Here is a 56,176-nt window from a genome sequence, read left to right as displayed (position 1 = left end):
TCGCGCAGCGGATCGATCTGCCCGGCGACCATCCGCTGGTGGGGCGGTTCGTTCCCGATGTGTGGCTGAAGGACGGCTCCCGGCTGGTCGACCACGCTCACGGCGGCGGGTTCCTTCTGCTCGACCGCACTCCGGACGGGGCGTTCGCCCGCGTTGCCGCGGTCTGGGACGGGCGGGTGAGCAGCGTGACCGACGACGGCCACGCGACGCCGACCGGGATGCTGGTACGCCCGGACGGGGTGGTCGTCTGGGCCTTTGACACCGCTGACGTCGGTGACACCACCGGAGTTGCCGCCGCCGGCGGCCTCGAAGCCGTTCTGCGTCGGTGGGCCGGGGAGCCGGCACGCCGGCGCCCCGTGGAGCCGTAGCGGTCGCCGCCGCCGTCCTGATGACCGCGGTGTCATCACGGCCCGGTCAGGAGGTCCGGTCCGATTTCCGAGAGGGTCCGTACGCCCGCGAGGGCCATCGCGTCGGACAGTTCTTCGGTACAGGTGTCGAGGAGACGCTGTACGCCGGAGGCTCCGGCGACCGCCAGGGCCCACAGAACGGGGCGGCCGATCAGTACGGCGTGGGCGCCGAGTGCCAGCGCGGTCAGGACGTCGGTGCCGGTACGGATGCCGCCGTCGGCCAGTACGGGCACTTCGGTGCCCACCTCGTGGGCAACCGCGCGCAGGGCGTGCGCGGTGCTCAGGGCGCGGTCGAGTTGTCTGCCGCCATGGTTGGAGACGATGACGCCCGCAGCGCCCGCCTGGACACAGTGCCGCGCGTCGTCCGCCCGCAGCACCCCCTTGACGAGGACGGGCAGGCCGGTGAGGCGATGGAGCCGGCCGATGGCCTCCGGGCCGGTCGAGGGGTCCTGTTCCTGGCCGGGGCCACGGGTGTGGAGGCCGACGGCGCGGGTCAGGTCGTTGTCGGGGAGCGGCAGGGGACGCCGTACGCGGGGTTTCGTCCCGAGGTAGGGGGCGTCCACGGTGAGGACCAGCGCGCCGGCTCCGGCCGCCGCGGCTGCCTCGGCGGTACGGGCGGTCGCGTCGCGGTCCCGCAGGGCGTAGATCTGCTGCCACCAAGGCCCCGCCGCCGCGGCGACCTCCTCCACGCGGCGGGTCGCGCGGGAGGAGAGCACCAGCAGCGATCCGGCCGCCGCGACCCCGCGGGCGGTGGCCACCTCCCCTTCCGGGTCGGCCATCAGGTGGAAGGCGGTGGGCGCGGCGAGCACCGGGGAGGACAGGGGCGTGCCCAGCAGGTCGAGGGTGGTCCGTACGCGGGAGACGTCGCGCAGGACGCGGGGCAGCAGGCGCCAGGTGCGCCAGGCTCCGGGCGCCTCGGCGAGGCTGGTCTCGTCGCCCGCTCCGGCCGCGTAGAAGTCGTAGGCGGCGGGGTCGAGGACGGCGCGGGCCTGCTCCTCCAAGTCCGTGAGCGGCCCCGTGGCCGGACCTGTGACAGGCCGCGTGAACGCCCCTGTGTCGGGCTCCGTGAGCTGACCCGTGGCCGAACCCGCTGCCGGACCTGTGACCGGCCCGGTCACCGTGCTTCTCCCGCCGCTTCCACGACGGGCGCGGGCTGCGCGGTCCGCAGGTGGTGGCGCAGTCCGCTCCTCCAGGCGACGGCGGTCGTCGCGACGGCCAGCAGGCCCGCGCCGACGAAGATCGCGCGGGGGTCTCCGTGGTTGAGGGAGGTCAGGGCGCCCGCGAGGGCCGTGCCGAGCGGGGCCGCGGCCAGCGCCGTGACCCGGGCGGTGGCGGTCACCCGGCCGAGGAGGGCGCGGGGGACGACGCGCTGGCGCAGGCTCTGGATGGCCACGCTGGCCAGCACCGCCGACAGACTCGTCAGCACGTTGAAGGTCACCAGCAGGACGAGCGAGCCGGACAGTCCCAGGGCGGCCAGCGCCATGCCCAGTACGGCCGATCCCGCGCCGATGAGCATCACTTGGCGTGGTGGGGTGGCCAGCCGGCCGGCGACCGCGGCGCCGATCAGTCCGCCGATGCCGCCCGCCGCCACGACGATGCTGACCGTCGCGCTGCTCAGCCCCAGGGTGTCGCGGGTGTAGTACACGATCAGTGTCTCCACCGAGATGAAGAAGTTGGCGGTCGCCTGGAGGCAGGTGACGACGAGGATGAGCCGGGTGGCGCGCAGGTAGCGGAAACCTTCGGCCAGTTCGGAGCGGATCGGTGCGCGGGCGGGTGCCGGGCGGTCGGCGGACCCGGTCGTGGTCCGTGCGACGCACAGGACGGTGACGAAGGAGATGGCGAAGGTACCCGCGTTGACGAACAGGGCGGTCTGCAGGCCCGCGGTGACGGCGAGGGCGCCCACCGCCGCGGGGCCCACGATCAGCGACGCCTGGTTGGCCATCTGGAGGTAGGAGTTGGACCGCACCAGGCGCTCGCCGGTCACCAGGTCACGCACCATGACCGTCAGGGCCGTCTCGAAGAAGGCCGCGGCTCCGGCGGACAGGAAGGCCAGCGCCAGGATGAGCCACACCGGCGGGGAACCGGCCACCACGAGCAGGGCGAGGGTCAGGAACACCGCACAGCGCACCACGTCCATGACGAGCATGACCGCCTTCGGGTCCACCCGGTCGACGATGGCTCCGGCGGGGATGCCCACGAGCAGGTAGCCGATGGTGCGCGGCGCGGCGGCGAGGGCGGAGACGAACGCGCTGTGGCTGACGTCCAGTACGAGCAGCGGGATGGCCAGGATGGCGAGGCCGTCCCCGATGAGCGAGGTCACCTGCCCGCCGAGGAAGACGCCGAATCGTCCGCGCGAGGGGCCGTCGGACGGTGGACCGTCGGCGGCTGTCCGGAGTGCGTTTGCCACGTGGGTTCTCCTGGGATGTCGTACGCCCGGGAACGGTGGCGCGTCCGGGCAAGTGGGGGGGCGCGGGGCAGGGAGTGGCGTGCGGCCCGCCGCACGGGGGCGATGCGGCGGGGCCGACGCGGGTCAGACGTAGGACAGCCAGTCGCGGTGCTCCGGCGACCGGCCCCGGGATACCTCGTGGAAGAGGTCGCGCAGCTGTTTGGTGACGGGGCCGCAGCCGCCCGCGGCCACCGGACGGTCGTCCACCGAGGCCACCGGCACGATCTCGGCCGCGGTCCCGGTCAGGAACGCCTCGTCGGCCACGTACAGCTCGCCGCGGGTGATGCTGCGTTCGGTGACCGGCAGTCCGGCCTCGCGGGCCAGGGTGAGGACGGTGTCCCGGGTGATGCCGGGCAGGATGTTGTCGCTGAGGGGCGGGGTGACGAGGTGCCCGTCCCGGACGACGAAGACGTTGGCCGCCGATGCCTCCGCGACGTGGCCGGCCGGGGTGAGCATCAGGGCGTCGTCGTATCCGGCGCGCACCGCGGCGACCTTGGTCAGCGCGGAGTTGACGTACGCGCCGGTGGCCTTGGCCTGGGGCGGGACCGAGTGGTTGCCGTTGCGCTGCCAGCTGCTGACCATGAGCCGGCAGCCCTCCTCCTCCGCCCGCTCCCCCAGGTACGAGCCCCAGGGCCAGGCGGCGATGGCGACCCGGGCGCTGTCGAGCTGCGGGGCGACGCCCATCGTGCCGTAGCCCAGGTAGACGATGGGCCGCAGGTAGCCGTGGGTCAGGCCGGTGCGGCGCATCAGCTCCAGGGACGCTTCGGTGAGTTCGTCGACGGTGTGGCCGGGGTCCATGAGGTAGACGCGGGCCGAGTCGTGCAGCCGCGTCAGGTGTTCGCGGAGGCGGAAGACCGCGGGCCCGGAGTCGGTGGCGTAGGCCCGGATGCCCTCGTACACGCCCCAGCCGTAGTGGAGGCTCGGTGTCAGTACGTGGACCTGGGCGTCGTCCCAGGGCACGAACTCGCCGTCCATCCAGATCGTCGTGGTCGGTTCCAGCTTCATGCGCGTTCTCCTGAGGGTGCGGGCGGCGCGGTGGGCGCGCCCACCAGTTCCAGCCGTCGTTCGATGGTCAGCGACTGCAGACGCAGCAGTTCCTCGTAGGCGTCCCGTCCGGAGCCGCCGAAGGCGAACCAGCCCCAGCGTGGCTCCAGGTCACAGCCGCGGGCCCGTTTGGCCTCGTAGGACGCCAGGCCGTAGTGGACGCGCCGGATGCCGTGTTCGGCGGCCCAGCCGGCCGTCTCGTGGTAGGTCAGCGCGAGGTAGCAGCCGTCGGCGTCGGGGGCGAACCCCGCGGTGCGGGCGTAGAGCGCGTCGGGGGTGCGCAGGTGCAGCAGGAAGCCGTGCAGCCGCCCGTCCCGTTCGGCGCCCAGGACGAGGCAGTCCTCGCCCATCTCCTGGGCGGTGGCCTCGAAGTCGCGGCGGACCCGGGCCTCGCCGCCCGGCAGGCCGTACTTGGCCCGGTGCGCCACCTGGAGCGCGATGACCTCGTCGTCGAGGGCGCCGGGCCCCTCGCGTACCACGGTGCGGAATCCGGCCTTCTGGTACTCGCGCACCTCGCGGCGCAGCCGGGTGCGCCGGCGGCTGCTGAGGCCGGCCACGTACTCCTCGTTCGAGGACGCCGTCAGGTGCAGGACGCCCTCGGCGCCGAGCAGCACCCGCTGGTGGCCGTGGGCAGTGGCGGACGTGTCCGCCGCGTCCCGCTGGGCGTCGCCCGCGTACAGCAACGCGCTGCTGCGGCAGCCGAGTTCTTCGGCCGCGCGGGCCACGAGCCGGGGCAGGGCGGCCCACACCGCGGCCCGCTGGGCGGCGGTCCTGGCGGGGTCGTGGACCACCCCGGGGTGGTTGCCGAAGGTGGCGAGGGCCAGCGACGGATACTGCTCGTCCCGTGCCTGGTCCGTCCGGGCGGTCAGGGTCCGCCACCGTTCCCGCTCCGGCTCGTCCAGGAGGTCGGGTTCGGCCATGGCGCCCTCGGACCCGGCCAGGCGGGGCGGGTCGTAGAAGAGCAGCCCGCCGGCGCGCCGGGTGATCAGCAGGGGCGCCATCGCCACGGTGCGGCCCTGGTCGCGGATGCGCAGGAAGCGGGTTTCGTGCAGGTCGGTACGGGCCGTGAAGCGCCACCAGCGCAGGTCTTCCCAGACGGTGGTGGGGCGCTGCGGGCCCGGGAATTCGGCCGCGGAGGGGAAGGCTCCGGGTGGGAGGACTTCCGCCGTCAGGGTGTCCCCGGCCAGGGTCTCCCCCACTACGGTGTCCTGCGCGGCCGGTGCGGTCCGTGCGGCTGCCGGGGTGCGGACGGCCCGGGTCATGCGCGCCTCACCGCCTCGCCGGCCGGCTCGAAGGCGAAGCCGCGCGCGATCTGCTCGGCGGTCTCGGCCAGCCGGGCCGTGGTGGCGGCCGTGTCGGTGCCGGTCACCACCCAGGTGGCGAGGAAGTCGCCGGACTTGCGGTTGCGGTAGCGGCGGCCTCTCCAGTCGTCCCCGACGCGGGTGGCGAGGCGGAAGTCGTGGACGCCGTCGGGTTCCCGGGGCACGCGTACGACCCGGGCGTCGCGCGGCGGGAGGCCGCCGAACGCCACCGAAGGGGCGGTGCGCGTCCGCGCGCGGATCGCGTCCAGGTCGACGGGGAGCCCCGCCTGCACCCGGGACCACAGCGCGCGGGGGTCCTCGCCCAGTACGTGCCGCAGCATCTCCGGGATCGGGCCGCCGCCGACCCGGGCCGCCACCTCGCACAGGACGATGTCCCGGCCGGGGGTGACGAAGAATTCCGCGTGCACGAAGAGGGAGGGCGGCGAGGGCAGGGACGCCACCAGGTCCCACGCCGCTGTCTCCAGCCGGGCGGCCAGCGGGTCGTCCCGGTCGAGCGTGCAGGAGCCGAGGCTGCTGTCGGTCCAGTGCGACAGGCAGCCGTCGCCGGTGTACCGGGAGGGGACGGCTGCGACCGGGCGGCCGTCCACCATCAGGGCGTCCACGTGGTACAGGTCGCCCTCGACGAACTCCTCGACCTCGTGCGGCAACGCCCGCAGCGCCGCCTCCAGGCCGTCGGGCGGCGCGGGGCCGTCCAGGACCCGTACGCCCGTGGAGCCGGAGCCGCCGCGCGGTTTCACCACCGCCTTCCTGCCCGGGTGCTCGCGCAGGAAGGCGGTGACGTCCGCGACCTGGTTCGCCTCGGCGAAGTCCGGTACGCGCAGGCCCGCCTTACGGGCGTAGCGCTTCATGAGGACCTTGTCCCGGTAGGCCTCGGCGTGTTCGGGGGCCATGCCGGGCAGCCCCCACTCGGCGCGCAGGACGGCGGCCCGCTCCACGTCGACCTCGGCGAGCGCGAGGACGGCCCGGGGCGGGCGGGCGGTGGCCAGCCGGCGGGCGGCGGCGAGCACCGCGGCGTCGTCGGTGTAGTCGTCCACCGTCACCACGTGGGCGAAGCCGTCACCCACGTGGGTGCCCTCCGCGGCGACCGCGACCAGCTCGCCGGAGGCCTCCGGCAGCCAGTCGCCGAAGGGGAGCCCGCTGTTGCGCGGGCTGATGAGGTGCAGGATCACGCGGTCGTCACCTTCCGATCCGTACGGACGGCGCCGTCCGCGTCCCACGGGGCACCGTCCGGGCGGCAGCCGGGCAGGCCGTGCCGGGCGGCCAGCGCGTCGAGGGCGGTGGCGGTCGCGGCATCGAGGGGGACGCCGGCCGCGGTGCGTTCCCGGGCGTGCGCGCGCTGCGGGTCGCCGGGGGCCAGGACGGGCGCCTCGGTGGCGCGCGGGGCGGACCGTACGGTGCCCAGCAGGTCCGCCAGGCCGTCGGCGAAGGCGTCGGCGCCCGCGAACGCGGCCGGGTCGAGCGCCACGATCAGGTGCCCGATCTGCCGTCCGGCGCCGGGGGTGCCGCCGCCGACCTGGGTGAGACGCCAGTCGGTGGGCGCCCCGGCCAGGACGGCGCCCAGCAGGGTGACGGCCATGGCCAGGCCCTGGCCCTTGTAGCCGCCCAGGGGCGAGAGGGCGTGCGCGGCGTCCGGCTCGCCGGTGGTCCGCCCGGCCGCGTCGGTGGCCCAGCCGGGGCCGAGCGGCCGTCCTTCGGCGCGGCGCTGCTTGATCTCGCCGAAACAGACCTGGCTGGTGGCCATGTCCAGGGCGAGCTGTGTGCCGTCCTGTCCCGCGGCGACGCTGATGGGGTTGGTGCCGAAGAGCGGTTCGACGCCGCCGAAGGGGGCCACCCGGGAGGCCGCCGAAGTGACGGCGATGCCGAGCAGGCCCTCGTCCGCCAGGTAGCGGGTGTAGACGGAGGCGGCGCCGAAGTGGTTGGAGTTGCGCACCGCGACGATTCCGGCGCCCAGCCGCCGGGCCCGTTCGGCGGCCGAGCGGGCGGCGGTGAGACCGGCGACCATGCCCAGGGCCGCGTCGGCGTCCAGCAGGGCCCCGGCGCCGTGGTCGTTGACCGTACGGAACTTCGGTGTGGGGTTGGCCACTTGGGTGGCGAGTTCGTCGAGGTACTGCGGCAGCAGCCGCAAGCCGTGGGTGTCCACGCCGCGCAGCGAGGTCTCGACGAGCCCGTTCGCCACCTCGGCGGCGTCGGCGTCCGGTACGCCCGCCGCGCCCAGTGCGGTGGCCGCCAGGGTGCGGGCGGCGTCGGCGTCGATCCGGCGCGGGGCGGCGCCGGCCGGTGTGTCGTGGTTCATCGTGGGCTCCAGTGCATGAGGTGCGGTCCCGTTCCCGGCCGGCCGGCGTCCGTGAATCCGCCGCGCCGCAGGAAGCCGGCGGCCGGGCCGGGGGCGTGGCACCACACCGTGGTGGCGCCCGCGAGGGCGGTGTGGGTGAGCGCGGTGCGCAGCAGTGCCGTGCCGGCTCCGGTGCCCCTGGCCTTCGGGGTGGTGACGAGGTCCCGTATCCGCCAGAGGTCGCCCCGCGGCCCGTCCGTGTCCCGGTCCGCGTCCGGGAACCGTTCCCGGTGAACCGTCACGGTGCCCACGGTCCGGCCGGCCTCCAGGGCCACGTAATGCCGGGAGGAGGGCAGCAGGTCGGCCTCGGCGTGCGGGAAGCCCGCCTCGGTGGTCACGGGCAGCAGGTCGCGCAGGGGGCGGATCTGGTCCACGGAGGTGGCGCGCACGCTCCAGCCCGCCGCCTGCGGGTCGGGGCGGTAGCCGGAGCCGGTACGGTCGGGCAGCGTCACCCGCCCGGTGCCGTCCAGTACGGGGCCGCTGCCGGTGTTGACGGCGAGCAGGTCCAGCACGTCCACGTCGAGGTGGTCCACGAGGCCGCCCAGATGGGCGGTGGCCGATACGCCCGCGGCGGACTCGGGCATACAGCCGAGCATGGTGATCAGCCCTCGTTCGCGGGCCCGGCGCAGGATGTCCAGGGAGGGCGTGATGCCGCCGGCCTTCATCGGTTTGACGTTGACGCCGTGGAAGGCGCGGGCGCACGCCGTCAGGTCGCCGGGGCCGGTCATGCTCTCGTCGGCGATCACCGGGAACGGGCTGACCGCCTTCAGCTCGATGGCGTGGCGCCACCGGTCCCGCGGGTACGGCTGCTCCAACAGCCGTACCCCCAGGTCCCACAGCTGGCCCAGTGCCGCCAGCGTGGGCGCGTGCTCCCAGCCGCAGTTGCCGTCGACGTAGAACGGCGCGTCGGTGTGCTGCCGCAGGGCCTTGAGCGTCGTCAGGTCGCCCGGGTCGGCCAGTTTGACCTTGTAGGCGGGCCAGCCGGGCCGCTCGTCCAGCTTGTGGACCATGACGGATTCGGTGTCGATGCCGATGCTGAAGCTGGAGCGCAGCCCCTGCGGCCGGTCAAGGCCGAGGGACTCCCACAGGGGGACGCCGCGCAGCCTGGCGTGCAGGTCGTGGACGGCGGAATCGAGAGCGGCCAGCACGAAGGGCGACTCCGGCAGGGCGTCGGCCAGCGTCCGCCAGGTCCGTGCCGGGTCGTCGTACGGGTCGACGGCGGCCAGCAGCGGGGCGACGCGGCGCAGGTCGGCGTGGAGCTGCGGCAGTTCGGACCGGTAGCTGGCCGTCATGAACGCCGCGGCTTCGCCGAATCCGGATCGCCCGTCGTGGGTGGCTTCGACCACCAGCCCCGGCTGTACGGGGATCGCCTCGCGTGCCGAGCGCCATACGTGCCGCTGGGTGAGGCGCACTTCGTGCACCGTCACCCGCATGAGGCCCCCTCCGGGACACGGACGGCGGAGATGTCCAGCAGGTCGCGGGTCCCTCGCGGGGCGCCCTGCGTGGTCGCGGGAAACCACGAGCCGAGGGCGGGGCGCAGTTCGTCGAACCACTCGGCGTGCGGGTCGTAGGCCGCGAAGAAGGGCTTGCCCACCAGTTCGGGGCGGCGGGCCTGGAGCATCCGCAGGACGAAGACGCGCTGTCCACCGACGCTGGTGACGCCGTCGACCAGCACCTTGCCGGGGCTGGCCGACATCACGGGGCCGCGCGCGGTGCGGGCCAGGCCGGAGACGCCGCGGATCGCCGTGGTGTAGATATCCAGTGCCCGGGCCAGCGGCACGCCGAAGTAGCTGCGCGCGCCGGTGTCCCGCTCGACGAACATGTAGTAGGGCACGGCGCCCAGTTCGACGAGCGTCTGCCACATCCGCGACCACGCGTCGGCGTCGTCGTTGACGTGTCCGACCAGGGGGGCCTGGGCCCGGATGACCGCGCCGGTCGCCTGGATGCGCGCCATGGCCCGGCGCACGGCCGGGGTCCGCAGTTCCTGCGGGTGGGAGAAGTGCGCCATGACGGCGACGTGTTTCCCGGCGGCCACGCACCGTTCGAACAGCCGCAGCAGGTCGTCGGCGCCGGGGTCGGTGGTGAAGCGGTAGGGCCAGTACGACAGCGCCTTGGTGCCGAAGCGCAGGGTGCGTACGTGCTCCAGTCCCGGTTCCAGCAGGGGTTCGGACCAGCGGCGCAGCAGCTCGGTCCGCATGATCATCGGGTCGCCGCCGGTGAACAGCACGTCGGTGACCTCGGGGTGGGCCCGCAGGTACGCGGTGGTGCCGACGGAGTCGTGCGCGGCCTGGCGCAGTTCCTTGTCGCCGACGAACTGCGCCCAGCGGAAGCAGTATCCGCAGTAGGAGTGGCAGGTCTGCCCCTGGGAGGGGAAGAGCAGCACGGTCTCGTCGTACTTGTGCTGGAGCCCGTCGACGCGCCGCCCGTTCAGGGAGGGGACGTTGAACTGGAGCTGGTCCCCGGGGTGGGGGTTCAGCTCCGCCCTGGCGTCGGTGGCCGCCTTGCGCAGCACGTCGCGGGACGCCTGGGAGTCCAGGAGGGTGGCGATCCGGTCGAAGGTGGCGACGGGCAGCATGTCGCGGTGGGGGAAGGTGAGCCGGAATATGGGGTCGTCCGGCGCCGCCGACCAGTCGATGAGTTCGTCCGCGACGTATTCGTTCACCTTGAACGGCAGGACACTCGCGACGACGCGCAGTTCCCGCAGATAGTCCTCGGACATGCCCCGGTCGGCTGCGAGCGTGGCCAGTTGGCCGTGCGAATAGGTTTTCACCAGGAATTGCCTCAGCTCTCGATGCCGCTACCCGCTCTGTTCGAACGGGAGGGGAGGGGGGTCAGGCGGAGACGTGGGATTTCGACCAGTCGAACTGCACGTCGTCGACGACGTCCATCTGCCGCAGCAGGGTGTGCAGTCCGGTGTAGTCGCGCACCAGGCGGCTGCGGCCCGATTCGGCCTGGCAGTCGGCCAGCATCCGGTGCCCGCCGGCCACGCCGGTCAGGTCCATGACACGGTGCCAGGTGCTGTAGTCGGTCGCCACGAAGGCGTCCAGGCCGGCCAGCAGCATGTCGAGGAAGTACCGGCGCTGCTTGGCGTCGAGCTGCTGGTGCACGGTCTCCGCCAGCACCGCGGAGATCGAGGCGTGGCAGTATTCGTCGCGGTTGTGCAGCTTGGCCGTGGAGCTGTTGATCGGCTGGATGTCGGGGTCGTCCGCCAGCAGGTCGAGAAAGGCGTTGATGGAGATCTCCGAGACGGTGGCGAAGGCCAGCGTCGTCAACGACCGCTGCCAGCGCTCGGGCGCCTCGTCCCGCAGCCGCTGGTGCTCGCGGGCGGTGTGGGAGAGCGGCAGCGCGGCATCGGGCATGCTGTGCCCGCGGCGCCGTCGGGTGAGGGCGCTGGCGTTCAGGTGCATCAGCGTGTGGTACTGCTCGTCCACCATCGCCTGGGCGAGGGACAGGTTGAGCGCCTCGCCGTGCAGCGCCGGATATTCGCCTTCCATGACGAGCGCGAAGGCGGGATTGGCCACCTTCTGCTCCGCCATCACCGTGTGCCGGTTGTAGGCGATCCAGGCCCAGCTGAGGATCTCGGAACGCTTTTCCGGGGAGAGGGCTTGATAGGTGGGGTGGTCGTGGAAGGGGAGGATACGTTCGGGATAGTCCGGGCGGTCGGGCTCGAACAGTTCCTCAAGGTTGGGTTCGGTGCGCTTCACGGTGGCCCGGCGGTGCCAGTTCCCCACCAGCCGGCGGATCACCGCACTCTCCACCGGGTCGTTCGGGTCGTGGCGGGGAACTCCGGGCGGCATGGACGACCGCAGTTCTTCGGGCAGCCCGGTGGGGAATTCCGCTTCCGCGGAATCTGTTGTCGCGGGTTCCACCGACGCGGAATTCGCTGCCCCGGGCTTCACCGCTTCGCTATCCGACGGTTCGGCGGCATCATGGTTGAGATCGGTCATCACTTCTCCACGTACGGGATGGCCATTCGTACCGTTCCGGCGGCAGACGGCGCCGGAATCTGCGCTCACCGGGATTCGTCGAGCCAGTACCGCGTCAAGTGGCGGCGGGCGTCGCGGTATTCACTGCGCGCGTGCAGCATGCGCTGGTTGTCCCAGACGAGCACGGCGTCCTCGGGAATGAGGACCGAGACTTTCTCCTGCCGGAAGAAATCGACGGCCTGTTCGGCCAGGCACACGCCCAGCTTTCCCAGCGGAAGCTCCTCGGCGTCCACGCTGACGTCCACCGGCGGGTCGTAGTGGCCGGCGGTGAGCAGGTTGTAGCTGAACCGGATGACCTCCCGGCCGTCCGCGGCGCGGTCCACCACGGGCCGCCGCACCCCCTCGCTGCCGACTCCCCCGGTGTTGCTGCCCAGCCAGTCGACCTGCCGGTCGTGCACGGCCGCGCGGTCGGCCGCGTCGAGCTGGTCCAGGAAGCGGGCCGCGTCCGCCAGTTCGGTGTGCCCGCTGCCGCAGGTGGCCTGGGTGCGGCAGTGCAGGGCCAGATAGCGCGGCGGCGGGTTCCAGCCCGGCGCCTCGGTGTGGACGAGAATCGTGTTGGTGCTCTTGGAGTAGCGGCGGCCCTCGAATCCGGGGGCGGCCTTCACCTGGTAGCGCAGCGACCCGTCGTATTGCGGTACGAGGGTGCCGAAATGCCGTAGCACTTCGGCCGCTTCATCGTCTCCGGTGACTCCGTCGATCAGCGTGTAGCCGTTTTCCCTTAACTCGTCGTGGTGCGCAGCTGAAGGCAGAACAACGGTCATGGTGGGCCCTTCGGGAGTTTGCGTGGATCGCACGTCGCGGCTCTCCGATATCCCATGGGACTTTCCGGGACTCCCCGGCTCCGCGTCAACGTCTCACCGTGACCGAAAGTCCGCTGTTGAACACCGACCGGCCACCGATTGTGAACCCGACGGTCCGGTACGGACGCCGCCGCGTGCGCCGGTCTGTACCCTTTCGAGGGGCTTGCAGGCATCCGTAACCGCCCGGCGGCGGCACCTTCGGCGGCGCGCCATGACGGGCCGTAATATGACCATGACCGATTCACGGTGGCTGGGAAAAGCCATCGGCCCCGCGGCCTGAGACCTTGATCACATAGAGATCCGGCCACGATGGCTTGAGCGGCACTCCCGCTGACGCGAGCGCGCTCCCCGCTCCCTGCTTCGCGGTGGCCCGTACGAACCTGTGATACGGCATGATCACCCGGAGACGCACGATCCGGTCGGCGCAGCACGCCCCCGTCGACACATCGCGCCCCCACCCGCACCTGAGGAGACGGAGACCGCCATGGTGGACTGCTTACTGGCACACGCTTTCATCGACGACGACGGGAAGTTCGGGAACCCCGTACTCGTCGTGGTCGAACCGGACGGCGGCGAACTCCCCCAGGACCGGCGGCAGGACCTGGCCGACCGGCTCGGCATCCCCGCGGTCGCCTTCGTCCGCTCCCCGCCCGCGCGACGCACATCGATCGCCATCCACGGTTCCTACGGGCTGCCGATCCGGTTCGGCGGCCACCCCGTACTCGGCACCCTCGAAGCCCTCCACCACCTGGGGCACACGGTCGAGGAGATCGTCCCCGAGGCCGGACCGGTGGCCTGTAGGCGCGACGCGGAGGGGATCTGCTGGCTGACCGCCCCCGCCACCTGGTCCAAGCCGTGGCGTCATCTGCGGATGGCCTCCGCCGCGCAGATCGACGAGCTGACCGAACTGCCGGACGGGGAGGACTTCACGCAGGTCTGGGCCTGGTCGGACGAGGACGCCGGCGAGGTCCGCGCGCGGCTGTGGGCCCCGCGGATCGGCAAGGGCGAGGACGAGGCGTGCGGCAGCGCGTCGATGCTGCTCACCCTTCAGCACGAACGGCCGCTACGGGTCCTGCACGGCCGGGGCTCGGTCATCCGCACCTCCCCGGCCGGCGACGGCCTGGTGGAACTCGGCGGCCGGTGCGCGGTGCGGCCACCCGCCGAAGAGGTGACCGCCGAGGTGGTTCGGGCCTACGCGCGGGCCTGAGGTTCGTACGGGGCGCTGGGGCGCTGCGATGGCGCGCGCCAGGAGGAAGGAGAGTGACCGGCGGCGCTCGCCCCCCGAGGCGCGGCCCGCCGACACGATCCGGCTCGCGGTGATGGAGGCCGGCACGGGCCCGTGACGGCACCAGCGGCCCCCGTCCGCCTCCCCGCCTCGGTCTTGGCCTCGCAGAATCTTCCCCCCGACCGGCAACCCCGACCCTCGTCGGACGTCATTCCGGGAGAGGGAGCGCCCCCGGGCCCGGGGTGGCACGATCGCGCCGGGCACCCGCCGTCCAGGGCGGGGAACGGGTGGGCGTCCCCTCACGGCCACCGGGCCGGCAGCGCGGCGCCCCGCGGAGGGCACGGCAGCCTCCCGCGGGCCGGGCCCGTACCCCCGGAAGAGACCAGGAACGACCATGGGAACGACCTCAGTCAGCCGCAGAACCCGCTACCGCGGCCTCGCCACCGCAGGAGCGCTCCTGCTCGGCGCCGCCACGACGGCCGTGCTGCCGCCGACCGCTGCCCTCGCGGCGCAGCCCAAGTCCGTCACGACGCATCCGGGCGCCACCACCGCTGGGGAGCGCAGCCGGATCGACACCTACTGGACGCCCACGAGGATGAAGCTCGCGGGCGCCATGATCCCCGAGATCACCCCCGTCCCCGAGGACGACAACACGCCCGACGACCCGCGTCCGCTGCCCGCCGGCACCCCGGATCCGGGCGCCACGTGGGCGCACGGCGGAGCGGTGGACAGGAACGTCGGCCGCCTCTTCTTCACCTTCTCCGACGGCTACGACGGCAGTTGCACCGCCACGGTCGTCAGCGGCGCGAACCACAGCACCGTCGTCACGGCGGCACACTGCCTGCGGGGCGTCGGGCCGACCGCCGACGACGACACGTGGAACCACAACTTCTATTTCGTGCCCGGCTACCGCAACGGGACGAAACCGCTCGGCGGCTTCACCATCAAAGCCATGGCCACCTCGTCCCGTTGGGACGCCGATCCCGCCACGGTCACATCCGACGACGTCGCCGTCGCGGGCCACGACGCGGCGTTCCTCGTGGCGAACCCGGCAGCAGGCGGACGCCGGATCGCGGACATCACGGGAAGCCAGCGGATCGCGTTCACCAAGCCGGCCGAGGGCGAGTTCATCCACACCTTCGGGTACCCGAAGGACAAGCTCAACGACCCGAGCGCCGTCTACAGCGGAAACAGACTGATCCACTGCGCGGGGCCGGGCCGGCAGGGCCCCGACGCCCCGTTGCTGTGGGGCGAGAGCTGCGACATGGCGTCCGGCGCGAGCGGTGGGCCCCACCTCGCCGGTTTCGACACCCGGACCGGCACCGGCACCGTCGTCGGCGTCACCTCCACCACGGAGGATCTCGCAGGCGGGCAGCCCGACACCCTCTACGCCACCCGCCTCGGCGACAACGCGCACGTCCTCTACGACTGGGCGCGTACCCACCCGGCCTGACCCCGGCCCGCCCTGCCCGGCCGGCCCGTGACCACGCGGTCCGCCGTCACCGACCAGGCGACATCAGGTGCGGGGAGAGCTTCGGCCCCGCTCAGCCGCTCACCACACCGAGCAGGACCCGGACCGTCTCCGCCATCGCCTCCCGGCCCTGGGCGACGTAGGGGCGGGGGTCGGTCAGGTCGGGGCGCTCCGCCAGCGTCTCGCGGACCGCGCCGGTGAACGCGACGTTGAGAGCGGTACCGATGTTGATCTTCACGATGCCCGCCTGAACGGCTTGTCGCAGATCGTCGTCGCCGACGCCCGACGAACCGTGCAGCACCAGAGGTACGGGCACGGCCTCCCGCAGGCGTTCGATGAGCGCGTGGTCCAGGGTCGCGGAGCGTTCGGTCATCGCGTGGCTGCTGCCGACGGCGACGGCCAGGGCGTCCACGCCGGTGTCCGCGACATAGCGCGCCGCCTCCTGCGGGTCGGTGCGCACCCCGGCCGCGTGGGCGCTCGCGGGAGCGTCGGGCTTGCCGCCCACGTAGCCGAGTTCGGCCTCCAGCCACAGGCCCGCGCCGTGGGCCCACTGGGCCGCGGCGCGGGTGGCGGCGAGGTTCTCGGCGTACGGCTGCGCCCCGGCGTCGAACATCGCGGAGGAGAACCCCGCGTCGGCCGCCGTGCGCAGCAGCCGCATGTCCGTCACGTGGTCCATGTGCAGGGCGACGTCGACGTCACAGGCCTTGCCGACCTCGGCCGCGGCCCGCGCGATCGGCTCGACCCGGCCGCCGTGGAACCGTACGGCGTTCTCGCTGATCTGCAGGATCACCCCCGGGGCGCCCGCGGCGGCCGCGCCGGCGGTGATCGCCTCGGCGTGCTCCAGCGTGATCACGTTGAACGCCGCGACGGCCCGGCCTGCGGCGGCGGCCTTCGTGACGAGTTCGCTCGTGGGAACCAGGGGCATGAAGGTGTCCCCTCGCTTTCCTGTCGGTTCGGTGGGTACGGGCCGGTGTCGGCCCGTACCGCTGCGTGGTTCGGCCGGTACGGATATCTGGGCGATCAGGACTTCTGCAGGGCCGGACGCTCGTCCGCGCCGTCGTCCGCCGCGCCCGGGGCCACGGAGTTCTCGCCGCTCTTCTCGTCGCTGTAGACCATCAGGGTCGAACCCGCGAGGGCCAGCACGATACCGAAGGTGCCCCACACGTTCGGGAGCGTTTGGTAGACCGCCAGGGACAGCACGATGGTCAGCACCGGGGCCAGCGCGTTGGTGACGGGGGCGACGACCGTGGCCTTGCCCCGGCTGAACGCCATGACCAGGAACAGCGCGCCGACCGCGTTGAGGACCTGCGTCACCGCGGTGAGTGCCGGCGCCTGCCACGGAGCGTCGGACGGGAAATGGCCCATCATCACGAACGCCACCGGAACCAGCAGCAGTCCGCTGATGGTCATCCAGCCGAAGGTCGTCGCGTCGTTGACCCCGACCACCGCGGCCTTGCGCATGCAGAACGCCTGCACGCCCCAGGCAACACAGACCAGGATGGCCATCAGCAGCCACGGGCCGTGCGAGTTCGAGTCGTCCTTGCCGCTGGGAATGCTGAGCAGCACGATCGCCGCCAGCGCCGCGACGACACCCACCAGGGCGAGCCGGTTGATCCGCTCTCGCAGCAGCGCCATCGCCATGACGACGGTGACCACCGGGGAGAGCGACACCAAGGGGAAGATCAGGTACGCCGGGCCGTTGGCGAGCGCGTGGAACAGCAGGAGTTGGCCGCCGGCGCCGGTCAGTCCGGCGATCAGTCCGTACCCGGCGGCGATCGGCCGGCGGTCGAACGTGTTGCCGCGCAGCGCGAAGTACGCGGGTATGAGCATCGTGAAGGCCCAGATGATGTAGATCATCTCGTTGGGGTAGTCGTACCTGCTGTTCGGCTCGCTGGAGAAGGCGCCCCACACACCCCAGAACAGGACCAGCAGCGACGCGTACAGGACCCAGCTCTTCTTGCCTGCGTTCATCGGTCTTCCCCTCCTGAGGCAGAGATCACGGAGGCCATGCGCAGCGCGTCGAGCGCGGGCCGGTCGAGCGGGGTTCCGGCGATTTTCGCCGCGTACAGGGCGGCACCTACGACGGGTTCGTACAGGGGGTGTCGCAGTTCGTAGTGGGTGAAACGACTCTTCAGTCCGGTGGCGAACGCCTCCAGAACCGCGCCCGCGCCGAAGGTGCCGCCCGAGTAGGAGACCGGTACGGTCTCGTCCGGGCCGAACTCCAGCCGCTCGCGGGTGACGTCGACGATCAGGGCGAGTTCCCGGCCGGCCTCGGCGAGGATCGCCGAGGCGGCCTCGTCGCCCAGACCGGCCGCCTCGGCCACCGAGCGGCTGAGCGCGGCGATCCGGCTGCGGTCGCCCTGCCACTGGTTGTGGACGACGTCGATCACATCGAGGTCGGACGCGAGATCCAGGCGGCACCGGAAGACCTTGGCCAAGGGGCCTTCGGGGAGCCGTCCGTCGGACATCCGCGAGAAGGCGTTGAGGCCGCGGACCGCGATCCAGTGCGCCGATCCCTCATCGCCGAACATCTCGCTCCAGCCACCGACGCGCATGCCCCGGCCCAGCCGCTCGCCGTAGGTCATGGAGCCGGTGCCGCTGATGACGTTGATGCCGTCGACCGCGCCCAGTGAACCGGCCCAGCTGCAGACCATGTCGTTGTCGCAGGCGTAGCGGTCGTGTCCGAGCACGGCTCGCGGGATCGCGTTCAGGACGGGCAGATCGCGGGCCGCCTCCCCGTAACCGGGCAAGCCGAAAAAGGCGTACTCGATGTCGGCGGGGGTCAGCTCGGCCGCCGCACAGACAGCGTCGACGCCTTCCCCCAGCACACGCTCGACGAGCTCGATGCCGTGGGAGAAGTAGTACGAACTTGCCGCCTGCGCTCGCGCCACGACTTGTCCGCCCCGGTCGACCAGGCAGAAGGCGGTTTTCGTACCGCCACCGTCGACACCTAGGAACATCGTTGTACCTCCGTCAGGCGCCGTGGATCCGCGCCGTTGATGCCTTTGATCAGTTGTGCAAGGAGTGCAGGGTCACGCCCTGCACGACGCGGTTGACCTCACCCGAGGGGAACGGGTTGTCGGCCCGCAGGCCCCGGGCCTGAGCGGCGCGCAGGGCGATGAGCTGGGCGTACACCACAGCGGACAGCGCCAGGGCGGCGTCCTCGACACCGTCGAGGCCCGGCAGCGGCCAGGCGTCGTTGCCGTCCGCTTCCGCGTCGGGGCCGGCGGAGACCGTGACGACGCTGCCGGCGGGAAGATTTCCGCGCAGCTCCGCGGAGATGTCCTGGTCGTACTTGCGGGTGTAGGGGTCGTTCGACATGTACACCACGGCGGCCGAACGGTCGTTGAGCACCGCCTTGGGACCGTGCCGGAAGCCCAGCGAGGTCTCCGAGACGGCCATGAGCCGCCCACCGGTGAGTTCGAGCACCTTCAGCGCCGACTCCTCGGCGAGGCCCTTCAGCGGGCCGCTGCCCAGGAAGACGATGCGCTCGGGCGCGCGGGCCACGAGGGCGCCGACGGTGCGGTCCACGGCGTCGCTCTCGCAGATCGACTCGACCGCCTCGGCCAGGCGTTCGGCGACCCCGTCGTAGGCGCTGCCGCCGAGAGCGAGCAGTGCCGCGAGCGTCATGCACGTGAAGCTCGACGTCATGGCGAAACCGCGGTCGTTGGACGCGGCCGGCATCAGCAGCACGTGGGACTTCGGCAGCTCAGCGTGCTCGCGGGCCAGGCGGCCCTGCTCGTTGCAGGTGATCACGAGGTGGTGCACCTCGGAGAGGACCTGGTCGGCCAGGGCGGTGGCGGCCACGGACTCCGGGCTGTCACCCGAGCGCGCGAAGGAGACCAGCAGCGTGGGAACGTCCTCGGCGAGAGCGCCGCGGGGGTCGGCGACGAGGTCCGTGGTGGGGACCGCGTCGACGCGGCGTCCCAGGCGCCGGGCCAGGGCGGGCTGGAGCACCTGGCCGGCGAACGCGGAGGTGCCGGCACCGGTGAGTACGACGCGCAGGTCACCGCGGGCGACGAGCGGACGCACGAAGGCGTCCAGCGACTCCCGGGAGGCCGCGACGATCCGGTCGACCTCCCGCCACAGGGCGGGCTGCTGGGCGATCTCGCGGACGGTGTGGGCGGCGCCGTCGTCCAGGGACAGGGTGCCGGAGGGCGTGGTCACACGTGCTCCATCAGGTGGGGGTGGGAGGCGCGGTCGTAGTCGCGCAGAACGTCGCGGACGTGGTCCACGGCCAGGTCGCGCGGCCGGACGGCGAGCTCGCCGTGGCGGACGCGGGCGTACTGGAGCGGTAGGTGGGCGCTGAGCAGCGGCAGGGGGATGTCCACGGCCGAGAGGTTGTCCATCAGCCGGGCCTGGGCCTTCTCGATCTCGGGGTCGGGCCAGTAGTAACGCATCCGGTCGCTGTAGCTGTAGCGGCGTGCCAGGCGCTGCCCGGCAGCGCTGCCCGGGTAGTAGCCCTCCCACTTGGCGGGCTCGGCGAGCATCCGCTCCTCGACGACCTCGGGAAGGCGGGACCGCTCGGCGGCCGGGACCAGCTCGTCCTCGATCGCGGCGAGGGCGAACAGCGCCTCGCGCAGGGCGAAGGTCAGCCCGGGGCCCACCTTGAGGACCGCCCAGTGGTCCTCGACCAGCGCGGTGAGCGCCTCGGCGGTCTGGTAGTCGGTCGAGTGGGCCTCGTAGACCATGGTGGGCTCGTCGTCGAGGACCTTGCGCAGTTCCTCGGTCAGCTCGCGCCGGTAGTCGACGACCTGCACATGGTCGAACTCGACGGCCGGCTGGACCACGAGGGCCATGACGCGCGGCCAGACCTCGTCGATGCCGTGCTGGGCGAACGCCTTGCGGTGCTGCTCCAGCGTGGTGCGCGCCGCCTCGGGCGTGGTCGGGAGAAGCGCGTCGAGCGTCTCGTGCGCGCCACCGGGTGTGGGCACCTCGGTACCGATCACGTACCGGATCCGCTCGGCCCGCTCGGGGCCGGCCGTCTCCTCGGCCACCCGGATCAGCCGCGCGGCGCGTTCGGCGACCACGTCGTCGGTCAGCGGTACGGGGTCACCGGCGCAGGCGAAGCTGCAGTCCAGGTGGATCTTGGTGAAGTCCGCCGCCACGTAGGCGGCGACCAGGGCGTCGGCCCGTTCCATCGCCTCGTCGGGCGTCAGGGACTGCCACCGGTTCGGTCCGAGGTGGTCGCCGCCGAGAATCACGCGGTCCAGTGGCAGACCACTTTCGGCGGCGATGCCGTACACGAGGTCGCGGAAGTCCGCGGGCCGCATGCCCGTGTAACCGCCGTACTGGTCGACCTGGTTCGAGGTCGCCTCCACCAGTACATGACCGCCGGTCTCCCGTGCTTGCACCACGGCTGCCTCGATGACCAGCGGATGAGCCGAACACACCGAGGTGATGCCCTGCGGCTGTCCGGCCTTCTGACGCCGGACCACCTCGCTCAACGGGCTCTGCATTGCCAACCCCTTAACTCAACGTGTATCTCAAGCCAATGTGCCGTCGTGGCCTGCGGCTCATCCCGGACAGTACTGGTCTTATTTGGGGTCGTCAACAGTCTTATTCTGGTATCAATCTGGTATTGCACAGTCGAACCGTCAGGCACACGGTGATCGCCCAAGTCCGGTTGGTGATCGTTTAAGTCTGATTGGTGATGGAGGCCCGGAACCGGTAGCGGTCCCCCCGGTAGACCTGGACGGTCAGTTCGATCGGGCGTGACTCCTGGTTCGACGTCAGCTGGGTCGCGACGAGCATCGGCATGGTCTCCGCGATCTCGAACAACTCGATCTCCCGTGATGTCGGGTGGCGGGCCTCGACCGAATAGTCGGCGACGCGGGGCAGCTGCGGCGGGTCGGCGGCGCGCAGGGTGGCGTAGAGCGAGGCCGTGTTGAAGTCGGTCTCGGCCAAGGCGGGGCAGGCCGCCAACGGAAGCCGGTTGTGCTCCAGCACGACGAGCAGACCGTCGAGGAAGCGCAGTCGGTGGAGGTCGAAGAGGTCGGCCCCTGGAGCGATCCGGAGCTGCTCGGCCTCGGACACCGTGGCCGGGCGAACGGTGGCGGAGAGCACCTTGCCGGCCGTCGTCAAGCCGTTGACCTGCGCATAGTCGGCGAACCCCTGGACCTGCGGGGCCGCCGAGGCGGACGTCGTCGGCGCCTCGGGGAGCAGACCGAGCTCGGCGACGAACCACCCGCGGGACGAAGACGGCCGCACGATGCCCCGCGACTCCAATTGCGCGAGGGCCGCCCGCAGCGTCACGCGCGACACGGCGTACCGGTCGACCAGAGCCCGCTCGGAGGGCAGCCGGTCACCGGGGCGGGCGGCGGCGGCGCGCAGGTCGTCGAGCAACTGCGTGGCTGTGCGCTCGTACAACGGGAGGGCGTCGTCACCGAACAGGCCTTTGGGCATCGACGTTCTCACATCTGTCATACCAGAAGGATACCAATGTGATCGACGACGTGGGCCCTCGTCCAGGAGCCCCATCCGTTGACATGACACTCGCATACCGCTTACGTTCCCGAAGCAGACCACCCGATGATGAAGAAGTCGCCCGTGAGCGACCTTCCGTTTCGCCGTGCCCCGGGCACCCGCCGGTGATCGAGGCAACGTTGTCGCAGCTCACCGAGGATGCCCGCCCGCTACTGCCGGAGGCAACCGCGCACCGGGGTGCCCGTTCGGACGGTACGCCGTCCCCGACCCCAGCCGAGACCCACTGCGAAAACCGGTAGGAGACCAGGCACCGACCAGCCTTACGGACGGCCGCTTCGTCACGAGCGTGCGGCTCGACTTCGACGATCCACAACGACGGACAAAAGGCGGCTGCCCCAGTCGGGCACGCACGACCGAAAGAGAGTTCGACATGACGGACATGAACCGGCGAAGCGTACTGAAGGTGGCGCTGGGGGGTGCCGGCCTGGCTGCCTTCCCCGCCGTGGCCATGGGCGCCGCACCCGCGGCCGCCGCACCGAACTCGGGTCCTGACCTCGTCGGAGTCGGCGACACCTCCATCACCCTGGAGTTCGACGACCAACTGCGCAGCCGGGTGGCGCTCAAGGGCGTCGACCTCACCCGCTTCGACGCCGGCGAAGCCCTGCTGGTGGGCGGTAAGGCCATCGAGGCGTTCGCCTACCGCGGGCACCGGACCCGCCGCACCCGGCACCCCCGCCACGGCGCGGGCGTCCGGGTGACGATCGAGGGCACGGCCAAGGAAGGCATACAGAAGACGGTCGAGCTGACCTCCTTCGAGCGTCTTACCGGCATGGTCGTGATGAAGGTGACCTACACCAACAGGTCCTCCACCGCGCTGAAGGTGACCGGGTGGCGCAACGGAGCCCACGAACTCCTGGAGACGCCCGGCGGCTTCTACACCTTCTCCGGTACCACGTACACGGACCGCCGCGACTGGGTGATGCCGGTGAAGGACGGCTATGTCCAGGAGAACTCGTTGGGAATGGACTCCTCCGACTACGGCGGCGGCACCCCGCTGGCGACCGTCTGGCGCCGGGGCGCGGGCCTCTCCGTCGGACATGTCGAGCCCGTGGCGACGATCCTGCGCATGCCGGTCCGCAAGACGGACGCCGGAGCGAGCATCGCCATCCAGGACGACACCGCCCGCACCCTGAAGCCGGGCCGTCGGCTCAGCACCGACACCACGTTCCTGACCGCCCTCCCGGGCGACCACTTCGTGCCGCTCCAGCGGTACCGCGACTACATGAGCGACATCGGCCAGCGCGCCCCCAAGGTCCCCGCCTCGGCCTTCGAGCCCATCTGGTGTGCCTGGGGCTACGAGCGCACCTTCGCCACCGAGCAGGTCACCAAAGCGCTGCCGAAGGCGCACGAGGTCGGTCTGCGCTGGGCCGCGCTCGACGACGGCTGGCAGACCAACGAGGGTGACTGGGACATCAACACGGCGAAGTTCCCGCGCGGCGAAGCGGACATGCGGGCCTTCACCAAGAAGATACGGGACGCCGGCCTGCGGCCGCGCCTGTGGTGGGCCCCGCTGGCGGCGGACCCCGACAGCAACCTGTTCCGGGACCGGCCCGACATGCTGCTGCTGGACCGCGACGGCAAGAAGCAGGACGTCACCTGGTGGGACGCCTACACCCTCTGTCCGGCCTACCAGCCGACGGTGGACTACTTCGTCGAGCAGGCGAAGAGGTTCATCGGCGACTGGGGTTACGAGGGGCTCAAGATCGACGGCCAGCACCTCAACAGCGTCGCGCCCTGCTACAACCCGAAGCACCGGCACGCCCGCCCCGAGGAATCCACCGAGGGCGTGGCCCTGTTCTGGAAGGCGATCCACGAAGCCGCGCACGAGGCGAACCCCGACGCCCTCGTCGAGCTCTGCCCCTGCGGCACCGCCTTCGCCTTCCACAACCTGCCCTACGTCGACCAGTACCCCAGCTCGGACCCGGAGTCCTCCTACCAGGTCCGGAGCAAGGGCAAGTCGATGAAGGCACTGATGGGCGCGGGCAGCAGCTACGCCGGCGACCACGTCGAACTGAGCGACGGCGGGAACGACTTCGCGTCCTCCTACGGGATCGGAGCCGTCCTGTCGACCAAGTTCACCCTCCCCGGAACCGGAGCCCCGGACAAGGCGACCGACCTCACCCCGGAGAAGGAGGTCCTCTGGCGCAAGTGGGTGTCCCTGTACGAGAAGAACATGCTGCCCACCGGCGAGTACCGCGGTGAGCTGTACGACATCGGCTTCGACAAGCCCGAGGCGCATGTCGTGGCCAAGAAGCGGACCCTCCACTACGCCTTCTACGCCGACCAGTGGGACGGGACGGTCGAACTGCGCGGTCTGGGCCGCACGCGGTACCGCCTGACCGACCCGTTCACCGGCAAGTCACTCGGAACCGTCACTGCTCAGCACAACACCGTGAAGCTGTCCTTCAAGCGGTTCCAGCTCGTCGTGGCCGAGCCCATCGGGTGATCAGCCGGGGCGGGCGGGCGCGCATGGGTTGCTCCGGGGAAGCGGTGGTTTTGGGAGGGCGGCAGCTGCCGCGACGGCACCAACCCTGGCTGGTGCGCACGGTGTTGCCCATTGGTGATCACCCTGATCCGCCCCTTAGGGTGCCGTCGCGTACGACCGGTGGCTTCGCGTACGACCGGTGGCGCGGCGTACGGCCGGTGGCTTCGCGTATGGCCGGCGCAGCATACGAGCGGTGACGCGGCGGCGGCACGGCTCGCCCCTTCGGCCTCGGCCGGCCGGTTGGCTGGCCGGCCCGGTCTCGATCGGGCCGGCAGGCGGACAAAGGGGCCTATGTAGCTGTTTTCCGTGATGTCGCTGTTACGTGGAGGGGATTCGTCCGTCAAAGTCGCACCGTAGCTTCTGCACAGCAGCCACCGCCCGGCCTCGCGGCACCATCCGCCCGAGGAGGCGGCGTACGACGCACGTATCTCTTCCACTCCAGCATCATCAGCCAGCCTTGGAGCCACGTATGTCTGCCTTACTCCCCCACCGTCGCACCGCCCTGCGCACCCTGGCGGCCTGCGCCGCCGCGACCGCCGCCGTCCTCGGCCCGGTCTCCGGGGCATTCGCCGACAGCCCGTCGCGCGGCACCGGACCGACACCGGCCGACATCGCCCGGTGCACGGTCACCAAGACGGTGCCGTCGATCCTCCCCATCGAGGGCGCGCACGTGGACATCATCAACCGTCCGATTCCCGAGAACGGGCCGCAGGGCCCGCAGGCGGTCTTGAAGGACAAGGACGGCAACCTCCTCCTGGGTGGCGTGAACTACAACCACCCCGTCAACGAGGAGGCAGGGCTCAAGCTCACCAACCTGGAGAGCGGTCGTGCCACGCTGTGGGAGCGTCGGTCGGCAGGCGGAGTCGTCTTCCTGCCCACCCACGAATTCCCCCCGCTGCCCAAGGGCTGCCCCGTCTACTGGGGCAAGGACAGCGGCGGCACCTACGTCCGTACGGTGAAGCTGGCGGACGATTCCATCGCCAAGATCTACCGGATAGGGCCGGACCATTACCGCGCCGAGGGCTTCGCCGACGGCCATTCGTTCGGCTCGATCGAAGCAACGACGGCCGAGCCCTACGTGGCCGGCAATCTCAACGGGCTGATCGTCGCGCTCTCCTCGAAGGGCGAACTGACCTCTTGGATCGCGAAGGTCCGCCCCAGCGGCCCGCACAATGAAACATTGGCCGACGGCAAAACCGTGGCCCGGGTGACCGAACTCGGCGACCAGCACTACCGGGCGGCCCTCGTCGACGCCGACGGACGCACCCTCGCCACGATGGAGGTGAACGGCGAAGCGAAGTTCCGCTCGGCGGTCAAGGTCGGCTCCCTGTGGGCCGTACTGGAGACCGACGGCAGCATCACCTCGCACGTCGCGGGCTGAACCCGAAGCAGGGTCGTAACCCGCGGCAGGAACGTTCCCCTGCCCGCCTGTCCGCCTGTCCGCCCGTCCGCCCGTCCGCCCGCCCGTCTTGCCTGGGCAGCCGTCGCGCACTTCGGCCGTACAGCCGCCCGCGCCGACTGCCCAGGCAAGAATGTGCAACAGAGTCGCCCTGCTATGGTGCGCCGATGTCGCCGATCAAGCAGTTCCAAGTCACCTTCGACTGCGCGGAACCTGAGCGCGTCGCCCGCTTCTGGTGCGAGGTGCTGGGGTACGTCGTACCGCCACCACCGGAGGGATTCGCCACGTGGAACGATTTCGATCGCTCGCTGCCGCCTGAACGACAGGGTTCGGCATTTGCCTGCACTGATCCCTCAGGTGTGGGCCCGCGCCTGTACTTCCAGCGTGTCCCCGAGGGCAAGGTCGCCAAGAACCGGCTGCACCTCGACGTGCGAGCCGGCACCGGACTCGTGGGGGAAGAGCGCCTGGCCACGCTCGAAGCCGAGTGCGCACGACTGGTCGCGCTCGGCGCGACGCGCGTACGACTGCTGCTCGCCGATGACCACAACGAGTCCTGCATCGTGATGCAGGACATCGAGGGCAACGAGTTCTGTCTCGACTGATCCCCCGGAGACGGCGCGGTGGCAGGCGTCTTCAACCCGGCGCCCCGGCCGCCGTCCTCCGCGACGACGGTGGTCCCCGCGATGACCGTGGTCCGGCCGACGGCGGCGGTCTCCTCACATCACGGTAAGGACCGGCTTGACGACATTCCCCGTCAAAGCCGCTTCGGCGGCAGCCTCGATGTCGTTGAAGCGGAATTCGGTGATCAGTTTTTCCAGTGGGAGCTTGCCCTGTCGGTAGAGGTCGATGAGTTGTGGGATGGCACGCTCCGGTACGGCGTCGCCTTCGGTCACGCCTCGAATCGTGATGCCCTTGGTCATCACCGGCATGGTGTCGAATTCCGCCGTACCGATACCGACCAGGGCGAGCGTGCCGCGCTTGCGCAGGGCTGTGACGGCTTGGGACACCACAGTCGGCTGACCGGTTGTGTCGATGGCGCAGTGCGGCCCTCCGGAAGTGAGGTCACGGAGGGCCGAGACCACATCCTCTCCGGAGGTGGGATCGATGACCGCCGTGGCGCCGAGTTCCCGGGCCAGCTCGCGACGCGAGGCGATGGGGTCGATGGCTACTACGGAATAGTCGTCGGCGACCGCGGCCATGACCGCGCTCAAGCCGACGCTGCCGACTCCGAAGACGGCCAGAGTAGTGCCCGCTGATGGCCGCAGGACCGTACGGACCGTACCGACGCCCGTTTGAACGCTGCACCCCAGTGGAGCAGCAACCGCCGCGGGAACGTCCGCGGGGATTTTGACGGTGTTGCTCTCCGTGGTGAGACAGTGAGACGCAAAAGCGGACTGGCCGAAGAAATTGCCGTGCACCGGCGCGCCGTTCGCGTGGGAGAGAGGGGAACTGCCGTCAGGGCGGCTTCCGCCGGCGTTGAGGGGCCCCGCGTGCTCGCAGTACGCAGGCTCTCCAGTTGAGCACTGTTCGCAGGTACGGCAGCTTCGGTACGTGAGACACACAGTGTCGCCGGGGACGAGGGCGGTCACCGCGTCGCCCACCGCCTCGACGATGCCGGTGCCCTCATGGCCGAAGACCATGGGGAGGCGTTGCGGGGGCCAGATCTGCCGCATGCTGAGATCGGTGTGGCAGATACCGGTGGCGGTTATCCGCACCAGGATCTCGTCCCGCCTCGGCTCTTCAAGATTGACCTCCTGGACAGTGAAAGGGCCGCCGGGAGCCTCAACCAGTGCCGCCTGTATACGCATACGTCTCTTCCCAGTGTGCTGTCCGGTGCGGGCGACGTCGCTGCCGCCCACATCTGGTCCAGCTCAAAGGATCACTCCTTGTCTTCGATATCGCGACACTGACGTGGTCGATGTCCACGGGTTTTGGCGGCCCCTGGGTCGTTGGCCACCACCGCGGATCGTCGATCCGCGGTGGCCGGGGCACGCTGCCGAGGCTGCCCGGCGGCTGGCTTGCCCCGTCTCCCTGGAGTCGCCCGCCTCCGTACGGGACGCGCCGCAGTCCTGGCTCGGAGCATGGGTGCATCTGTATCAGGGGCGGCTTGGCGATTGAATTGAGCGATCGGGCTATTGGGCCGCCTCGACCAGTTCGGGTTCTACGTACTCGCATCGCTTCTGCACGACCGGCATGGTGGTGCGTCCTCTCGCTCGTGAACACGCGTCCGTCGCGTGCTCGCTGGGGACATGCCCGTCACCAGGAACCGCACCGCTACCTCTTCGGAGTGGCGGACATGTGCCGCGGGTGCGGCCGCGTCGGGGGCGCGTGATGGACGCCCACGCCTGTCGGCTCCGGCGTGAGCGCGCCAAGGCCACTCCCGACTCGCGGCCGACGCACCGACGGTAGCCCTGGGGCGAGTGCTGCACCCTACTGGGTCGGTCCCCTTTCGACACGGGAGAGCCCCGCGAGGCCTCGATGAGCCGGTACCTCAGAGACGGAAGGCTCTGGCCCTTTGGAGGCCCGGACCGGCAGCGACAGTACATGGTTTGCTGAATTCAGGGCTTGATGTACTCTCGCGACGTGCTGACTGTTGCCCCCGACATCGAGGTGCTGGCCCGCTTCGGCCGCGCGCTCGCCGACCCGATCCGCTGCCGCATCCTGCTCGCCCTGCACGACGCCCCCGCCTACCCCGCCGATCTCGCCGACGCACTTGGGGTCTCCCGCACCCGCCTGTCCAACCACCTGGCCTGCCTGCGCGACTGCGGCCTGGTCGTCGCCGCGCCCGACGGCCGCCGCACCCGCTACGAACTGGCCGACGAACGCCTCGGCCACGCCCTGGACGACCTGCGCACCGCTGTAGTGGCCGTCGAAAGCGACCGCACCTGCCCGGACGCCGACGAGAAGGGCTGCTGCTGACCATGCCCGCCGAGCTACCGGTATCCCTCGGCTCCACATCCCTCAGCCCCTCACCCCTCGGTCCTTCCCCGGCCCGACGTGACGTGCTCACCCGCCGGATACGGCTACTGGTCGCGGCGACCATCGCCTACAACGTCATCGAGGCGATCGTCGCCGTCACCGCGGGCAGCCTCGCGTCCTCCACCGCACTGATCGGCTTCGGCCTCGACTCCGTCATCGAGGTCTCCTCCGCCGCGGCGGTGGCCTGGCAGTTCTCCGCCCGCGAGCACGCCGTACGCGAAGCTCGTGAACAGCGCACTCTGCGGATCATCGCTGCCTCCTTCTTCGCACTCGCCGCGTACGTCACCGTCGACGCCGTTCGCGCGCTCACCGGCCCCGGGGAGGCCGAGCGGTCGGTCCCCGGCATCGGCATCGCCGCCCTGTCGCTCGCGGTCATGCCGTTTCTGTCCGCTACCCAGCGGCGCGCCGGCCGTGAGCTCGGTTCCGCCTCCGCGGTCGCCGACTCCAAGCAGACCCTGCTGTGCACGTACCTGTCCGCCGTACTTCTTGTCGGCCTGGCCTTCAACGCCACGCTCGGCTGGTCGTGGGCCGACCCCCTCGCCGCGCTGGTCATCGCCGCCGTCGCCGTGAAGGAAGGCCGCGACGCCTGGCAGGGCAAGGGCTGCTGCGCGCCCCCGGCCACCGCGGCTCCCTACGAGCGACAGGCGAAGGCCACCTGCGGATGCCGCCCAGGCTGCGGCTGCTACGCCTGACCGCCGACGCGGCAACGTCCTGACCACCAGCAGGCCCCATAGGGACCACCAGCAGAACCACCCGCAGGGACGGCCAGTAAGGAGCGGGCCTCGGTGTACCACTGGGGCCATTGCGCTACCTGGGGCGGTACATCGTGGAGCCCCGTGCGCTGCCGTGGCTCGGCGCCCTCGGGACCAGGCGCGTTGCCGGGACCAGGCGCCCAGTCGAGGCCCGGCACACCACCGAGCCCCGGCACACCGCAAAGCCGAGTGCACCGCCGAGGCCCGGCGCGCCACCAAGGCCCACTCCGCCTCCGGTGCGTTTCGCCTGGCGCGTCAGCTGCCGCAGGCGCAACCCGCTCCCGCGGGCGGGGCGGTATCCGAGGCCCCGGCCGCGCCGGCCGCTCCGGACGGGGTGGCGCAGCAGCCATCGGTGACCGCAGGGGCGCCGTCGACGCTCTTGCCGAGGGTGTCGGCGTCGGCCTTGACGACGTAGACCTCCCACGGCTCCTTACCCGGGCCGTGCACCCAGACCTTGTCCTGGAGGGCGTAGCAGCAGGAGGTGTCGTTCTCCTCGAAGGTGGCCAGACCAGCCTCCTTGAGGCGAGTGGTGGCGGCGGTGACCTCGTCCGCGGCCTCGACTTCGACGCCGAGGTGGTCGAGCCGGGTCTCGGCGGTGTCCGGACCTTCGAGGAGTACGAGTTTCAGCGGCGGCTCGGCGAGGGCGAAGTTCGCGTAGCCGGGGCGGCGCTTGGCCGGTTCGGCGCCGAAGAGCTTGGAGTAGAAGGAGACGGACGCCTCCAGGTCGGGGACTCGCAGGGCAAGCTGGACACGCGACATGACAACCCCCAACAGGCTGAATCGATTCTCTTCGATACAACCTTGCGCCTTGGATTGAAGTTCGTCAACATAGGAGTATGTCGAATCAAGAGCTTGGAGTTCTCGGGCAGGACGGCCTCGCGGTCTACTGCCCGGGGCTGCTGACCGCACCACTGGACGAGGACCAGGCGGTGGAGCTGGCAAAGGTGTTCAAGGCCCTCGGCGACCCGGTGCGGCTGCGGCTGCTGTCGCTGATCGCCTCCCGCGCCGGGGGCGAGGTGTGCGTATGCGACCTGACCCCGGCTTTCGACCTGTCCCAGCCCACCATCTCGCACCATCTGAAGCTGCTGCGGCAGGCCGGGCTGATCGACTGCGAGCGCCGCGGCACCTGGGTGTACTACTGGCTCGTACCCCAGATGACCGACCGCCTCGCGGGCATCCTCACCCGCCCCGCCGGCGCTCCACTGCCCGCCTCCGACTGCCGGGCCGACGCATGAGCGCCCCCGCCCCCGGTCCTGCCTCCGCTCCTGCTCCTGCCTCTGCCTCCGCTCCCGATACGGCTCCGGTGGCGTCCCGGCTGTCGTTCACCGACCGCTGGCTGGCGGTGTGGATCATCGCCGCGATGGCCGCCGGCCTCGGCCTGGGCCGCCTCGTACCCGGACTGGGAGGCGTGCTGGCGAAGGTGACGGTCACCGGAGTCTCGCTGCCGATCGCGCTGGGACTGCTGGTGATGATGTACCCGGTGCTGGCCAAGGTTCGCTACGACCGCCTGGGCACCGTCACCCGCGACCGCCGCCTGCTCATCCCGTCGCTGGTGCTGAACTGGCTGGTCGGACCGGCCCTGATGTTCGCTCTGGCCTGGCTCTTCCTGCCGGACCTGCCCGAGTACCGCACCGGCCTGATCATCGTCGGTCTGGCCCGCTGCATCGCCATGGTCATCATCTGGAACGACCTGGCCTGCGGCGACCGCGAGGCCGCCGCCGTCCTCGTCGCGCTCAACTCCGTGTTCCAGGTCCTCGCGTTCAGCCTGCTGGGCTGGTTCTACCTGTCCGTCCTGCCGGGCTGGCTCGGCCTGGAACAGACCGTGCTGGACGTGTCGGTATGGGAGATAGCCCGCTCGGTGCTGATCTTCCTCGGTATCCCGCTCGTCGCCGGGTTCCTCACCCGCCGTCTGGGCGAGCGGGCCAAGGGCCGCAACTGGTACGAGACCAAGCTGGTCCCCCGGATCGGACCGTTCGCCCTGTACGGGCTGCTGTGCACCATCGTGGTGCTCTTCGCCCTCCAGGGCGACGCCATCACCTCCCAGCCACTGGACGTCGCCCGCATCGCACTGCCGCTACTGGTGTACTTCGCACTCATGTGGGCCGGGTCCATGGCGTTGGCCCGCGCCGTGGGGCTGGACTACCCACGCGCCACCACGCTCGCCTTCACCGCGGCGGGCAACAACTTCGAACTGGCCATCGCGGTCGCCATCGCCACCTTCGGCGCCACCAGCGGCCAGGCCCTCGCCGGCGTCGTCGGTCCTCTCATCGAAGTACCCGTCCTGATCGGCCTGGTGTACGTCGCTCTCGCAGCCCGCCGTCACTTCCCCGCCCCGGCTCCGGCGCCCAAGCGGTCCGCTGCCCCGAAAGGTCCAGCCCGTGTCTGAGATCCGCGCCCGCGCCCGCACCTCCGCTCCCGCTCCCGCCGGCAGGCCGTCAGTGCTTTTCCTCTGCGTCCACAACGCCGGGCGCTCCCAGATGGCTGCCGCCTTCCTCTCCCGCCTCGGCGCCGACCGCGTCGAAGTCCGCTCCGCGGGGTCCGCACCCGCCGACACCGTCAACCCCGCCGTCGTGGAGGCGATGCGGGAGGCAGGAATCGATCTCTCCGCGGAAACGCCGAAGCTGCTCACCAGCGAAGCGGTCCGCTCCTCCGACGTGGTCGTCACCATGGGCTGCGGGGACGCCTGCCCGTACTACCCCGGCAAGCGGTACCTCGACTGGCAGCTCGACGACCCGGCCGGACAAGGCGTCGCAGCCGTCCGCCCCATCCGCGACGCCATCGAACGGCGGGTACGCGGCCTGCTCACCGACCTAGGCATCGAGGCGGCCAGGTGACGCCCCCGGCGGTGACCGTCACCGCGATGTTCCCCGAGCACGCCGAACAGGTCCTGGAGATCTACCGGCTCGGCATCGCCACCGGCGACGCCACCTTCGAGACCGCGGCACCGACCTGGGAGGCGTTCGACGCCTCCCGCCTGGCCGAGCACCGTCTGGTCGCCCTCGACGCGACCGGGCGGGTGCTCGGCTGGACCGCGGTCGTACCCGTCTCCGCCCGGAGCGCGTACGCAGGGGTGGTCGAACACTCCGTATACGTCCACCCCGACGCCCAAGGCTGCGGCGTGGGACAGACGCTGCTGACCGCGCTGCTGGCTTCCACCGACACGGCCGGCATCTGGACCGTGCAGACCGGCATCTTCCCGGAGAACACCGCCAGCCTGGCCCTCCACGCCAAGGCAGGATTCCGCGTCATCGGCACCCGCGATCGCCTCGGCCGCCACCACGGACGCTGGCGCGACGTAGTCCTGCTGGAACGCCGCAGCCCCACCATCTCCTGACCCGCCCGGGCGATCTCTTGCCGCCGTTGCGGCCGGGGCATGCCCGGCGGGACCGTCATCCGATGGGGGGCGGGGCCACCTAACGGCCCGGGGGCGTTGTGCTGCCGTCGGGGCGGAAGGCCGGTGTCACAGCCGAAGGCCGGCGTCAGGGCGGAGGGCCGGTGTCGCAACTGAAGGCCGGCGTCAGGGCCGAAAGGCAGCGCGTAGGCATTCCGCCGAGGCCGAAGCAGAAACGTTTCGTCACGGCGGGCGGACGGGCCCCGCAGGCAGGCGTATTCGCACAGCACACTGACTGGTCCACCGCCGGAGCGCGCCCCTCCGGGCACGACACCGCCACGCGTACGCAGCCGACTCGCAAAACACAGCAAGCCGCCGACCCGACGCGGGCTCAGCGCCACCGCCGCCTCCACCCTTCCGAACCCCTCCCAGGCCTTCGCCTACCTTCATCCAGGCCATCCGCCCGCCTTCATCTTCATCCAGGCCTTCACCCAGGCCAGCGTCGGCGGTAGCGGGGAACGGCAATGCCCCGGCCCGGGGCCCCGCACACCCAAGCGGCGATCAAGATCCCCACCCCTTCGGTCATCCCCCGTGAGTCCGGGCTGCCAGCCTCCGGCACGGTCCGCGCAACAGCACGGCGGCACGACGGCACGACGGCACGACGGCGGATTGTTGCACCAGCCCCACCACAGAACCGACAGAGCCGACGAGGCCGACAGGGCCAACAGGGCCGACAGGGCCGACAGGGCCGACAGAAGCGACAGGACAGATCGGCCTCTCCCCGCGCCCCACAGCAGCTCGCCGCCTCTCCCACAACCTGCACACCCACCTCACCCCTGCAGCCTCAGCAGCAACAAAGCACCCACGAGTCAATCCCAGCCCCCAGGACGAACCCGCGATGTTTTGTCTCCCGGCACGAACAGGGGCTGTGAATCAATTCATTGCCCACTGGAATCTCTAGCGAACGGACGGAACCACCGCTCACGACGAGCGGCGATCCCCGTGCTTGCGCCGCCGCCCCGACGGAGGGCGCGAGCAACGCGACATCGAGAGGGAAAGGGCCGGTGCCGGAGCCGTCGAGGTGAAGCGCTGCGGCCCTCTCCCCTCCCTCTGAACCGGCGGCCCTGGCGCCGCCCCGAAGAAAGGAAACTGCATCGTGCGGAAGACAGGCATGAAGCGGGCCGCGGCCGCGTTCGTAGCGGCAGCCGCGATCGCGGGAGCGTCGCCCGCCTTCGCCGTCAAGGCGGCAACCGACGGCGCGACCGCGCAGACCTACTCCCACAACAAGAAGATCAAGGTCAAGGACACCAAGAAGGACGGCCACAAGGTCAAGGCGAACTACTACCGGGCGGCTTCGCCGAACACCAAGCGGGTGTTGTGGAACGACAAGGGCAAGGGCCACTGGACGAAGAGCGGTTCCGGTTCCCGCATCTTCAAGATCCAGGCTTGCAAGGAGATAAACAACGGCCCGGACAAGTGCAGCGGCTGGCGGCCCTGACCAGGAGGCCGGGCGGCACCTCGCGGTAGCTGCCCCGTGACCAGCCGGGGCCCGCGGAAGAGTCGCCGCGGGCCCCGGCCTTCGGGTCCTCGAAAGAGCCGACTTCCTACGTACTCGGAGTGCGTTCATGAGCCCTCTGCCGTCACCGGCAGCTCCGCACGGGCCGGCCGCAGGCGGAACCGGCCGGACCACGCGCCCGACAGTCCCGACAAACCAGGCAAACCCACCATCCCAGCATGGCAGATGCCATGCGGCCTGGCGTCGTGCGGCCTGGCAGGTCCATCGATGGGCCCTGGCGGCGGCCACCTGCCTGCTGGCGCTGAGCCTTTCCGCGATAGGTGTGGCGCACGCCGCTCATCAAGGGCAGGAAAAGCGCGGCGCGGACCGGGTGCCGCAGCAGGTGACGGCGGGAGACGGCGCGAAGCCGGTGGCGCTGTGGCAAGCCACCGTCGACACGGTGGGCGACTTCACCCATGACGTCGTCCTTGTCGTCCCCCTGGTCGAGGACGCGGCCCCGCCCCCCGGCCTCCCCCGCTGGCCGAAGCCAGGCGAGGCGTTCCTTTCCCCGGGGCTGATGGAAGCCGGCGGGGAAGAAGGAGTGGCCTCGCGGTACGGCAAGTTCGCGGGGGTCATCGCGAAGGACGGGCTCGAATCCCCTGGTGAACGCTTCGCCTATGTAGGCCCCACGGCCAAGACGGCCGGCAGGGAGAGTATGTGGGAAATCTCCGGGTTCGGGCAGCAGGACGCCGGGTTCCCCCTGGGCCGACACATGTACGTATACGGGGTGGGCCGCCTCTACTGGGGGCTGTTCGGCCTGGCGGTGCTGCCCTCACTGCTGCTCGCAGCCGTCGCCGCCCGGGGCTTGACCACCGCCCACGAGCGCAATCACGAATTCACGCTCCCTCACGAACCCGAACCCGAACCCGAACCCGAGCACGATCAGGGGCTCATTCCCCCTCAGGAGCACAACCCGAGCCCCACACCCCCTCAGGGCCACAAGCCCGGCCCCCCACCCCCTCAGAAACACAAACGCCCACTCACACGCACCACGCGCGGAGGCCGGCAACCGGGGCTCACTCCCAACGTATGGCGCTCCCTGGCCCTAGGAATGGCGGCGAGCTGTGCCCTGAACCTCGGTGCCCTGTTTGTTGATCTTCGCGTTCCCGGCGTGGACTTCGTACTGGACCGTCGAGACATGCGATCCGCCATGCCGCTGGTGGGCGCGGCTCACCTCGTAGCACTCCTGGCGGTACTGGCGCTACTGACATCGGCGCTGCTCGTCGGACGCCGGCGGCGTCGAACAACCGGCCCGAAGCCCCGCCGCCCCCGTAACGCAGCCCGTGCGGATCGCACCAGGCGAAAGTGCTGCCGACTCTTCCTCCTCGCGCTGCTGGTCGCGGCCCGGGGCACCGAACTGGCCCCCGAGAACGCGCGCCTGGCGGTCTACCTGACGGCCGTAGCCCTCGCTCTGGTGTGTGCACCGGCGGCCATCGCGACGGCACTTTCATCCGGCGGCGGCCTGCTGGCCCGAGCCGGGCGAAGGACAGGTGCCAAGGCGGTGGAGACCGTGGGCGTCGCCTTGAAGCGGCATCCGTTGCCGCCGACCGTACTGGTGTCCGCTGTCCTGGTGTCCCTCACGCTGGCCGGCCAGGTGCTGCTGTGGAACGGCACGCCAGGAGACCTGGCCGACGAGGCGCGAGGTACCCGTGAACGGGTCGGTACCAGCATCGTGGAGGTGGGCGGCTACACGGCGGCCGACGGGCTGAGAGCGTTCGAGAACGCGCTGTCCGACCAGGCGAGGATGCTCGCCGTGCGCGACAGGGGAGACGATGCGCACGGGAACTCCCGGTTCGAACTCCTGGGATCGTGCGAGGGTCTGCGCGAGCTCGAAGTTCCCTGCTCGCCCGAACCGGCCGACGTCACCGAGAGCACCAATGCGCGGCTTCGGGAATTCATGCGCTGGAACGGCCTGGAACCGGCCGGAGGAGCCCTGACCGCTACCCGCGGTTCCCCGACCCGCGACATGCCCGGGACGGGGCAGCAGCCCGTCTCACTGATCATCCTGGGCAACGGCGGGGCTCCCCTCTCCGTCCCGGACCTCAAGAGGCTGGCCCATCAACACCTGTCCGCGGCCGTCTCCGTCGACACGCCCGGCGGTACATGGATCGTGGGTACGGGCCTGTCCCTGGAAGCGTCGCGGTGGGTACGGCTTCTCTCCTACGTCATGGTCTTCTGTTCCGTTGCCGCTGCTGCCACCGCTACAGTCACAGCGCGAGCCGTCGAAGCCGAACGAACGGTTCCCTTAACCCTGACAGCTGCTCTCCTCGTCCTCCCCCTGGCCGCCGCAGGGCTGAGCGCGGTCCTGGGCTCCTGGCTGGCTTCCCCGATGGACTCCCCGAGTTGGCCGACTGTGACGGCCCACGCGTTGGCCCCACTCACGTACGCGGTCGCGGCAGCTGTCGGGTTGATCATGGTCGTGTCTCTCGTCGCCAGGCGAACCGGTCAACACCGCGTTCCCACCCCCGCCTCACCTGTCACCGCCCCGGCCGCCGAACGGACGTAAAACGGCCGGGCCCGGCAGACGCGCCCGCGGTCAGGAGTAGAAGTTGCGCTGCCACCGATGCTCGGCCAGCACGGCGAGTTGACCGGCGGTGAGCGGATGCCCGTCGCTGAGGGCCGTGTTGCGCTCGACGTTGCGTACGGAGCGCATCCCGGGAACGACGGTACTGACCGCCGGCGCGCTGAGCACGAACCGCAAGGCGTACTCCGCGATCTCGTCGGAGGCGATGCCGAGGTCTGCGACGATCTTGGCCACACGTTGTTCGACCTGCGCCGCACGGTCGTCGCGGAAGTACCGGTTGCGCCAGTCGCCCTCGGGGAACGTGGCGCCGGCGGTGATCCGCCCGGTCAGCCCTCCCTCGTCCAGCGCGACCCGCACGATGACACCGACGCCGTACTCCTCGCAGGCCGGCAGCAGTACGTCGGCGGGCGCCTGGTCGAAGATGTTGTAGATGACCTGCACGCTGTCCACGACGCCGCTGCGGACGAGCGTGAGGCCGTTCTCGGCCTGGTGATCGTTCAGCGACACACCGAACAGACGGATCTTGCCCTCCCGCTTCAGCTCGGCGATCGTATCGAGCCAGTCGCCGCGGCCGACCCAGTCATCGCTCCAGACGTGGAACTGCAGTACGTCGAAGTGGTCCAGTCCGCTGACGCGCAGACTGGTCTCCAGGCTGTCGCGGATGTGCGCGCCAGGAAACGTTTCCGCAGGATCCAGGCCGTCCGGTGCCGGCCACACACCGTTCTTCGGCGCCACCTTCGTCGCGACGAGAACCTCGCCACCGGACCGCTCACGGACGACGCGGCCGACGATCCGCTCGCTGTCCCCGTAGCCGCGGGCGGTGTCGATGAAGTTCACCCCGAGGTCGAGAGCCCGGTGCAGGGCCCGTACGGAGGCCCCCTCCGTGGCGCCCACCCAGCTGGCCCCGCCGATCCCCCACGTGCCGTAACCGATCTCGGAAACCGACAGTCCGCTGCGTCCCAACTCGCGGTAGCGCATCCGCGTTCTCCCCCTCGTGGCCACGGTCCGGCCGGGACGTTTCCCCGGCCGGACATCCCGCTGACGATAAGGGACTTCGGTGGCCCGGGCAGGGGCATTTTCTTCTCCACTACCGAGGGTGCACGGCCTCGGACCAGGCCAGCCCCACTTCAACCGCCGGCAGTACGCGGACGCTCCGCCCCGGGAAGTCCAGATGCCGGAAAATCTCGTTGTGGTGCGCGATCGACCGCTCCGGTGGCGCGAACCCGCCGGCATCCGGCCGTTCGGACGTGGTGTGCCCGTCGGCGACCAGCACCAGGTCGTATCCGCGGCTCAGCGCCTGCCGCGCGGTCGTGTCCACACAGATCTCCGTCGCGAACCCGGTGACGACCACCTCGCCGACTCCCAGCGCCTTCAGGGTCGCGTCGAGCTCGGTCCCGAGGAAACCGTCCGCGGCGGTCTTGTGGACAACCACCTCGTCGGCGCCAGGCGCGAGTTCCGGCACGATCCGCCAGCCCTCGGACTCCGCCTCCAGCCCGTCGCCCCGGTGCTGAATCGTCACGATCGGTACGCGCGCGGCCCTGGCCGTCTCGCGCAACCCGGCGATAACGGCGACCGTCTCGGCGGCCCGGTGCGCCTTGGCCACCAGGGTGTTCTGCATGTCGATGACGAGGAGCGCGCAGGCGTGTGGCATGGGCTCACGGTAGCGGCCTGGCGGGCCGTTACGTGATGCTCTTCCACGATGCCCTTACGTCTGACGTCCTTACGTAAAGGGGGAAGGGCTGCGCAACGGCCGCCACGCCCCTGTGCTGCGGATGATCCAGTCCAGGTGGGCACGCGTCACCTCGGTGGCCGGCACCTCCCGGGTGCCGATCAGCTCAGCCGGCCCGGGCCCGCAACGGAATCCCCGTTCCACTCCACCAAGCCGGACTCGTCACGGTTCATTTCTATTCCTGCCCATTCATAGCATTACGCAGCTATACGCCCCGGTAAGCGGACCACCCACCCGATGGGATCATGATGCGTGATGTACGAGAACGAAGACGAGAACGCGGATAAGAGCGGCGCCGAGCGCGAGGACGCAGCTCCGGGATGGCCGGACGAACCGGGCGATACCGCGTTCACCATCAAGATCCCCGAAGCCGATCCGCTGGTCCGGGCCGGTTTCCCCGCCCACGTCACCGTGCTGTACCCATTCCTCCACGAGAGTCGCATCGACGCCGCAACCGACCACGAGCTGACCGACCTCTTCGCAGGTCACGACGCCTTCACGCTCACTTTCGACGCGTTCCGTCGCTATCCCGGCGTCCTGTACCTCGACCCGTGGCCGCACGACCCCGTAACGGCCCTCACCAAGGACCTGACCCGGCAGTGGCCCGAGGCGGTGCCCTATCGGGGGATATTCGGCGCCGGTCTCGCCCCGCACCTGACGATCGCGAACGACGAGGGACCCGCCACCCAGGACGCCGCGTACGACGCGCTGCAGGCCGAACTGGAACCCCGGCTGCCGCTGAGCTGTCACGTTCAGACAGTCCAGCTGATCGTCTGGGACGGAGCGCGCTGGCGGGACCGTACCGAGTACGGGCTGGCCGGGCGCTTCTGAGCCGCCCGGCCAAACAGCGCCCTGCGGGATTTCCCTGAGGCGCCGGGCCGAGCATGCCCTACGGCCGTACGTATCGACTCCACGTGCGTAGGCGTCACCACTCCCCCACCCCCCAACTACCGCTCCCGCCACACCTGTTGACGCGTTGGTCCAGACCTTTTATGGTGCGACTGCCATCCGGCACCCGGCGGCACCACACCCGCCACCACCCTGGCGCGCGGCCGGGTATGCGCACTTCGGTTCTCACTCCCTGTACCACCCACACTCACAGGGGTGCCCATGAAAGACCGGCGCAGATTCCGTAGCAGAGCCGCGGCCCTGCTCACCACCTTGATCTTGTCCGTGGCCGCCGCCCTGACCGGCCCGGCGGCCCCCGCCCAGGCGGCGGGAACCCTCACCGCGGCCTTCTCCACCCAGGACAACGGCTCCTGGTGGAAAGGCACCTATGTCGTCCGCAACGGCGGTTCCGCCGCCGTCACCGGCTGGACCCTGGAGTTCGACCTGCCGGCCGGTGTCACCATCAGCGGGCACTACAACGGCGACGCCACCGTCAACGGTCGCCACGTAACGGTCAAGAACGCCCACTACAACGCGAACGTACCGGCCAGTGGCAGCACCGAACCGTTCAGCTACTGGTTCATCGCCAGCGGCCCCGCCGGCGCGCCCACGACCTGCACCGTCAACGGGGACAAGTGCGACGGCACCCCGGACGTGCCGCCGTCCGCTCCCGGCACACCCGAGGTCACCGCCACCACCGCGCGCAGCGTCTCGCTGAGCTGGCCGGCCGCGACCCAGGGCGACTACCCCGTCACCTCCTACGACGTGCTCAGCGAGGGCCGCCCGGTCGCCACCTCCACCGGCACGACCGCGACCGTCACCGGTCTGACCCCGGCAACCCGTTACACCTTCACCGTCCGGGCGAAGGACCGGCGCGGCAACGCCGGGCCGCCGAGTGCGCCCGTGACCGCGAACACCGTGGACCCGGCGAGCGACCCGGTGCCGCCGACCGCGCCCGGCGGTCTGCGGCGTACCGCGACGACCTCCTCCAGCGTCTCCCTGGCCTGGGACAAGGCCACCGACAACGTGGGCGTGGTCGCGTACGACGTCTATCGGGGCGCCGATCTGGCCACCACGGTTCCCGGCGGCACCACGACCGCCACGGTCGACGGCCTGACGCCCGCCACCTCGTACACCTTCACCGTCAAGGCACGCGACGCCGCCGAGAACGCCTCGCCCGCCTCCAACGCCCTGACCGTCACCACGGACGACGTGGCCGGGCCCGGCAAGTACCTGAAGGTCGGGTACTTCGCGCAGTGGGGCATCTACGGACGCCAGTACTTCGTCAAGAACCTCGACACCTCGGGCGCCGCCGCCAAGCTGGACGTCATCAACTACGCCTTCGCCAACGTCGACCCGAAGAACCTCACCTGCCTGGCCGGCGTGACCAAGGGCGTCTCGGGCAATCCGCAGGACCCGGACGAGGGCACCGGCGCGGGTGACGCGGACGCCGACTACGGTCGCGCTTTCCCCGCCGCGCAGTCGGTGGACGGGGTGGCCGACGACGGCTGGGGCAAGCTGCGCGGCAATCTCAACCAGCTGAAGAAGCTCAAGGCCAAGCACCCGCACCTGAAGGTGGTGATGTCGCTCGGCGGCTGGACGTACTCGAAGTTCTTCTCCGACGCGGCGGCCACCGACGCCTCCCGTAAGAAGTTCGCGGCGTCCTGCATCGACGTGTGGATCAAGGGCAACCTGCCCGCCTACAACGGCGCGGGCGGCCCCGGGACGGGCGCGGGCATCTTCGACGGCATCGACCTGGACTGGGAGTGGCCGGGCGCCGAAGGCCACCCGGGCAACCACTACAGCCCGGACGACAAGGCCAACCTCGCGCTGCTGATCAAGGAGTTCCGCCGGCAGCTCGACGCGCTCGGCGGCGAGCACAAGCTGCTGACCGCCTTCACGCCCGCCGACCCCGTCAAGATCCAGCAGGGCTGGGACCTGTCCACGATCTTCGAATCGCTGGACTACGCCAATGTCCAGGGCTACGACTTCCACGGCTCGGGCAGCGACAACTCCTGGGAGCCCAAGCGCACCGGCCACCAGGCCAACCTCTACCGCGACACGCAGGACCCGTACGACTTCCACTTCAGCGTCGAGAACGCCGTCAAGGTGTATCTGGACGCGGGGATCAGCCCGCGCAAGCTGACCATCGGTTTCCCGTTCTACGGCCGGGGCTGGAAGACCGTCGCCGAGGGTGGCGTACACGGTGAATGGCAGTCGGCGGACGGCGCGGCCCCGGGCCAGTTCCCGGAGGAAGCGGGCATCAGGGGCTATCAGAACCTCCTCGCCAATGTGCCCAACATGACCGTCTACCACGATGAACAGTCCATCTCGACGTACGGGTACACCGGCGCCAACGGTCAGTGGTGGTCCTTCGACGACACCTGGTCGATCGGAAAGAAGACGGACTGGGTCAAGTCCAAGGGGCTGCTGGGGGCCATGATCTGGGAGATGTCCGGCGACACCCCGACGGGCACATTGATGAAAGCCATCGACAGCGGCCTGCCGTAACGCAGGCAGACCCCACACCCGCGCCCCCAGTCCGGCACCCGGCCAGGGTTACGGTCAGGTCAGGTGCCCGCCGTGTCCCCCACCGTCTCACGTAGGGGGGCACGGCGTTGCCCACCAGGGTTTATGGACGGCATCACCGCACGCGAAAGCATCCCATCCAAGTACGCCCTCCCCAGCACGGAACACATGGCGGACGCCCCCTGCAGAACGCGTTCGAATGGGAGCACTCTTGGTCTGTCCGGTTTCCGGAGCGGGGAGGGCTGCCGATGAGCGGGAATGATCCGCACATCCATGTCGAGGCGGAGCTCCGCGACGAGGCCGCTCTCCGTAACCTGCTGGCCGCCACGTTCGGCCTGGTCGGAGAACTGTCGAGCTTCGTCGATACGGGATGCGGGCTGCGGGTTCCGCGGGCGATGACCTCTCCGCGTCCGGATCGTGTCACCTGCCTTGCCTGCCGCGAGCACGCGCGGCAGGCGCACCTGCGCTTGGCGGAGCAGGTCGAACGCTTGAGCCGCATGCTCGGGTCGAGCATCAGCCCTGCCCAGGGGAAGCTGGCCGCGGACTGGCACCGCGACCTCGCGCGGAGGTTTTCCGGCACGGAGAGCTGAGGCTGAGCCGGGGCGCCGGCAGACGGCGCGCTTAGCGGGGGCTGTCTGCTGCGGCGGCTCGTTGGGGGGTGTTCAGCGCTTTCCTTTCCAGAGGATTCCGTAGACGCCTGCGTTGCATTTCGCGGGCAGGATGTGGACGCTGTGCGAGGCGTCCAGACTGAGCGGGCGCATATCGCTTCGGGGGGCTTCGGTGTTCTGCCGGAAGTAGCCGTAGGTTGCCGACGGGACGTGCCGTGGGTGGAAGTAGATGTGCAGAAGGTATTGCCGGGCGCTCAAGGGCAGGGCGCGTTCGTGGTGTTCCGAGGGTTTCCAGCGGGGGCCGACGTCGAGTGTGTAGTTGATGATTGCCGTGTCGCCGCGGGCGAGGGCGCGGCCGAAGTCGATGTCGAAGACCGCGGAGCCCAGTTCCTGGCGGAATCGCAGAGCGGTCAGGCGTCCGCAGTGGACGGTCACCTGGACGGAGGGGGTGTCGGGGTCGTCCAATTGGTGGTGAGCGGTCAGGTGGCGTACGCCGTCGCGGGTGGCCCGTACGACGTTGCTGACCGTGTAGCGCGCTATGCAGCCGTATTCATCGAGATGCACTGTTTCCTGTACGGAGAGGGATATGAGGTTTTCGTTGAACCGGTAGGCGTCGGCGCCGAGCGCTTCCGGCAGTGGGGAGCCGGGGGTGTGGATGTGGGACAGGGCCTCGGACATCTCTCTTCCCGTGGCCAAGGCTCTTCCTCGCGGGCGGCGGTGGCTCAGCAGACTTTGCAGTGCCCCCGGCGTGGTGTTGAGGATGGCTTCGACTTCGCCTACGGCGCGTAGCGACTGCGCGCGTTCGGGCTGGCTCCGGCCGCGCTGCCAATGGCTCAGTGTCGCGGGGCTGATGGAGATTCCGCGTACGGCGAGGTGGTGGTGCAGCCGTTGCAGAGTCAGGCCGCTGGCCTTGAGCGCCTGGCGGAATGCCTCCCCGAACGTGACGTGGGACGGCGCCTCCCCCGGCGCCTCCCCCGGCTCGTCGTCGGGTGGCGGCCCCGCCGGCGGACGCGGGTGATCTGGGTGGTTCATCGGCACCTCGGCGGTCGGGCGCCTCAGTGCTCGGGCACCTCGGCGCATGGGCACCTCCGCACTTCGGTTCCTGCGGTACTGCTGCGCTTCGGTACGGCGGCAGCGCGGTCGGCGGAAAGTTTCGGCGGGACTGTCCCACCGGTGGGAGGGACAGTCCCGCCGGGGCGGTTCATCGGCGGGGTGGTGCCGACGGTATACCTACGCCGAGCGGTGTGGCACTGCACGGTGGCCGCCCACCGGAGTGTGCGTACCTGCTGGTCAGGCGGTGTTCAAACGCAGGCCGTAGTAGTTCAGCGCGTCGTCGAGGGGCTGGAAGTACGACGTTCCCCGGCCGTGGACGCCGTCGCACCGGTTGGCCGTCAGGCCGCCGGACGTCACGCCCTGGGCCTGGTCGCCGGAGACCCAGGCGCCGCCGCTGTCACCGCCGAGGGTGCACACGGTGCTGAGGCCCAGGCCGGACACGAGGGTGTCGGGCTGGCCCTCGTCGCTGTAGGTCACCGAGTAGTTGTAGGACTTGACGGAGCCGCACGTCCAGCGGGACGTCGCACCGGACTTGCAGATGTCCGAGCCGACCGCGGCCCGTCGGCTGCCCTTGACGGCGACGTTGCCGCCGTTGCCCCACGTACCGATCTGCGGGGCGATGGTGGTACCGGAATCGACTGCGGCGAGTCCCATGTCGATGCTGTTCCGACCGTGCTTGAACCGGGTTTTGATGCCCTTGGCGAAGTGGGTTCCGTTGTAGGAGAGGTCCGGCAGGTTCTCGACGCAGTGGCCCGCGGTGACCAGGACCTGTCTGCCCGAGGAGTCACGGGCGCCGAAGCCGACCGAACAGTAGTGGTTGCCGTAGTCCATCCGGCTTCCCGGGTAGATGGTGGCGCCGGTGGCGGCGTTCGTCGCCGCCCGGCCGTCGCCGCTCCGTACGGTGACGGCCGGACCGTAGGACGCCGCCTGCTTGAGGAATGCCGCGTCGGCTGCCTCGGAGTCGCCGCGGAGCCGGATGACGACCTGGTTCGACGCGGGCTCCACGCCCCAGCCCTGCACGCCCGCGGGGATGTGGCGGGCGGCGGCCTGGTCCAGCGCGGCCTTGATCCCGTCCAGTTCGTCGGCGGTGCGCTGGACCATGCGGGCCTTGAGGCCGGCGGCTTCGACGGCACGGGCCGCCGGCATGCCGGTGACATTGACCGTGAGCTTGCCCTTGGCGTCGAAGAAGGCACCTCGTGAATCCGCTTGCGAGGACCGCAGCGTCGCCAGCGTCTTCTGCTGGGCGGCCTGCGAATCCAGCCTCCGTACGGCGGCTGTGTCGTCGATGCCGAGCGAGTCGGCGAGGGCCCGCACCATCTGCTTCTGATAGCGCCCTTCCGCGGTGGAATCCGCCGAGGGCGCGCCATGGGCCGATACGACACCTGCCGACATGACGAGAGCCGCCGTTGCGGCGCCCGATATCAGGACTGCGCGTAGACGAAGCACCTTGTCTCCATTTCCAGGGGGCCGCCGACCGCGGCCTGGCGAGGGGGGGGAGGAATGCGGACCGCTGTGGGGAAGCGGCCCGCATTCGCAGGAGAACTCTCGCGGCGAGGCCCGTTCATGACAAGGCTGGTGCTCGAAGGTGAAATCAACAGAACCGCGGGGAACTGTTTACGGCGCGGGAGGGATATCGCGTTCCGGGCTTGCAGTACGCCCTTCCCGCCCCGTCAGCGGCTCAGAGTCGGAGTTCGGGCGGGAACCCCGTCCAGTGGAGTTCGGGAGGGAGGTGCCCCATGTCGTTGTAGAAGAGCAGGGAGGCGGGGCGGTCGGGCGCGTAGCGGATGACCGTCAACGCGGCGTTGGCGTGGTTGAGGCCGAGCCAGCGCCGGTTCGGGGCGTCGAGTGCGTCGCGGACCAGCCAGGCGATGAGGAAGTTGTGGGTGACGACGAGCTCGTGGCACGGTCGGTCGCCCTCGACGGGGCCCGTGAACCGCGCAAGGGCCGCTCGGGCGAGGTCCGGGCCCAACTCGCGCTCCTGCCGGGGAATCCGGGCCAGCCGCTCCAGGGTGGCATCGGCTGTTTCGGGCGGCAGTTCGTGCCTGGCCGGGAGGTAGGGCACGTAGTCACCGACGGCCTCGGACGCCTGGAGGGGTATGCGGGTGGCGCCGTCGAGCCGGTCGTGGATGAGCTGGGCTGTCTGCGCCGCTCGCCGGAGCGGGCCGTGGTGGATCGCCGACAGGGGTGCTCGGCGCAGCCGTTCGCCGAGCAGTTCGGCCTGGCGGCGTCCCTCCGCGGACAGCTCGCTCTCGTCGTCCGTTGCCGCGCCGTGCCGGGCCAGGTAGAGGTAACGTGCGGCTGTTCCCGACATGCGCGACATCCTTCGACGGCCGGTTCATGATCGTACGGATTGCAGGACGCCTCTCGGGATCGCGCGGTTCCGGTCGCCGTACCGAACGAGGCCGCGCCGGAGCCGGACGCGATACCGGCTGCGCCGCCTACGGGCCGTCCGTGCTGCCGCCGGTGCCCCCGGGCGGCCGCGCCGGCTTCGGAGCCGGGGCCAGGATCAGCGGCAGGTAGACGTCGTCGACGATCTCCCTGATGATCTCGTCCGCGACGGGGGCCCCGAACAGCAGGAACTCGTTGCGCAGCAGGTCGGTGGCGACGGCGGCCCGCCGCGAGCCGAGCACCCACTCCTCGGTCTCGCCGCGTTCGACGGCCCGCAGCAGGATGGCCCGGATCACCGGGCCGATGGTGTGCAGGCGTTCGCGGATCAGTTTGGCGAACTCGGGGTCGCGGGTCATCTCCGCGAGCAGGCCGCGCAGGATGCCGCCGATCGGGGCCGCCATCTTGGCGGACATCTGCCGCAGCAGCGCGATCACGTCGCCGCGCAGGGCACCGGTGTCGGGCACGTCCATGTCGGACAAGCCGTGCGCCTTGCAGGCGTCCAGGACGAGTTCGGCGCGTCCGGTCCAGCGGCGGTAGAGGGCGGCCTTGCTCGTACGGGCCCGGGCGGCGACGCGCTCCATGGTCAGCGCGGCGTAGCCCGTCTCGGCCAGTTCCTCCAGCACCGCGGTGAGGATGGCGCGTTCCAGCTCCTCGCCGCGGCGGCGGGGCCCTTTGCGGTGGTCGGCGGCCGGTGGGGCGGTCCGGTCGTCGGTGTTCGGTGACAGCGTGACTCCTCGAAGAGTGCGGAGAAAACGTTGCGTTCCCTAAGGGGACACTTTAGCCTCTCAGTTAGAGAACTGACCGTTCTTTAAGAGGCTGTCAGAGACTTCGAGGGGACCGATGACCGAGACCTCCGTAACCTCCTCCACCTCCACACCCGACGCCCCCGCCTTCCCCAGCGACCGCACCTGTCCGTACCAGTTGCCCGAGACCTACAGCCGGCTGCGCGACGGACAGGACGCGCTGCGGGAAGTGACCCTGTTCGACGGCCGCCCGGCCTGGGTCGTGACGAAGCACGAGACCGCGCGCAGGCTGCTGGCCGACCCCCGGCTGTCGTCCAACCGCAACCACCCGGACTTCCCGCAGATCTCCCCGCGCTTACAGGCCCTGCGCGACCGCCGCCCCGCCTTCATCGGCATGGACCCGCCCGAGCACGGCACGCAGCGCCGGATGACGATCAGCGAGTTCACGGTCAAACGCATCAAGGGAATGCGCCCGGACATCGAGCGCATCGTCCACGGCTTCCTCGACGACATGCTCGCCGCCGGCCCGCCCGCCGACCTGGTCAGCCAGTTCGCGCTGCCGGTCCCCTCGATGGTGATCTGCGAGTTGCTGGGCGTCCCGTACGCCGATCACGACTTCTTCCAGGACGCCAGCAGGCGCCTGGTGCAGTCCACGAGCGCGGCGGAGGCGGCCGGTGCGCGCGACGACCTGTACCGCTACTTCGACGGGCTGATCAGCGACTTCGAGGCCGAGCCTGGGCCGGGGCTGCTCGGCAACCTGGTCGGCCGGCAGCTGGCGCGGGGCGAGACCGACCGCGAGGATCTGATCTCCAACGCGATGCTCCTGCTCGTCGCCGGGCACGAGACCACCGCCTCGATGACCTCCCTCAGCGTCATCACCCTGCTCGAACACCCGGACCAGCTCGCGGCGTTGCGCGCCGATCCGGGTCTCGTCCCGGGCGCCGTCGAGGAACTGCTGCGCTATCTCGCCATCGCCGACCTCGCGGGCAGCCGCTTCGCCATCGCCGACATCGAGATCGACGGGCACCTCATCCGGGCCGGTGAGGGCGTGATCGTCGCCAACTCCATCGCCAACCGCGACGCGGACGTCTTCGCGAACCCGGACACGTTCGACATCCACCGCTCCGCCCGGCACCACCTCGCCTTCGGCTACGGCGTCCACCAGTGCCTCGGCCAGAACCTCGCCCGCCTCGAACTCGAAATCATCCTCACCGCGCTGTTCGACCGCGTCCCCACCCTGCGGCTGGCCACACCGGTCGAACGCCTGACCCTGCGCCCCGGCGCCACCATCCAGGGCGTCAACGAACTCCCGGTCACCTGGTGACCCCGGCGGAAGGCAGCCCATGAAGGTAACCGCCGACCGTACGGTCTGCGTCGGCGCCGGTATGTGCGCGCTGACCGCGCCCGCCGTCTTCGACCAGGACGAGGACGGCATCGTCACGGTCCTCGTCGCCGAACCCGACGACGGCGACCGGGACGCCGCACGCGAAGCCGGCTTCCTGTGCCCTTCCGGGGCGGTGAAGGTCGAGGAATAGCCCGGTCGGCGGAAGGACGCGACCAGGACCGCGAAAAGGTACGAGGCCGGGCCCGAGAGCCCGGCCCGACCAGCTGTTTCCGCCCGGCCGGAACGAAGACGGAAGGCTGCTCGCCATCCGTCAGGGACGCCAGTACAGGGCGGGGTCCGGATGGTCGGCGAAGCCGAGCGTGCGGTAGAGGGGTTCGCCTGCGGAGGAGGCGGACAGGTCCACGCGGGCGACCTCTTGTTCCCGGAACCAGAGGTTGTCGCGCCACTCTCCTTCCGGGGACGAAGGATTGAAGTATTCGCCGCCGCGGTTCTCGAACAACAGGGCCCGCAGGCGTACGAGTTCCGCGATGACGAGCAGCCCCTGGGCGCCGTGCTGGTCCCGCTGATCGGCGTCGGCACCGCGTTGCATCCGGTGGGACGGGGTATGCACCGGCTCCGGCGGTGTGCGGTGACCGAGTGCGTCATGATCTTCGCCGACACCTCCCGTACCGGGCGGCAGCGCTACTGCACTCAGCGGTGCGCCAACCGTGACGCGGTACGCCGGCACCGCAAACGGCACACGCGGTGAACCGTTTCCGTACCCCGCGGCCCGAGTTCGAGGCCGGCATCGCGCACGCGATCACAGCGGGAGGACGACCCGTACGGTCAGGCCGCCGCCCTCGCGGGGCCGAGCGGTGGTCGTACCGTCGTGGGCCCGAACCGCCGACCGCACGATGGACAGGCCGAGGCCGACGCCCTTGTCGCTGCCGGTGCGCTCGGTGCGCAGGCGGCGGAAGGGTTCGAAGAGGTTCTCCACCTCGTAGGCCGGGACGGCCGGGCCGGTGTTGGAGACCACCAGCACCGCACAGCCCTGCTGCGGCTCCGTGGTGACCTCGACCCAGCCCGCCCGTCGCCCGCCGCCACCCTCCGCCGGAGGCGCTTCGCGCTGCTCCTCTTGCGCCACGTTGTAGCGCACGGCGTTCTGTACGAGGTTGAGCGCGATGCGCTCCAGCAGGACGCCGTTGCCCTGGACGAACGCCTGCTGCCGCACGCCCCGGATCTCCACGCCCTTGGCCTGCGCCTCGGAGCGGGCCTGGTCGAGGGCCTGCGAGGCCACCTCGGCCAGATCCACCGGCTTCTTGTCCACGATCTTGTTCTCGCTGCGGGCCAGCAGCAGCAGACCCTCCACCAGCTGCTCGCTGCGCTCGTTGGTCGCCAGCAGCGTCTTGCCCAGCTGCGCCAGCTCCGGCGACGCCTCCGGGTCCGCCAGCTGCACCTCCAGCAGCGTCCGGTTGATCGCCAGCGGCGTACGCAGCTCGTGCGAGGCGTTCGCCACGAAACGCCGCTGCGACTCGAACGCCCGGTCCAGCCGGTCCAGCATCTCGTCGAAGGTGTCGGCCAGCTCCTTGAGCTCGTCGTCCGGACCGCCCAGCTCGATACGCCGGTGCAGATCGGAACCGGCCACCCGCTGCGCGGTGCGGGTGATCCGGCCCAGCGGCGACAGCACCCGCCCCGCCATCGCGTACCCGAAGGCGAACGCCACGACCGTCAGGCCCAGCAGCGCCAGCAGGGAACGGTTGAGCAGGGTGTTCAGGGCCTGGGCGCGCTGGTGCTGGAGGCAGCTCTGGATCGCCTGGGTGAAGATCTCCCCCGAGGTCTGGCTGGGCAGGTCGCAGACGTTGCTGGTGGCGGCGAAGTTGCCGCGGAGGATCTTGACGGGCAGCTCGCTGCCTTCCTGCAGCGCGTTGGCGGCCAGCATGTAGATGATCGTGAGCAGCACGATGCCGGCCATCAGGAACATGCCGCCGTACAGCAGCGTGAGCCGTATCCGGATGGTGGGGCGCAGCCAGGGGAAGGGCCGGACGTTGACCGGTTTGGGATCCCAGGTGGGCCTGGGCGGGGTGGCGGGTGGCGGGGCGGGGGCCTTGGACGAGGTCGGCATCGCCATCAGATCCGGTAGCCGGAGCCCGGCACCGTGACGATCACCGCGGGCTCGCCCAGTTTCCGGCGCAGGGTCATGACCGTGACCCGGACGACGTTCGTGAAGGGATCGGTGTTCTCGTCCCAGGCCTTCTCCAGCAGCTGCTCGGCCGAGACGACCGTGCCCTCGCTGCGCATCAGCACCTCCAGCACCGCGAACTCCTTCGGCGCGAGCTGGACCTCCTTGCCGTCGCGGAAGACCTCGCGGCGGTTCGGGTCCAGCTTGATGCCGGCCCGCTCCAGGACGGGCGGCAGGGCGACCGTCGTACGGCGTCCCAGGGCCCGCACGCGGGCGGTCAGCTCGGTGAAGGCGAAGGGCTTGGGCAGATAGTCGTCCGCGCCGATCTCCAGGCCCTCTACGCGGTCGCTGACGTCGCCGGAGGCGGTGAGCATCAGAACGCGGGTGGGCAGCCCCAGCTCGACGATCTTGCGGCAGACGTCGTCGCCGTGCACCAGCGGGAGGTCCCGGTCCAGGACGACCACGTCGTAGTCGTTGATCTCGATGCGTTCCTGGGCGGCGGCGCCGTCGTACACCACGTCGACGGCCATGGCCTCCCGGCGCAGCCCGGTGGCCACCGCATCGGCGAGCAGCTGCTCGTCCTCGACGACGAGAACACGCACGTCGCTAGTCCTTCCTCACAGCCCTGGACGCATCCGGGGCACGGCAAAATCGGAGCCCCTCCATCCTGCCCCGAACAGCTGTAAACCGGCTGTAAGGGGGTCGGGCGGGCCGTGCGGAGCCCCCGCACGGCCCCGGACCGGCGGATCTTCGCCCCGCAACGGGCGCCCTCCGGCCGGTTTTCGAATTCCGGAGTCGCTTGAGGTTTCCGTGAGGTTGCCCTTGGGGAGGACGACTGCACACCCGCGATCACGCCCTGTACGGCGCCATGCCGCGCTCTGATCCATTCGCAGGGACCACGCCGTGATCGTCCCGCCCGTCGGCACACCCCCGTGCCACCGACCCACGACGAGGGGGCGCACCATGGACGCGTTCACCGCAGGCATTCTGCAGCGCATACGGAACACCGAAGCCGACCTCGACCGGGCCCGCGAGTCGGGCGACGACTTCCTCGTCGAGGTGGAACAGGCCGAGCTGGAGGATCTGCAGCGCCTTGCTTCCGAGCACGGCGTGCAGGTCACCGCAGCCAGCGCCTGACCGCCTCCCGCCCACGCACGACGGCAGCGCCCCGGACCCGCCAAGGGTCCGGGGCGCTGTCGCGTCTCCGGCGGGCCGGGGCCGCTCAGTCGTGCCAGGCGCCCAGCTCCTCCAGCATGGGCTGGAGGGTCGCGAACACCTCCGGTGAGGCGGCCAAGGCCAGGTCGTGCGAGGCGGGCTCACCGGGGCGGCCGCCGGTGAGCGCGCCGGACTCGCGGGCGATCAGCGCGCCGGCCGCCATGTCCCACGGGTTCAGCCCGCGCTCGTAGTAGCCGTCGAGCCGGCCGCAGGCGACGTCGCACAGGTCGATCGCGGCCGAGCCGCCGCGCCGGATGTCGCGGACCCGCGGCAGCAGGGTGCGCAGCACCTCGGCCTGGGCGGCGCGGCGCTCGCTCAGGTAGGCGAAGCCCGTACCGATCAGGGCCTGCGACAGCGGCGGTGCGGGGCGGCAGCGGACCGGCTCCCCGTCGCGGAACGCGCCGCCGCCCAGGACGGCGTGGTACGTCTCGCCGCGCGCCGGCGCCGCGACAACACCGACGACGGCCTCGCCGTCCTTCTCCGCGGCGATGGAAACGGCCCAGGAGGGCAGCCCGTACAGGTAGTTGACCGTGCCGTCGACCGGGTCGATGACCCAGCGCACCCCGCTGGTGCCCGCGACGCTGGCGCCCTCCTCGCCGAGGAAGCCGTCGTCGGGGCGGTGCTCGGCGAGGAAGCCGGTGATCAGCTTCTCGCTGGCGATGTCCATCTCGGTGACGACGTCGATGGGGCTGGTTTTCGTGGCGGCGACGCCCAGATCGGCGGGGCGGCCGTCGCGCAGCAGCTCGCCCGCGCGGCGGGCGGCCTCCTGGGCCAGGCCGAGAAGTTCGTCGTACAGCGGATCGGACACGGTGCTCCTTGCTCGTACGGGCCGGTCGGTACGGCCGTGCGGGGTGGCGCGGCGGCGCCGGATGGGCTCGGTACGGCCCGGACGGCGGGGCCGTACGGGGTCTCGGTACGGCGGGCTACCCCTGGACCTCGGCCACCGGACCCGTCCAGTCCGCGCCCGCCGCGGCCGGGCGGGGCGCGCGGGCCGGGCAGCAGCCGACCGGGCACAGGTCGTGGCTCGGCCCCAGCTCGCCGAGGGCGCAGCGCTCCGGGGCGCGGCCCCGCTCGGCGGCGGCGCGCTCCAGGACCAGGTCGCGCACGGCCGCGGCGAAGCGCGGGTCGGCGCCGACGGTGGCGGAGCGGGCGACCGGCAGGCCCAGTTCGGCGGCCTTGGCGGTGGCTTCGGTGTCGAGGTCGTACTTGACCTCCATGTGGTCCGAGACGAAGCCGATGGGGGCCATCACGACCGCGGGGACGCCGGCGCGGTGCACCTCTTCGAGGTGGTCGCAGATGTCCGGCTCCAGCCAGGGGATGTGCGGGGCGCCGCTGCGGGACTGGTAGACCAGCCGCCACGGGTGGTCCACGCCGGTCTCCTCGCGGACCGCCGCCGCGATCACCCGGGCCACGTCCAGGTGCTGGGCGACGTAGGCGCCGCCCTCGCCGTCCTGGGTGTGGTCCTCCGGGCGGCCGGAGGTGTCGGCCGCGGCGGTCGGGATGGAGTGGGTGGTGAAGGCGAGGTGCGCGCCGTCGCGAACCTCGGCGGGCAGTCCGGCCAGGGAGGCGAGCACGCCGTCGACCATGGGCCGGACGAAGCCGGGGTGGTTGAAGTAGTGCCGCAGCTTGTCCACCCGCGGCACCGGCAGGCCCTCGGCCCGGAGGGTGGCGAGAGCTTCGGCCAAGTTCTCGCGGTACTGGCGGCAGCCCGAATACGAGGCGTAGGCGCTGGTGGCCAGGACGGCGATGCGGCGGCGGCCGTCGCGGACCATCTCGCGCAGCGTGTCGACCAGATACGGCGCCCAGTTGCGGTTGCCCCAGTAGACCGGCAGATCCAGGCCGTGTTCGGCGAAGTCCTTGCGCAGGGCGTCCAGCAGGTCGCGGTTCTGCGCGTTGATCGGGCTGACGCCGCCGAACAGGAAGTAGTGCTGCCCGACCTCCTTCAGGCGCTCGCGGGGGATGCCGCGGCCACGGGTGACGTTCTCCAGGAAGGGGACGACGTCGTCCGGGCCTTCGGGGCCGCCGAAGGACAGCAGAAGCAGGGCGTCGTAGGGACCGGGGGTCCCCCCGGCGGTCGGGAGGGGCGAGTCGCACTGTTCGGGCATGTCTTCGATCCTGCCACCAGCCACTGACAGGCGGAAAACCGGAGGCGGCCACGCGGACAGCGCGCGTAAGCTGTCTCGGCCTCAGACATGCCTTACCGATTCATGCCCCACCGATTTCCGGAACCCCCCGGCGTCGGCTCTTCACCGGCGGAGCTCCCCATGCCAAGCCCCTACCGAGCGCTGTTCCACACGCCCGGCACCAGATCGTTCACCGCCGCCGGGTTCCTGGGCCGTATGACGCTGTCGATGACCAGCATCGGCATCGTCACCATGGTCTCCCTGCTGACCGGCCGGTACGGCCTCGCGGGCGCCCTGGCGGCGACCGTCGCGATGTCCTCAGCGGTGCTCAGCCCGCAGGTCTCCCGGCTGGTGGACCGGCACGGCCAGCGCCGGGTGCTGCGCCCGGTGACCCTGGTCTCGGCGGCGGCCATCGGCGGTCTGCTGGTGAGCGCGCAGCAGGGCTGGCCGGACTGGACGCTGTTCGTCTTCACGGCCTGCGCGGGCTGCGTGCCGAGCGTCGGCTCGATGGTCCGGGCCCGCTGGGCGGCGGTCCACCACAGCTCGCCGCGCCTGCTGCACACCGCGTACTCCTGGGAGTCGATCGTCGACGAGGCGTGCTTCATCGTCGGCCCGATCCTCTCCATAGGCCTGTCCACCTCCTGGTTCCCCGAGGCGGGTCCGCTGCTCGCCACGGTCTTCCTGGTGGTCGGCGTCTTCTGGCTGACGGCGCAGCGCGCGACCGAGCCGGCGCCGCATCCGCGCGAGCACCACACCAAGGGCTCGGCGCTGCGCTCGCGGGGCCTGCAGGTGCTGGTGATCACGTTCGTGGCGACCGGCGCGATCTTCGGTGCGACCGACGTCGTGACGCTGGCGTTCGCCAAGGAGGAGGGCCACCAGGGCGCCGCCAGCCTGGTGCTCGCGACCTACGCGCTGGGGTCGTGCGCGGCCGGCGTGGTCTTCGGGATGATCCACTTCAAGGGCCCGGCCGCCCGCCGGTGGCTGGTGGGCGTGTGTGCGATGGCCGTGAGTATGATCCCGCTCCAACTGGTCGGGAACCTGCCGTTGCTGGCCGTGGCGCTCTTCTTCGCGGGCCTGTCCATCGCGCCGACGATGGTGACCACCATGGCCCTCGTCGAGCAGCATGTACCGCGCGCGAACCTGACCGAGGGCATGACCTGGACGAGCACCGGGCTCGCGGTCGGGGTGGCGCTCGGCTCGTCGGCCGCCGGGTGGGTGGTGGACGCGGCCGGGGCCGGCCGCGGCTACCTGGTGCCGGCCGTGGCGGGGGCGCTCGCGGCGGCGGTGGCGTTCCTCGGATACCGCCGGCTGCGGCCGGCGCCGCAGCGTGAGGGGACGGGCGCAGATGGCCGAGGCACACAGGACGACCCGCACGGACGGGGTGGCCCCACGGGCGGGAGCGACCCGCACGGTACGGAGGACGCCCCGGCCCGCCTGGCGTAACTGGGCGGGCACCGTCGCCGTACATCCGGCCCGCAGCGTCGCGCCGTCCTCCACCGAGGAACTGGCCGCGGCGGTACGGGCGGCGGCGGCCGACGGGCTCACGGTCAAGGCGGCCGGCACCGGCCATTCCTTCACCGCGGCCGCCGCCACCGACGGCCTGCTGATACGGCCCGAACGCCTGACCGGCATACGGGTGGTGGACCGCGCCGCGGGCACGGTGACGGTGGCCGCCGGCACCACGCTCAAGCACCTCAACCAGGCCCTCGCCGCACACGGCCTGTCGCTGGCCAACATGGGCGACATCATGGAGCAGACGGTCTCCGGCGCGGCGAGCACCGGTACGCACGGCACCGGCCGCGACTCGGCGTCCGTCGCCGCCCAGATCACCGGCCTCGAACTGGTCACCGCCGACGGCTCGGTGCTCACCTGCTCCGCCACCGAGAATCCCGACGTCTTCGCGGCGGCCCGGGTGGGGCTGGGCGCCCTGGGCGTGATCACGTCCGTCACCTTCGCCGTGGAGCCGCAGTTCTGGCTGGCGGCCCGCGAGGAGCCGATGCCGTTCGCCCGGGTGACCGCCGAGTTCGACCAGCTCGTCGCGGAGAACGAGCACTTCGAGTTCTACTGGTTCCCGCACACCGGCAACTGCAGCACCAAGCGCAACAACCGCAGCCAGGGCCCCGCCGCCCCGCTCGGCCGGATCAGCGGCTGGATCGACGACGAGCTGCTCTCCAACGGGGTCTTCCGCGCCGCGTGCGCCGTCGGCCGGGCGGTGCCCGCCGCCGTTCCGGGCATCGCCCGGCTCTCCAGCCGCGCGCTCTCTGCCCGTACGTACACCGACATCCCTTACAAGGTCTTCACCAGCCCGCGCCGGGTGCGCTTCGTGGAGATGGAGTACGCGCTGCCGCGGGACGCCGCCGTCGAGGCGCTGCGCGAACTGCGGGCGCTGGTGGAGCGCTCCGACTTCAAGATCGCCTTCCCGGTGGAGGTGCGGACCGCGCCGGCCGACGACATCCCGCTGTCCACCGCCTCCGGGCGGGACACCGCCTACATCGCCGTACACATGTACCGGGGGACGCCTTACCGGGCGTACTTCACCGCGGCCGAGCGGATCATGACGGCGCACGGCGGCCGGCCGCACTGGGGCAAGCTGCACAGCCGCGACGCCGCATACCTGGCCGGCGTCTATCCGCAATTCGCCGCGTTCACCGCGCTGCGCGACCGGCTGGACCCGCGGCGCCTGTTCACCAACGCCTACCTGCGGCGCGTGCTCGGCGGATGAGGCGGGGCCGGGCCGGCAGGACCGCCCGGACGACTGAAACACCCATTCGGCCCAACGTCCCGCAGGGATGAACGCCCGGGCGGGCCGCGGACCGGCGGCAAACCGGCCCGGACCCGGCGGTGTGCCGGGTC

General features: G+C 70.9%; 51 protein-coding genes and 1 pseudogene (1 of these 52 cut by a window edge). 23 read left to right on the top strand and 29 right to left on the bottom strand.

The window, feature by feature from the left end; translation table 11 throughout:
* On the top strand, positions 1-368 hold the 3' portion of the coding sequence (locus tag ACFV57_RS37020) for an FAD-dependent oxidoreductase (protein ID WP_385241729.1). The gene continues 1,291 nt to the left of window position 1, outside the view; only the last 368 of its 1,659 coding nucleotides appear in the window; its start codon lies off the left edge, out of view; the stop codon is at positions 366-368.
* Positions 369-403: 35 nt separating this feature from the next.
* Here ACFV57_RS37020 and ACFV57_RS37015 read toward each other — a convergent pair whose 3' ends face one another.
* The 10 genes from ACFV57_RS37015 to ACFV57_RS36970 all read right to left on the bottom strand — a co-directional run bounded on the left by ACFV57_RS37015 (position 404) and on the right by ACFV57_RS36970 (position 12,298).
* Entirely contained in the window at positions 404-1,408 is a 1,005-nt protein-coding gene (locus tag ACFV57_RS37015) for an alpha-hydroxy acid oxidase (protein WP_385241710.1), read from the bottom strand.
* A gap of 113 nt (positions 1,409-1,521) precedes the next feature.
* On the bottom strand, positions 1,522-2,814 hold the full coding sequence (locus tag ACFV57_RS37010) for an MFS transporter (RefSeq protein WP_385241707.1): 1,293 nt from the start codon (positions 2,812-2,814) through the stop codon (positions 1,522-1,524).
* 123 nt (positions 2,815-2,937) lie between these two features.
* A complete protein-coding gene (locus ACFV57_RS37005; protein ID WP_385241704.1) occupies positions 2,938-3,858 on the bottom strand; it encodes a branched-chain amino acid transaminase in 921 nt (306 codons plus the stop codon).
* The gene (locus ACFV57_RS37000) at positions 3,855-5,159 is read right to left on the bottom strand and encodes a GNAT family N-acetyltransferase (RefSeq protein WP_385241701.1); all 1,305 of its coding nucleotides are present in this window, start codon (positions 5,157-5,159) and stop codon (positions 3,855-3,857) included. The genes ACFV57_RS37005 and ACFV57_RS37000 overlap by 4 nt, the downstream gene beginning before the upstream one ends.
* Positions 5,156-6,388 carry an acetyl-CoA carboxylase biotin carboxylase subunit family protein gene (locus tag ACFV57_RS36995; RefSeq protein WP_385241698.1) on the bottom strand — a complete coding sequence of 411 codons (1,233 nt, stop codon included), beginning with the start codon at positions 6,386-6,388 and terminating at the stop codon, positions 5,156-5,158. The genes ACFV57_RS37000 and ACFV57_RS36995 overlap by 4 nt, the downstream gene beginning before the upstream one ends.
* Complete coding sequence (locus ACFV57_RS36990; RefSeq protein ID WP_385241695.1) at positions 6,385-7,512, bottom strand: Ldh family oxidoreductase; 1,128 nt, start codon at positions 7,510-7,512, stop codon at positions 6,385-6,387. Before ACFV57_RS36990 ends, ACFV57_RS36995 begins: the two co-directional genes overlap by 4 nt.
* A complete protein-coding gene (locus ACFV57_RS36985) occupies positions 7,509-8,984 on the bottom strand; it encodes a GNAT family N-acetyltransferase (RefSeq protein WP_385241692.1) in 1,476 nt (491 codons plus the stop codon). Before ACFV57_RS36985 ends, ACFV57_RS36990 begins: the two co-directional genes overlap by 4 nt.
* Positions 8,975-10,321: a KamA family radical SAM protein gene (locus tag ACFV57_RS36980; protein ID WP_385241689.1), complete on the bottom strand. Its 1,347-nt coding sequence runs from the start codon at positions 10,319-10,321 to the stop codon at positions 8,975-8,977. The genes ACFV57_RS36985 and ACFV57_RS36980 overlap by 10 nt, the downstream gene beginning before the upstream one ends.
* A gap of 61 nt (positions 10,322-10,382) precedes the next feature.
* On the bottom strand, positions 10,383-11,498 hold the full coding sequence (locus ACFV57_RS36975) for a diiron oxygenase (protein ID WP_385241686.1): 1,116 nt from the start codon (positions 11,496-11,498) through the stop codon (positions 10,383-10,385).
* Between the two features lie 65 nt (positions 11,499-11,563).
* Positions 11,564-12,298 (bottom strand): TauD/TfdA family dioxygenase, encoded by a 735-nt coding sequence (locus tag ACFV57_RS36970; RefSeq protein WP_385241683.1) that lies wholly within the window; start codon positions 12,296-12,298, stop codon positions 11,564-11,566.
* 523 nt (positions 12,299-12,821) lie between these two features.
* Between ACFV57_RS36970 and ACFV57_RS36965 the strand changes: the two genes are divergently transcribed.
* Both ACFV57_RS36965 and ACFV57_RS36960 read left to right on the top strand, forming a co-directional pair.
* A complete protein-coding gene (locus ACFV57_RS36965) occupies positions 12,822-13,544 on the top strand; it encodes a PhzF family phenazine biosynthesis protein (protein WP_385241680.1) in 723 nt (240 codons plus the stop codon).
* Between the two features lie 412 nt (positions 13,545-13,956).
* Complete coding sequence (locus tag ACFV57_RS36960) at positions 13,957-15,015, top strand: trypsin-like serine peptidase (RefSeq protein ID WP_385241677.1); 1,059 nt, start codon at positions 13,957-13,959, stop codon at positions 15,013-15,015.
* A 91-nt stretch (positions 15,016-15,106) separates the two neighbouring features.
* Here the strand turns inward: ACFV57_RS36960 and ACFV57_RS36955 are convergent, their stop codons facing one another.
* The 6 genes from ACFV57_RS36955 to ACFV57_RS36930 all read right to left on the bottom strand — a co-directional run bounded on the left by ACFV57_RS36955 (position 15,107) and on the right by ACFV57_RS36930 (position 21,459).
* Positions 15,107-15,958 (bottom strand): ketose-bisphosphate aldolase, encoded by an 852-nt coding sequence (locus tag ACFV57_RS36955; RefSeq protein WP_385241674.1) that lies wholly within the window; start codon positions 15,956-15,958, stop codon positions 15,107-15,109.
* Between the two features lie 95 nt (positions 15,959-16,053).
* On the bottom strand, positions 16,054-17,004 hold the full coding sequence (locus tag ACFV57_RS36950) for a DMT family transporter (RefSeq protein WP_385241671.1): 951 nt from the start codon (positions 17,002-17,004) through the stop codon (positions 16,054-16,056).
* Positions 17,001-17,993 (bottom strand): N-acetylglucosamine kinase, encoded by a 993-nt coding sequence (locus ACFV57_RS36945; RefSeq protein ID WP_385241668.1) that lies wholly within the window; start codon positions 17,991-17,993, stop codon positions 17,001-17,003. Before ACFV57_RS36945 ends, ACFV57_RS36950 begins: the two co-directional genes overlap by 4 nt.
* A 49-nt stretch (positions 17,994-18,042) precedes the next feature.
* Positions 18,043-19,200: an SIS domain-containing protein gene (locus tag ACFV57_RS36940; protein ID WP_385241666.1), complete on the bottom strand. Its 1,158-nt coding sequence runs from the start codon at positions 19,198-19,200 to the stop codon at positions 18,043-18,045.
* Positions 19,197-20,492 (bottom strand): D-tagatose-bisphosphate aldolase, class II, non-catalytic subunit, encoded by a 1,296-nt coding sequence (locus ACFV57_RS36935; protein WP_385241663.1) that lies wholly within the window; start codon positions 20,490-20,492, stop codon positions 19,197-19,199. Before ACFV57_RS36935 ends, ACFV57_RS36940 begins: the two co-directional genes overlap by 4 nt.
* A 178-nt stretch (positions 20,493-20,670) precedes the next feature.
* On the bottom strand, positions 20,671-21,459 hold the full coding sequence (locus tag ACFV57_RS36930; protein WP_385241660.1) for a GntR family transcriptional regulator: 789 nt from the start codon (positions 21,457-21,459) through the stop codon (positions 20,671-20,673).
* Between the two features lie 430 nt (positions 21,460-21,889).
* On the opposite strand from ACFV57_RS36930, the gene ACFV57_RS36925 reads away from it, so the two are divergent.
* From ACFV57_RS36925 to ACFV57_RS36915, 3 genes are all read left to right on the top strand, one after another.
* The gene (locus ACFV57_RS36925; RefSeq protein ID WP_385241657.1) at positions 21,890-23,965 is read left to right on the top strand and encodes a glycoside hydrolase family 36 protein; all 2,076 of its coding nucleotides are present in this window, start codon (positions 21,890-21,892) and stop codon (positions 23,963-23,965) included.
* Between the two features lie 508 nt (positions 23,966-24,473).
* Positions 24,474-25,385 (top strand): hypothetical protein, encoded by a 912-nt coding sequence (locus tag ACFV57_RS36920; protein ID WP_385241654.1) that lies wholly within the window; start codon positions 24,474-24,476, stop codon positions 25,383-25,385.
* A gap of 185 nt (positions 25,386-25,570) precedes the next feature.
* Entirely contained in the window at positions 25,571-26,005 is a 435-nt protein-coding gene (locus tag ACFV57_RS36915; protein ID WP_385241652.1) for a VOC family protein, read from the top strand.
* Between the two features lie 114 nt (positions 26,006-26,119).
* Here the strand turns inward: ACFV57_RS36915 and ACFV57_RS36910 are convergent, their stop codons facing one another.
* On the bottom strand, positions 26,120-27,211 hold the full coding sequence (locus tag ACFV57_RS36910) for an NAD(P)-dependent alcohol dehydrogenase (RefSeq protein ID WP_385241649.1): 1,092 nt from the start codon (positions 27,209-27,211) through the stop codon (positions 26,120-26,122).
* A gap of 775 nt (positions 27,212-27,986) precedes the next feature.
* Between ACFV57_RS36910 and ACFV57_RS36905 the strand changes: the two genes are divergently transcribed.
* Both ACFV57_RS36905 and ACFV57_RS36900 read left to right on the top strand, forming a co-directional pair.
* Positions 27,987-28,322 carry an ArsR/SmtB family transcription factor gene (locus tag ACFV57_RS36905; protein WP_385241646.1) on the top strand — a complete coding sequence of 112 codons (336 nt, stop codon included), beginning with the start codon at positions 27,987-27,989 and terminating at the stop codon, positions 28,320-28,322.
* Between the two features lie 2 nt (positions 28,323-28,324).
* Complete coding sequence (locus ACFV57_RS36900; protein ID WP_385241644.1) at positions 28,325-29,074, top strand: cation transporter; 750 nt, start codon at positions 28,325-28,327, stop codon at positions 29,072-29,074.
* 315 nt (positions 29,075-29,389) lie between these two features.
* On the opposite strand, the gene ACFV57_RS36895 is transcribed toward ACFV57_RS36900, so the two are convergent.
* Positions 29,390-29,893 carry an ArsI/CadI family heavy metal resistance metalloenzyme gene (locus tag ACFV57_RS36895; protein ID WP_385241642.1) on the bottom strand — a complete coding sequence of 168 codons (504 nt, stop codon included), beginning with the start codon at positions 29,891-29,893 and terminating at the stop codon, positions 29,390-29,392.
* A gap of 77 nt (positions 29,894-29,970) precedes the next feature.
* On the opposite strand from ACFV57_RS36895, the gene ACFV57_RS36890 reads away from it, so the two are divergent.
* From ACFV57_RS36890 to ACFV57_RS36865, 6 genes are all read left to right on the top strand, one after another.
* On the top strand, positions 29,971-30,369 hold the full coding sequence (locus ACFV57_RS36890) for an ArsR/SmtB family transcription factor (protein ID WP_385241639.1): 399 nt from the start codon (positions 29,971-29,973) through the stop codon (positions 30,367-30,369).
* Entirely contained in the window at positions 30,366-31,520 is a 1,155-nt protein-coding gene (arsB, locus tag ACFV57_RS36885) for an ACR3 family arsenite efflux transporter (RefSeq protein WP_385241637.1), read from the top strand. Before ACFV57_RS36890 ends, arsB begins: the two co-directional genes overlap by 4 nt.
* A 91-nt stretch (positions 31,521-31,611) precedes the next feature.
* Entirely contained in the window at positions 31,612-31,968 is a 357-nt protein-coding gene (locus tag ACFV57_RS36880) for an arsenate reductase ArsC (protein WP_385241727.1), read from the top strand.
* 26 nt (positions 31,969-31,994) lie between these two features.
* Positions 31,995-32,468 (top strand): GNAT family N-acetyltransferase, encoded by a 474-nt coding sequence (locus ACFV57_RS36875; RefSeq protein ID WP_385241725.1) that lies wholly within the window; start codon positions 31,995-31,997, stop codon positions 32,466-32,468.
* Positions 32,469-33,621: 1,153 nt separating this feature from the next.
* Positions 33,622-33,963, top strand: a complete 342-nt coding sequence (locus ACFV57_RS36870; RefSeq protein WP_385241635.1) for a hypothetical protein — start codon at positions 33,622-33,624, stop codon at positions 33,961-33,963.
* Between the two features lie 127 nt (positions 33,964-34,090).
* Positions 34,091-36,526 (top strand): hypothetical protein, encoded by a 2,436-nt coding sequence (locus ACFV57_RS36865; protein ID WP_385241632.1) that lies wholly within the window; start codon positions 34,091-34,093, stop codon positions 36,524-36,526.
* Between the two features lie 30 nt (positions 36,527-36,556).
* On the opposite strand, the gene ACFV57_RS36860 is transcribed toward ACFV57_RS36865, so the two are convergent.
* Both ACFV57_RS36860 and ACFV57_RS36855 read right to left on the bottom strand, forming a co-directional pair.
* On the bottom strand, positions 36,557-37,522 hold the full coding sequence (locus tag ACFV57_RS36860; protein WP_385241629.1) for an aldo/keto reductase: 966 nt from the start codon (positions 37,520-37,522) through the stop codon (positions 36,557-36,559).
* 109 nt (positions 37,523-37,631) lie between these two features.
* Positions 37,632-38,195 carry an isochorismatase family protein gene (locus ACFV57_RS36855; RefSeq protein WP_385241626.1) on the bottom strand — a complete coding sequence of 188 codons (564 nt, stop codon included), beginning with the start codon at positions 38,193-38,195 and terminating at the stop codon, positions 37,632-37,634.
* A gap of 333 nt (positions 38,196-38,528) precedes the next feature.
* On the opposite strand from ACFV57_RS36855, the gene ACFV57_RS36850 reads away from it, so the two are divergent.
* The 3 genes from ACFV57_RS36850 (at position 38,529) to ACFV57_RS36840 (ending at position 42,280) form a co-directional block, all read left to right on the top strand.
* Positions 38,529-39,104, top strand: a complete 576-nt coding sequence (locus ACFV57_RS36850; RefSeq protein ID WP_385241623.1) for a 2'-5' RNA ligase family protein — start codon at positions 38,529-38,531, stop codon at positions 39,102-39,104.
* Between the two features lie 279 nt (positions 39,105-39,383).
* Complete coding sequence (locus tag ACFV57_RS36845) at positions 39,384-41,672, top strand: glycosyl hydrolase family 18 protein (RefSeq protein WP_385241722.1); 2,289 nt, start codon at positions 39,384-39,386, stop codon at positions 41,670-41,672.
* 266 nt (positions 41,673-41,938) lie between these two features.
* Positions 41,939-42,280 carry a hypothetical protein gene (locus ACFV57_RS36840; RefSeq protein WP_385241620.1) on the top strand — a complete coding sequence of 114 codons (342 nt, stop codon included), beginning with the start codon at positions 41,939-41,941 and terminating at the stop codon, positions 42,278-42,280.
* Between the two features lie 72 nt (positions 42,281-42,352).
* On the opposite strand, the gene ACFV57_RS36835 is transcribed toward ACFV57_RS36840, so the two are convergent.
* The 4 genes from ACFV57_RS36835 to ACFV57_RS36820 form a co-directional block, all read right to left on the bottom strand.
* The gene (locus ACFV57_RS36835) at positions 42,353-43,330 is read right to left on the bottom strand and encodes a helix-turn-helix domain-containing protein (protein ID WP_385241617.1); all 978 of its coding nucleotides are present in this window, start codon (positions 43,328-43,330) and stop codon (positions 42,353-42,355) included.
* A 258-nt stretch (positions 43,331-43,588) separates the two neighbouring features.
* Positions 43,589-44,743: an alpha-lytic protease prodomain-containing protein gene (locus tag ACFV57_RS36830; RefSeq protein ID WP_385241614.1), complete on the bottom strand. Its 1,155-nt coding sequence runs from the start codon at positions 44,741-44,743 to the stop codon at positions 43,589-43,591.
* A 286-nt stretch (positions 44,744-45,029) separates the two neighbouring features.
* Positions 45,030-45,662, bottom strand: a complete 633-nt coding sequence (locus ACFV57_RS36825) for a histidine phosphatase family protein (protein ID WP_385241612.1) — start codon at positions 45,660-45,662, stop codon at positions 45,030-45,032.
* A gap of 127 nt (positions 45,663-45,789) precedes the next feature.
* Complete coding sequence (locus tag ACFV57_RS36820) at positions 45,790-46,362, bottom strand: TetR/AcrR family transcriptional regulator (RefSeq protein ID WP_385241609.1); 573 nt, start codon at positions 46,360-46,362, stop codon at positions 45,790-45,792.
* Between the two features lie 217 nt (positions 46,363-46,579).
* On the opposite strand from ACFV57_RS36820, the gene ACFV57_RS36815 reads away from it, so the two are divergent.
* Positions 46,580-47,806, top strand: coding sequence for a cytochrome P450 (locus tag ACFV57_RS36815; RefSeq protein ID WP_385241606.1), 1,227 nt, complete (start codon positions 46,580-46,582; stop codon positions 47,804-47,806).
* A 19-nt stretch (positions 47,807-47,825) separates the two neighbouring features.
* Positions 47,826-48,017: a ferredoxin gene (locus tag ACFV57_RS36810; protein WP_385241603.1), complete on the top strand. Its 192-nt coding sequence runs from the start codon at positions 47,826-47,828 to the stop codon at positions 48,015-48,017.
* A gap of 120 nt (positions 48,018-48,137) precedes the next feature.
* On the opposite strand, the gene ACFV57_RS36805 is transcribed toward ACFV57_RS36810, so the two are convergent.
* The gene (locus ACFV57_RS36805; RefSeq protein WP_385241600.1) at positions 48,138-48,416 is read right to left on the bottom strand and encodes a hypothetical protein; all 279 of its coding nucleotides are present in this window, start codon (positions 48,414-48,416) and stop codon (positions 48,138-48,140) included.
* Between ACFV57_RS36805 and ACFV57_RS36800 the strand changes: the two are divergent.
* Positions 48,348-48,575 (top strand): annotated as a pseudogene (locus tag ACFV57_RS36800) (CGNR zinc finger domain-containing protein); the annotation flags it as partial. The gene ACFV57_RS36805 and the pseudogene ACFV57_RS36800 overlap by 69 nt on opposite strands.
* A 51-nt stretch (positions 48,576-48,626) precedes the next feature.
* On the opposite strand, the gene ACFV57_RS36795 reads toward ACFV57_RS36800, so the two are convergent.
* Positions 48,627-49,928, bottom strand: a complete 1,302-nt coding sequence (locus tag ACFV57_RS36795; protein ID WP_385241597.1) for a sensor histidine kinase — start codon at positions 49,926-49,928, stop codon at positions 48,627-48,629.
* Positions 49,929-49,933: 5 nt separating this feature from the next.
* Positions 49,934-50,587 carry a response regulator transcription factor gene (locus ACFV57_RS36790; protein WP_385241594.1) on the bottom strand — a complete coding sequence of 218 codons (654 nt, stop codon included), beginning with the start codon at positions 50,585-50,587 and terminating at the stop codon, positions 49,934-49,936.
* A 361-nt stretch (positions 50,588-50,948) separates the two neighbouring features.
* Here ACFV57_RS36790 and ACFV57_RS36785 point away from each other — a divergent pair, with 361 nt between their 5' ends.
* Complete coding sequence (locus ACFV57_RS36785) at positions 50,949-51,122, top strand: hypothetical protein (protein ID WP_167515092.1); 174 nt, start codon at positions 50,949-50,951, stop codon at positions 51,120-51,122.
* 85 nt (positions 51,123-51,207) lie between these two features.
* Here the strand turns inward: ACFV57_RS36785 and ACFV57_RS36780 are convergent, their stop codons facing one another.
* Entirely contained in the window at positions 51,208-52,008 is an 801-nt protein-coding gene (locus ACFV57_RS36780; RefSeq protein ID WP_385241591.1) for an inositol monophosphatase family protein, read from the bottom strand.
* A 115-nt stretch (positions 52,009-52,123) separates the two neighbouring features.
* Positions 52,124-53,305 carry a ferrochelatase gene (locus tag ACFV57_RS36775; protein ID WP_385241588.1) on the bottom strand — a complete coding sequence of 394 codons (1,182 nt, stop codon included), beginning with the start codon at positions 53,303-53,305 and terminating at the stop codon, positions 52,124-52,126.
* A 159-nt stretch (positions 53,306-53,464) separates the two neighbouring features.
* Here ACFV57_RS36775 and ACFV57_RS36770 point away from each other — a divergent pair, with 159 nt between their 5' ends.
* Both ACFV57_RS36770 and ACFV57_RS36765 read left to right on the top strand, forming a co-directional pair.
* Positions 53,465-54,766: an MFS transporter gene (locus ACFV57_RS36770; protein ID WP_385241586.1), complete on the top strand. Its 1,302-nt coding sequence runs from the start codon at positions 53,465-53,467 to the stop codon at positions 54,764-54,766.
* Positions 54,669-56,045, top strand: coding sequence for a D-arabinono-1,4-lactone oxidase (locus ACFV57_RS36765; RefSeq protein ID WP_385241582.1), 1,377 nt, complete (start codon positions 54,669-54,671; stop codon positions 56,043-56,045). Before ACFV57_RS36770 ends, ACFV57_RS36765 begins: the two co-directional genes overlap by 98 nt.
* Positions 56,046-56,176: the final 131 nt, after the last annotated feature.

The organism is Streptomyces sp. NPDC059788 (assembly GCF_042732265.1).
Taxonomy (GTDB): Bacteria; Actinomycetota; Actinomycetes; order Streptomycetales; family Streptomycetaceae; genus Streptomyces.
Note: the sequence above shows the minus strand (reverse complement) of the source record. Positions and strands in the feature narration are given on the sequence as shown.

Excerpts from the sequence above, each read along its gene's own strand:
- ACFV57_RS36950 (WP_385241671.1), bottom strand. The coding sequence starts at position 17,004 with ATGAACGCAGGCAAGAAGAGCTGGGTCCTGTACGCGTCGCTGCTGGTC.
- ACFV57_RS36900 (WP_385241644.1), top strand. The coding sequence starts at position 28,325 with ATGCCCGCCGAGCTACCGGTATCCCTCGGCTCCACATCCCTCAGCCCC.
- ACFV57_RS36785 (WP_167515092.1), top strand. The coding sequence starts at position 50,949 with ATGGACGCGTTCACCGCAGGCATTCTGCAGCGCATACGGAACACCGAA.
- ACFV57_RS36765 (WP_385241582.1), top strand. The coding sequence starts at position 54,669 with ATGGCCGAGGCACACAGGACGACCCGCACGGACGGGGTGGCCCCACGG.
- ACFV57_RS36985 (WP_385241692.1), bottom strand. The coding sequence starts at position 8,984 with ATGCGGGTGACGGTGCACGAAGTGCGCCTCACCCAGCGGCACGTATGG.
- ACFV57_RS36815 (WP_385241606.1), top strand. The coding sequence starts at position 46,580 with ATGACCGAGACCTCCGTAACCTCCTCCACCTCCACACCCGACGCCCCC.
- ACFV57_RS36935 (WP_385241663.1), bottom strand. The coding sequence starts at position 20,492 with ATGCAGAGCCCGTTGAGCGAGGTGGTCCGGCGTCAGAAGGCCGGACAG.
- ACFV57_RS36910 (WP_385241649.1), bottom strand. The coding sequence starts at position 27,211 with ATGCGTATACAGGCGGCACTGGTTGAGGCTCCCGGCGGCCCTTTCACT.
- ACFV57_RS36770 (WP_385241586.1), top strand. The coding sequence starts at position 53,465 with ATGCCAAGCCCCTACCGAGCGCTGTTCCACACGCCCGGCACCAGATCG.
- ACFV57_RS36890 (WP_385241639.1), top strand. The coding sequence starts at position 29,971 with ATGTCGAATCAAGAGCTTGGAGTTCTCGGGCAGGACGGCCTCGCGGTC.
- ACFV57_RS36775 (WP_385241588.1), bottom strand. The coding sequence starts at position 53,305 with ATGCCCGAACAGTGCGACTCGCCCCTCCCGACCGCCGGGGGGACCCCC.
- ACFV57_RS37000 (WP_385241701.1), bottom strand. The coding sequence starts at position 5,159 with ATGACCCGGGCCGTCCGCACCCCGGCAGCCGCACGGACCGCACCGGCC.
- ACFV57_RS36920 (WP_385241654.1), top strand. The coding sequence starts at position 24,474 with ATGTCTGCCTTACTCCCCCACCGTCGCACCGCCCTGCGCACCCTGGCG.
- ACFV57_RS36915 (WP_385241652.1), top strand. The coding sequence starts at position 25,571 with ATGTCGCCGATCAAGCAGTTCCAAGTCACCTTCGACTGCGCGGAACCT.
- ACFV57_RS36925 (WP_385241657.1), top strand. The coding sequence starts at position 21,890 with ATGACGGACATGAACCGGCGAAGCGTACTGAAGGTGGCGCTGGGGGGT.
- ACFV57_RS36795 (WP_385241597.1), bottom strand. The coding sequence starts at position 49,928 with ATGCCGACCTCGTCCAAGGCCCCCGCCCCGCCACCCGCCACCCCGCCC.
- ACFV57_RS36955 (WP_385241674.1), bottom strand. The coding sequence starts at position 15,958 with ATGCCCCTGGTTCCCACGAGCGAACTCGTCACGAAGGCCGCCGCCGCA.
- ACFV57_RS36855 (WP_385241626.1), bottom strand. The coding sequence starts at position 38,195 with ATGCCACACGCCTGCGCGCTCCTCGTCATCGACATGCAGAACACCCTG.
- ACFV57_RS36865 (WP_385241632.1), top strand. The coding sequence starts at position 34,091 with ATGAGCCCTCTGCCGTCACCGGCAGCTCCGCACGGGCCGGCCGCAGGC.
- ACFV57_RS36975 (WP_385241686.1), bottom strand. The coding sequence starts at position 11,498 with ATGACCGATCTCAACCATGATGCCGCCGAACCGTCGGATAGCGAAGCG.
- ACFV57_RS36965 (WP_385241680.1), top strand. The coding sequence starts at position 12,822 with ATGGTGGACTGCTTACTGGCACACGCTTTCATCGACGACGACGGGAAG.
- ACFV57_RS36830 (WP_385241614.1), bottom strand. The coding sequence starts at position 44,743 with ATGTCGGCAGGTGTCGTATCGGCCCATGGCGCGCCCTCGGCGGATTCC.
- arsB (WP_385241637.1), top strand. The coding sequence starts at position 30,366 with ATGAGCGCCCCCGCCCCCGGTCCTGCCTCCGCTCCTGCTCCTGCCTCT.
- ACFV57_RS36930 (WP_385241660.1), bottom strand. The coding sequence starts at position 21,459 with ATGACAGATGTGAGAACGTCGATGCCCAAAGGCCTGTTCGGTGACGAC.
- ACFV57_RS36835 (WP_385241617.1), bottom strand. The coding sequence starts at position 43,330 with ATGAACCACCCAGATCACCCGCGTCCGCCGGCGGGGCCGCCACCCGAC.
- ACFV57_RS37005 (WP_385241704.1), bottom strand. The coding sequence starts at position 3,858 with ATGAAGCTGGAACCGACCACGACGATCTGGATGGACGGCGAGTTCGTG.
- ACFV57_RS36970 (WP_385241683.1), bottom strand. The coding sequence starts at position 12,298 with ATGACCGTTGTTCTGCCTTCAGCTGCGCACCACGACGAGTTAAGGGAA.
- ACFV57_RS36875 (WP_385241725.1), top strand. The coding sequence starts at position 31,995 with ATGTTCCCCGAGCACGCCGAACAGGTCCTGGAGATCTACCGGCTCGGC.
- ACFV57_RS36895 (WP_385241642.1), bottom strand. The coding sequence starts at position 29,893 with ATGTCGCGTGTCCAGCTTGCCCTGCGAGTCCCCGACCTGGAGGCGTCC.
- ACFV57_RS36880 (WP_385241727.1), top strand. The coding sequence starts at position 31,612 with ATGGCTGCCGCCTTCCTCTCCCGCCTCGGCGCCGACCGCGTCGAAGTC.
- ACFV57_RS36860 (WP_385241629.1), bottom strand. The coding sequence starts at position 37,522 with ATGCGCTACCGCGAGTTGGGACGCAGCGGACTGTCGGTTTCCGAGATC.
- ACFV57_RS36840 (WP_385241620.1), top strand. The coding sequence starts at position 41,939 with ATGAGCGGGAATGATCCGCACATCCATGTCGAGGCGGAGCTCCGCGAC.
- ACFV57_RS36990 (WP_385241695.1), bottom strand. The coding sequence starts at position 7,512 with ATGAACCACGACACACCGGCCGGCGCCGCCCCGCGCCGGATCGACGCC.
- ACFV57_RS36850 (WP_385241623.1), top strand. The coding sequence starts at position 38,529 with ATGTACGAGAACGAAGACGAGAACGCGGATAAGAGCGGCGCCGAGCGC.
- ACFV57_RS36845 (WP_385241722.1), top strand. The coding sequence starts at position 39,384 with ATGAAAGACCGGCGCAGATTCCGTAGCAGAGCCGCGGCCCTGCTCACC.
- ACFV57_RS36945 (WP_385241668.1), bottom strand. The coding sequence starts at position 17,993 with ATGTTCCTAGGTGTCGACGGTGGCGGTACGAAAACCGCCTTCTGCCTG.
- ACFV57_RS36805 (WP_385241600.1), bottom strand. The coding sequence starts at position 48,416 with ATGCAACGCGGTGCCGACGCCGATCAGCGGGACCAGCACGGCGCCCAG.
- ACFV57_RS36810 (WP_385241603.1), top strand. The coding sequence starts at position 47,826 with ATGAAGGTAACCGCCGACCGTACGGTCTGCGTCGGCGCCGGTATGTGC.
- ACFV57_RS36825 (WP_385241612.1), bottom strand. The coding sequence starts at position 45,662 with ATGTCGGGAACAGCCGCACGTTACCTCTACCTGGCCCGGCACGGCGCG.
- ACFV57_RS36960 (WP_385241677.1), top strand. The coding sequence starts at position 13,957 with ATGGGAACGACCTCAGTCAGCCGCAGAACCCGCTACCGCGGCCTCGCC.